The following is a 57,671-nucleotide window of genomic DNA, read 5'->3' as shown; positions in this document are numbered from 1 at the left end:
TCCCTTCCAGAAAAGATGACGAAGGAACCTGCCGGTTCTTCAAGACTTCTAAAAGGTGCACAGAGAAAGAACAAAGAGCGACGGGCAGCTGCCATGACCCCTACTGTTCCAGCAGTCAGCTTCCGAAATATCGGAAAAGGAGGATCAGAACATGTTTGAATCCTTCTTTGAGATGCGCCATACCCCTTTCTCGCGTAGCATCCCGACAACTGAACTCTATGAATCTACTCAGCTAGAAGAGATCATCGGACGACTAAACTACGCCGCAGAACGTCAACTGTTTGCGGTGATGACCGGAGAATGTGGACTCGGAAAGACGACAGCGATCCGCCGGTTCACAGATCAGTTGGACCCGTCGCGTTTCAAACTCCTCTATCTTTCCGACAGTAAACTGACACCCCGTCATTTTTACAAGGGGATGTTAGAACAGTTAGGACTTGAAGCGAAGTTCTATCGAGGTGACTCGAAACGGCAATTACACCGCGAGATCGAACTGATGAAAGGCATCCATAAGTTGACGCCCGTCGTCGTCGTGGACGAAGCACATCTACTCGACCGTGAGATGTTAGAAGAGGTGCGCTTTCTATTGAACTTTCGTATGGATGCGCAAAGTCCGATGGCATTGATCATGGTCGGTCAGACGGAACTATGGGACCGCCTACAGTTACAGTCCTTTGCGGCAATCCGTCAGCGTATCGACATCCAGTTCAAGCTCGACCACCTTGATCGGTCGGAGACCGAACAATACATGAACAAACATCTGCGCTATGCAGGTGTCGAGCGAGATATCTTCAGTGACCTGGCAATCGATGAGATCTTCAGTTACTCGAGTGGCGCATCCCGATTGATCAACAAGTTGGCGACACATTGTCTCCTGTTCGCAGCACAGAATGGCTCCCGCATCATCGACGACCGTATGGTCAAGAAGGTGATCGAAGGTGAACTGGCATGAAGAAGAGCCGTTGGAAGAAGATGCGTTATGAAGAAAGTCTCGACTGTTGGGTGGTCGTCTGGGATGACGAGACAGGTTACAGGATGCGATGCGGAGAATGGTTCGAGTTGTACCTTGGGTACGGGAAGGTGCTCTCGTGTCGTCTAGAGCTCGGAAGAGATTGGTACATCATCACTGGGCAACATGAGGTCCGTTTTTATCTGAAACAAAATGAGACATATCAGGTGAATCTATAAATCATCAATGGGAGGTGCCACTGGCAGCCTCCCATTTGTCTAATGACAAAAAATCCGTCAGGACTTGGACAAAATCATCCATCAACTTACGGTCATTATTTGGCGTCATTAACACTTAACACTTAACACTTAACACTTAATTATTATGATAATCTTTTTACATGCACTCTTGTATGGCTTTACTCTCTGAAGTTTTAATCAATGCGGCCAATTGCTGGATGGGCCATGACGGTCGAATATCCTTTTCTGCTAGCAGAAATAAAAAAGGTAAATCAATCTCAGAGATTCTTTTCAACAAATTTGGTTGTTTGATGAACACTCTCCAACTTTCAAGAAGACTTCTATGTATAACTTGATTCACAGGATACACGAATTGTGGCGACTGTTCTCCATAAGCTTCTTTATTCTCCAAGTATGCAGCTTTCCAATCTTGATCATTTTGAATTCCTGTTCCTGCAATTGATATGACCCCAAGAAGTGAACTGGATTTAGTAAGTGAATAGGCAAGAGCAACATCCGCTCCCCAGAAATGACCGATCACCCACCATTTTTCGATGTTGTGTGTTCGTCTTATGTATTCTAAATCTTCTATGCAGTAATCCAAACCATGTGGTTCATTTACTGCTAGAGAACGACCAGTGCCAGCCGGATCAAACTGGATTACATCGAATTCTTCTTGAAGTAACTTAGCAATCGGCTCCATATAATTGGCAATACCAGGACCTCCACTTATAAGGACAACAGGTATTTGACCCCAGCCACTTCGTTTTGTCCAAATTTCTGATTTCGTATCCATCATATATGTATTCATCTGCTCCCTCACTTCATTCGGAAAATTTATCCTGAAGTATCCAATTTACTGCTTCTCTTATCTCAGGAGCAATAAAGTCAGGCTCAACCTCTGACCAAGTAGCTCGAAACGTGGTCAAAGAACTTCTTCCCCATCCCGTCTCAACAAGCACTTTCTTCATTCCTACTCGGTCAGCCGCTAACATATCGGATTCTCCTGTATCTCCGACAACATATGACCTTTTCAAATCAAGGCCATGTTCCTCCTTTGCCTGCAAAAGTAAACCGATATTAGGCTTTTGACACTCACATTTATCTATTGGAGAATGCGGACAATAATAAATTTCATCAAAAAATGCATTACTTTCCGCAAGCTCAGATTCCATTTCACGAAATCCTTTTATTAAATCTTCTTCTAGAAAGTAACCTCTTCCTACTCGGGATTGGTTTGTGAATAAAAATACTAGAATACCTGCTTGATTGAGAAGTCGGATTGCTTTCGCAGATTGTGGGAAGAGTTTGAAGTCATTTGGATGAACTCCACCGCCTGTTCCTCCAATTGTGCCGTCTCGGTCTAAGAACACAGCTATCATTCAACCAACTCCATTCAATAGATTATTTGAACCTATCATTTTCTTCCATATTTTCATTATAGCGCTAAACAAAAAAATGGAGATAATTGTTAAATTTTTTCCACCGGTAATCATGCACCTAATTGTGTAACAAAGTTGAATACTTCTTTCTTAAATAGTGCTGCTTCCTCTAAAAACGGATAATGATTACTATAATTCATTCCAAGAAATTTAGAATTCGGTATTAATTCATGCATTTCAAGAGAGTATTCGATTGGACATTGCACATCATGCTCTCCACAAATTATTAGTACAGGGCATGTTATCAATTTCAATTTCTTTGTCACATCAAATATTTGAACTTCTCGATTGAAAAATTCGAGCCTTTTTGCGGATATTTGTTTAGAGATATTTTTGGAGAAATACTCATCATGATTTTCTGGTCGATATAGAGATAATTTTGTTCGCTCAACTTTTAACATTTCTTTTTCTTTCTGAGATAATTCTGGACGCATTAGGTGGCTAAGAAGCATTTGCATCTTTTCATATTTCGGATGCTCAGAATGGTAAATACACTGTTTAGAAAAAGTGAAATAGTCTCGAGCAGCTGCTCCAACAATCACATTAAATAAGAGAGAGTCTGAAAAATATATTCCATAGATTACACCAAGCATCCCTCCAGTTGAATGTCCTGCATATACCCACTTTTCTATTTCTAGTGCTTTGCGAATCGATTCAAGATCAAATACTGTTTCTAACATACTCAAATGATACGACTCATTAGCTTTTTCCGACTCTCCACACTCTCTCAAATTCATCAAAAAAACTTCGTGTGTATCTGTAAATGATTCAGCGAAGTAATCACCCGACTCATTGAAAACAGAGTAATGATGGGTGACACAAAGCGGAGCTCCTTGACCTTTTCGAAATATTTCAAAGGTTCCTCTATCCGTCTTTATTATTTGCCGTTTCCACATAAAACACTCTCCCCTCCAGACTCTTTACAATTATTTTCTCTATTCATAATTCCGAAAATCTAATAATGTCAGTTTAAAGATTGCAGTTATTAATCCTCCCAATAAAAAATAGCGTCGGCCACAGTATAGTCCCGTGATTCGCGATAGAGCGTTGGAATCTTTGTTTTAAAAGGTAAAAGTTGATTCATTTCTTCAGGTTCTAACACTTCATAATCAAATTCCTCTAAAGCTCGTTTCAACTGCTCGCCAAGTGATTGGAGTCTCTCACTCACGCCGATTAGCTTTGGGCCTCCGAGTAAAGAGCCATAGCCTCCACCGATGTCTTCATTTGTTTCGATACGAATGGTTTTATACCGCTCATCATCTCCCATGATGGCCACAGGTGCTAAACGACTAATATCTACTATGAGGCCATTCATTTTGATTTCTCGATGACCATGTTTCTCCTCAAGCACTACCAAATCTTCATTTTGATAACAAAAGAATTCCACAAACGAGGCATATCCACTACCGAAGTGATTCCACTCAGCCTCACACACCACATTCGGAATGCGGTTCATACGATGAAACAAACGCCTAAGATGCGCTTCAATCTCTCGCTCATCGTTTGTATCATAAGGAAACTTCTCCCCTATAATCTTTCCATCAATCATTGCTTGTAACTGTTTATTGGAAAACACTTTATCATCACCTCTATTTTTATACTGTTTCTGTAAATACCTTACATCTCCTAGTATACTTTTCAAGTCCTCTTTCTGGATAACCTAATCTTACAGTACCGAGCATTGAGTGAATATTAAAATATTGACTTATAACCTAGTTAACCAATATGATTAATAATGTTCTAGGGATAGAATTTTCATTAAATTACAATAATTTTTAAAGGGGTTGGATAACAATGCGATATGGATTTTGGCTTCCTATATTTGGAGGATGGCTTCGTAATGTCGAAGATGAGAACATGCCTCCCACTTTTGACTATGCAAAACAAGTAATTCAAGCAGGAGAAAGACTTGGCTTTGACACCACACTCATCGCCGAACTTTACCTGAATGACATTAAAGGGCCCGAATCCGACTCCTTGGAAGCATGGTCCACAGCAGCTGCGCTTGCTGCCGTTACAGATAAAATTGAAATTATGGCGGCTGTCCGACCTGGCTTCCACAACCCGGCAGTAACAGCAAAAATGGCCGCAAACATCGACCAAATCAGCAACGGACGTTTCACTCTGAATGTCGTTTCTGCGTGGTGGCAAGAAGAAGCCAATCAATACGGAGGAATCTTCACGGAACACGACGAGCGATACGACCGCACAGAAGAATTCCTGGAAGTCATAAAAGGACTTTGGACGAAAGAAGTCTTCTCTTTTAAGGGTAAATTCTACACTATTGAAAATGCACACTTGCATCCGAAACCGGTCCAAAGACCGAACCCCATTCTGTATGCAGGTGGTGAAAGCCCTCGAGGAAAAGAGACTATCGTTGCAGGATGCGATGCTTACGTGATGCATGGTGGAACGGTCGAGGAAATCAAAACCAAAGTTGACGGCATGAAATCTCTTCGCCACCTGGCTGGGAAAGAGCCATTCAAATCTTTCGGTATGGCAGCCTATGTCATCTGCCGCGATACCGAAGAAGAGGCTTTAGCCGAACTTGAACGCATCACAGATGTGAAGGAAAACAGTGGATATGCCGGTTATAATGATTTCACGAGTAAATCACAACTTGAACAGCAAGTGAAACTCTACGACTACTCGGTTTCCAACCGTGGGCTGAGACCAAATTTAATTGGCACTCCTGAACAGATTGCCAATCAAATAATTGCATTCGAAGAATCCGGGCTTGATCTATTGCTGCTCCAATTCTCCCCGCAACTTGAGGAGATGGAACGCTTTGCAGAAAAAGTCATGCCGCTCGTTGAAAGCAAGAGAGCCCAACGTATAACTAGTTAAAAGGAGGACCTTAAACATGAGCAAAGTATACATTATCCATGAAAATAGCGAATGGACTACCCATTTGACCAATAGACTTGAAGAGCTTCAGGTACCCTACGAAGAATGGCATCTTGACCAAGGTTTGGTGGACCTCACGGAAGCACCGCCTGAAGGCATTTTTTACAACCGTATGAGTGCTTCTTCGCATACACGCGGCCATCGTTACGCACCGGAACTTACTTCCTCGGTACTTGCATGGCTTGAGCACCATGGTCGTACCATCTTCAATGGTAGCAATGCCCTTAGACTTGAACTCAGCAAAGTGCTTCAATATACGGCATTGAACGCTGCGGGCATTCAAACACCGGATACTATCGCAGCGGTAGGTAAGGAACAGATTATCAAGGCAGCTGAAAAACTCGGTGTAAGCTCTTTTATCACCAAACATAATCGAGCAGGAAAAGGCCTTGGGGTCCAGCTATTTTATTCTATCGATGGACTACGGAATTACGTCTATGGACCAACATTCGACGAACCGGTAGACGGCGTCACGCTGATTCAGAAATATATCAAAGCACCTGAACCTTTCATCACTCGGTGCGAATTCATCAACGGTAATTTTCAGTATGCAGTGAAAGTCGACACTTCCGAAGGCTTCGAACTATGCCCAGCAGACGCTTGCCAAATTGACGACTTGTTCTGCCCTGTCGGCGAACAACCGACATCTTCACCAAAGTTCCAGATTATCCAAGGCTTCAAAGAGCCGATTATTGAAAAATATGAAGCCTTCTTAAAACAAAACCAAATCAAAGTAGCAGGAATCGAATTCATCTACAGCGAAGACGGTGAAATCTATACGTACGACGTCAACACGAACACCAACTACAATGCAGACGCCGAGAAAGCTGCAGGCCAGTACAACATGTTGACTCTTGCAAAAGTTCTTAAAGAAGAACTCAATAAACAATATGTTGAAATAAGATAGAAACTCTTTGCCCCGATACCCTCGGCGGATCCAAAATAGAGAAAATCCTATTCGCTGGTTAGTTCACTACTGTCCTATAAGAAAAAGGCTTTGAGACATATGTCTCTAAGCCTTTTTTAGCATCCTTTTCAATTGATTACTAGTAGTCATACCACTTCGGTTTTATCCCAGTAAAATAATCATGATCTTCAATTACTCTGTCAATTTTAGCTAACATTTCATCCATGCTGTCCGGAATAGTCTTTAAAGTCCAAACTACACTAGAGAAAACGCTCATTGCTAAGTAGAGAGAATACAACCTCCAAAACTCGTCATCTGGTTCTTCGTTAGAAAAATAACCTTTAATTTGTCCTACTGAAAAAGGAATACTCACTTCACTACTAAAGATTCCAACTTTAAGGAATTCATGAATAGGGTCTCCCCAATCATGTCGGTTGAAGTCTATGACTCCTGCAAACTTTGAATCCTTTATAATGATGTTGCCCAGATGAAAATCATCATGTTGGAATACATTTGGCCTTGAATCCATAAGATGACTATTTTCATCAATAAAATTCATTAGTTGATGGTCATTTTTTATCTTTGTTCCACACGATAAGTAAGTATTGATATATTTAGTGTGTTTTTCAAGTTTTCTCGATTTCCAAGAAAGTATATGAACGGGAGCAGATAATTGATGCATTTTCTTCAATTCCTGTCCTGCCTCGTATCCAATCGTGTATTGTACTTGGTTGGAGTATTTCGAAATTTCATCCTCTGCATCCGCACCTTCAAGATAGGAAGTAATCATGTATCCTCGATTCTCCACCTTTCCAATTTCAATTGGGCGCGAGCACGTCACATGGAAATTTTGCATCTTTCTTAGAAGAGAAAATTCTTCTTCCTTGGACTCCCACTCTTCTAAATTAAAAACCTTGAGTAAAAACTTTCTGTTATCGCCTGGCATATGTATTAGGTACTTTTCATCTGTTGAAAACCCTTTTTGAATTTCAACTACTTCTCTACAAGAACTTATCAGAGGAATCTGTCGAATAAATGCTTCAATCAACTCGTCACCCCCTATTGAGTATCCTTTAATGGAATGAGCCCTTAATTCTCTCACCCAAGAAATCTGGTTGTATTTCTTCTTCACTAACAGAATTTCCTTTAAAGACTTTGTATGCTTTTGCATTTTTTCTTGAACTTACTACACGAAAGATTCTTTGATTTTTGTAGTGACTCGCCACTCGCCGTCGGAATGAAGCAAATTTTAGGGTTCGGCTTTCCTGCTTGCTTTACTATGTATGTATCTAGCAGAGGGTTCTCAGGTTCCATCGAGAAACCGCCTCCTCCAAGTGCAATGATTTGTTTCACTGTGTCCCTCCCTTATAAAAACCTTACTTTTTATACTTCTACGATTCCAAAACTTTGTATGATTATTTCATAACTTCATCTAGTACTTTTTAGTAGCAGGAATAGGAGCTTTGTAGCGAAATAACACAGCGGAATACCTAAAAGTAGCACAAGTAAACTCATAGAATAGTTATAGAAAAAGAACTTATCCGATACATAGGCTGCAAACTTAAAATATTGAGTATATAAAAGAAAAACAATCAGCCCAAATCCAGCTTGTCGCAGCATTAATTTGTTTTCATTGAATGGTTTCTCTCTTCTCCAATTTTCCTCCATCACTCAAACCCCTCTCCTATTCTCTTAACATAAATTGTAAACTATTAAAAAGAATAGTAAATGTAGCTTTGAAAAAAAGATTGATTAAAAACACCTCACAAACCCGTATTTTATTGTAAATATGAAGAATCCATTTTGAAAAAAAGATTGATCAAAATGGGTTCTTCTCTACAACATTTAAGTTTCGGTTTTATAAAAAAGTTTGATCATTTCCTACCTGTGTTGTTCAACAATCGCGACCGTTCGTAATATAAGGGAGCCTTCCAACATTTCGGCAATATACTCTAAACCGATTTATCCCATTTAGAACTATTTAATTCCTTTCTCTAGGTTTTTCTAATGAGGTAAGATTAAGTTAGACGAGTTTCCTTAATTATTTTTGACAGAAACCAAAAACTGACCTCCTAATTAAAAGGAGATCAGTTCTTAATTTACGTTCAATAAATAGTTCCACAAATCTAATTCTCTAATTTTTTTGTTTTTTAAACCTAGAGCTGCTACCAGGATTATACTAACTCCAGCTATACTCATGGATAGGGTAGTTCCTAACTTGTCTAATGAAAATCCAAATATACTATACCCAACAGGAAGGAGTAAGAGACCTCCAAACATCTGGAAACTAACTACACGACCTAATACTTCTTCTTCAATTAATTCTTGGGTTGCACTGTCCCAAATTATGATAAAAGCTGTTAAACAAAAACCTATAGCTGCTAATAAAAGAAGTGATACTAATAAGGGTGGAGTGAACGATATACCTAATATAAACAGTCCAGATAAGGCCATGAATAAGTAATATAAAATCCCTCGTTTTGATATCCTTTCCAACCTACCGATAAGAGTAGCGCAGATCAAGGCTCCTATTGCCATAGCAGCAAGGAAAATTCCGTAAGTTTGTACTCCATTAAATGAATTGTCTGCATACACTGGTAAGATAATTACATCAAAGGCTGCTATTCCAATGTTTGATAATGAACCAATTAGAATACTTGCTCCTAGCCAAGGCCTCTTTTTAATTGCAGACCATCCCTGGGTGAAATCCTTCCAAAAAGTTGTTTTTTCAGTGGGAGTGTCTTCTGTTTTTTTCTTGGTAGATCGTATGGCTATTAAAGAAACAAAAAGTGCAGATAGTAAGAATGTTATTGCATTTACTGTATATGCAATATAAAGACCGATAGCTGCTACAAGAAATCCACCAACTACCGGCCCAATCATATCACTAACCTGTTGAGAAATAGCTCTTAATGAATTAGCAGATAATAACTGAGTTTTATCTACAATTTGAGGTGTAATACCACGGACAGCAGGTCTATATAAAGTGCTAATTAAGCCGAGAAAACCTGTAAGGAGATACACGTGAATTAGTTGTAGATTATCTGTAAGAAGTAGTACTGCAATTCCAGATACCGCAAGACCTCGAAGAAAGTATGATATTACTAGAATTTTTTTCTTTGGCCAACGATCTACAAAAACACCACTGACAAGTAAAAATATTAGCTGGGGGATGATAAAAAAAGTATGAGCTAACCCTAATTCTGTTGCGCTACCTCCTGCCCGGAAGACTAAAAAGGGAAGACAGGTAATATATATAGCCAGCCCAAACATCGAGATGCTCTGCCCGGTCCAAAGCAAAGAGAAAGAACGATTGTGTAATACTTTCATTATGTTAGGTAGTTTAAGATTCATAAATTACTCCCTATAATCTAAAGGATGAGAGTATATATACTCTCATCCCAGATTGTAGACAAAAGGATTCGAAATCTACCCGATTTCGAATTCTTTCTCTTTTTTTGGCTATTTTTCAGCCAAAATGGCGTGAGCAAAATGGTTGTAGTGCTCATCTTTTCGATATTTTTAGGCCATCTGTGGACCTTTCCAGGTCCATGTGGCCAACTTCTTCAGGTTCATGGCAGCAAAAGTAAGCATCGCCTGCATGGACAATTTTTTTATCCCTCGAAGGGTCGTCCAACGCATACCATGCTTTTCTTTAGCATCCGCAAAGACACGTTCGATGGTCTCTTTACGGCGGTTATATACTTCTTTGATCTCGTGATGGTGACGCAGGTCCTCTGACAGCTCGAGGTAGTCCTCCCAGATATGCCGCTGGATCAGCTTCTGAGGCTTGGCTGCCTGCGTACAGTTCTGCAAGACCGGACAAACAGCACATTCTTTAGGATCCGACGAATACTGACGATATCCATCACGGGTGGTCGTACGATATTTCAGCACCTGTCCTTCAGGACAAAGGTAGCAATCAAAGTGCTCATCGTATACATATTCTTGTTTTTTGAAATAGCCGGGGCGTGTCATCGGTCTTTTATAGGGAAAGGCCGGCAACATCTGGTTCTCTACAAGATAGTTCGCAATCGCAGGTGTCTTATAAGCGGCATCCGCTGCCACTACTAATGGTCTTTTTACATTTTCAATCACAGTGTCGATGATGGACTGGAAAGGGATACTGTCATGGACGTTGCCTGGAGTGACGAGATTCGCGAGCACAAAACCTTTTTCATCCGTGGCTGCATGGAAGGAGTAGGCGAACTGTTTGGTCCTCTCGTCTTTCACGTAATAACCGCTCTCTGGATCCGTCGTCGACTCTTTGATCTCCTTGAACTCTTCTTTCTCAAAAGAATCTGGAGAAAATGGTCGCTTACCGTGTTCCTGCCTGTCCAGGTTTAGCTCCAGTTGGAGCTTCTCTTCATAGGCACGCGCCTCTTTACGGACAGTCTTCTTCGTGAACTTGCGCTTATTCGCAGATGCCTTCACATGCGTCGAGTCGACGAAGACATGTTCACTGCTGAGTAGCCCTTGATCCATGATCTCCTTCAATATACGATAGAAGATCTGTTCAAATAGATCGGTATCAGCAAAGCGTCGTACATAGTTTTTCCCAAACGTCGAGAAATGCGGCACCTCTGAATGGAACCCAAAACCTAGGAACCAACGATAGGCCATATTGGTCTCGATCTCTTTGATCGTCTGGCGCATCGAGCGGATACCGAATGTATATTGAAGGAACGTCATCTTGATGAGCACGACTGGATCGATACTTGGGCGACCTGTTGAAGAGTAGAGGTCCTCGACCAATGGATAGATGAACGAGAAATCGATTGCCGCATCAAGTTTACGAACTAAGTGGTCCTCAGGGACCAGTTGGTCAATCGTCAACATCTCAAGTTGGTCTCTCTGGTTACCAATATTCTTCGTCATCATGGTCGTGTTCCCCCTAAACAGTTGTTAAATCTATTATAAAAAGAAAAAAGACCGCAGACAAACTCAATATTTCATGAGTTTGTCTACAGTCTGGGATGAGAGTATATATACTCTCATCCTTCGAATCATTTATTCTTGAAATCCTGTAAATTTCCATATAGATCCGGTTGGAGCTGAACAAACATCATACTGTTACCATCAGGACTGAAACGTACGCAGGTAGGCATATTTAAACCTTGAATTATAGGGGCAGAAAACCTGTAATCTTTGCTTTCAAAAGGATTAATTTCTAATATTGTTCCTTTATGTGGCTGAGTTACGTATAACATTTTGTTTACAGGATTTTGAATCATCCCACCCTTCCAATCCAATCCAGAAGCAATTAAGTTTCCTTTTTTCACTAAGTCCATGTAATCAGTTTCGGTTTCAGGATCCTTAACAATCTGACCAAGTGCAGAGCTGCTTGACACATTGAACTCTTGACCATCTTCAGTAAAAATCTTTGTTTTCCATCCGGCACATCCACTGTACATGCTCCATTCGTATTCAAAATTATCAGGGAATGATTCTAGCGGTAAAATTCCTTCTAGCCCTGGCATAGGCACAGCAGGAATATTTTTAATCAATACTTCTTTAGAACCGGTTTCAGGATTTATTTTTAAAACTCTATTTGTTGTTATGCTGTCTCTTTCTACAACTTCTAAATAGTCACCTAAGTACGTTAAACTAAATGCCTTTGTAATCCGTCTAAAAAAGGAAAGTTTTCAGTACTATCCCCCCCTAAACTTACATCTATAATTCTATTAGCCCAAGTCTCGCATACATATATTCTCCCATCTTGTAAAGGGACTATACTTGAAGGTCCTTTTAAACCAGAAGCAAAAGGGGCAACGTCTAAGTAATTTCCAGGTTTCGTTATGTCTTTAATGCTTCCAGCAGTTGTCTCAGAAACTAATAATCTTCCATCAGGTGTCCATTCCATGTGTGAAGGGGTCATTAGGTTTGAAGCATGGAGTTCAACTTTCAAATTAAGTTTTGTTAAAGTCGTCTGCATTACTGAAACCTCCCTGATATTTATTATTGCACAAAGCAACACTCTTATATTATCACAATAGTCAGATATTTTAAACCCATAAATTTGTAAAAATGGTTTTTTATAAAAACTTCTCATCTGTTATATCTTTTCAAAAACTATAGTATTAGGATATTGTTTGAGAAAAATTCTATAAAAGAAGAAGACCCTTTGCTAAAATACTGCATAAGCCTTATTCCATAAACGGGCCATTACCAGAGCAACTCTATTGTCAATTCACATTTCCTTAATCCACCTTTTAATTCATATGTTCTTTTACTTTCTATGTAAATAAGCCCCTTTAGATAACCAATCCAAAGGGGTAAAACAGTGTAACTTTTTTAGGGTATTCGGATTTAATAGTGGAAAAGGGCTTATAGTTCGCCCTTCTCCAATTTCTCAATTAAGGTGGAAATGTCGACACCAAGAAGCTCGCCACGCTCACGTTCACGAACAACGCCAACGGGGAACATTTTCTCGAACATCGGATAGTTGTAGTCTCGAAGTTCGTAGTCATCCAAACGTTTCTGATACTTGGGTTTACGTTCCTTTTGAAGTCCTTCTGTAAAGAGTATTTTGGCTCGTAAAGCTTCGAAGGAGTAGCCCCTTCCTAAACGGTTTGTGACACGTATAAGGCTGTTCAGAGACTCCGTATAGGCGTTTGTAATGCGATGGTCGAAGTAGTTGAATATCTCTTCTTCCCAATTCGCCATAGCCTTTGTAAGAGGCTCAAAAGCGGATTGCAGTTCCTTTGGTATCTTGGCTTTCCAATCGTGGTATCTGAGGTACGCTTTCTGTCTGCTGTCGGTATCCCAAATATCGAAAAATGATTCCTTCAAGTCATAAGCAATACCGAGAGAGGGGTGATTCTTCGTCCATAGGTCAAGCGTTATCTTATCCATTTCCGTAAGCTCTTTATGGCGTTTCAAGAGGATAAAGCGGTCGTGCATAAGCCCGCGCCGTTCCTTCGGTGATAAGCCTTCTCTAAGCTGTTTGCGGATGGATTCTAAGGCTTGATTCGCCATACGGACAACGTGAAACTTATCGACGATGATAGTCGCCTTGGGCAGTACAGCTTTCACAGCGTCCTTATACGGTCGCCACATATCCATTGTGACGTATTGTATTCGTCCTCTGTTTGGAAGGCGTGAGAGGTAGCTTACAACCGTTTCCTTATTGCGATTGGGTAGAACGTCTAACAAGGTACGTTCCTCGATGTTGGTTAAAACGCATCTTGGCTTGATAATGTGAATTTCGTCTATTCCAAGCCAATTAGGTGTTTCAAATCGAAGCGTCTCTTCCAGGCGATTGATGTAATCACGAAAGATGTTCCGTATCGTCTTTTCGTTCAGCCCGACATCTTCTGAAATACTGACAAACGTGCGTTTAAGACTTTGCTTCTCGACGTAAGACAATAACCGTTTGGTGCAGTTTCGCTTCTCGTCTATGGTGTGTTCTAATCGTTCCCAAAAAGTTTGATTACATTCACGGCATTTATATCGCTGACGCTTTACAAGAAGCCCTACACGTTTTCCATGAATAGGCAGATCCATACAAAGATGGTCTCTGTTATCATGCTTATACAGATTTGCCACGCATCCACAATGTGGACAAAAAGAAGGTGGAGAGGCTGTCTCCACCTGGATCAGAAAGTCATGTTCATTTTCAGCAAATTGTTTGATATTGAAGTGGGGGAGGTTTAGAATCTCCATTGTGTCACCTTCTACATCTAGTAAGTTAGCTCTTTAAATACTAATCGTTTCTCGTATAACAGATTTTAAACTAATTGAATAATCGTTCTATTCATCTAGGAAACAACCGTTTGATTGAGGGCTTTACTTTTTGATAACGGTAAATCTTGCGTATAAGGCATATCGTAGGCAAGAGCTGTTTCAGCTTTCGCCAATTCTTTCCCCAGATATGCTGCGTGATCCAAACGAGAAAGCAAACCGCGCTTGATTGCTGTATTTGCAATATCACTGGCTAGTTTTCCTTCAATAACTTCATTCAGAGTCCCATCCAGGATGTAATGTTCACACCTAATTGATTTCTTATTTCGATCAAGAATAACTAGGAAAAATCCCTCTGGGTCATGAACCCACTCATCATTTTTAAGACGTTCTGCTTTCACTATTTTGGGTTCTTGAATTATCGGAAGAAGCATTACTGGGTCCCCATTTGGCTTGCCCTCATAAGCACGAACTACCTGATGCAATCGTTCGACATCTCGTGTTCCAATTTCATCAACGATTTTCACTCGTTGGCGAAAAATTTCGATCTCTTTCAAGGTAATATTCTTGAGCACCGGGCGAGGTCCAACTGCGCCTATAATCCGATACTTATCGTCTATCCCATTTTCTTTTAATGACAAAATGGCTTGCCCTGCTTGATGACCACGAGAGTCGCGCCCACATAGTATTAAGTGTGAAATATTGGGATTCGCGGTAACATTTCGAATCAAGCGTTCTATTCCTAGATTTTCTGTCGATAAGGTACCAACAATAGATATATGATTTAGTAATCCGGAACCTTGTATTTCGGACGGGAGATCTGTATCGGCTAAAGTACATATTGCAACAAAAGATGTATCATTTCCGACTAGATAATTTCCTTCTGCTATTGGCCATTTTTGTTCCTGCTGGGTCGAGGGGGAGGCCACATTGCTATCGTTGGGATCCACTGTTCCACAAACGGATTGTTTCTGAACTTCGGTTTTAAGTTCACAGCTGCAATTTGAGGGGTGCGTATTCTTCGATTTATTTTCATCACAACCACATGCTGTATTATTTACTTGTGGTTCACCTTCGCACGAATCGTCATCACACCCACACGCAGTACTGTTTACTTGGGGTTGACTTCCGCATGCATTGTCATTACAGCCACATGCAGCTCCATTGATTTCAATTTCATTCGATCCATTAATCAATGAACTAAAATGATTGTACGGCTTAATTGGGAAACAAACTTCACACCCAAGACAGTTATGTCTAACTTTGTTCCCTTCGTCAACCCACTGTTTTAAATCCAGTTGAACTTCTTTTGCAATCGGTTTATCTATATCTTCTAGATCTTGCTCAACGGCTGTCATCACGTCAAGTACACATTCACATCCTACACATTTAGGGATCTTTCGTATTGTGTCTAATTGTTTATGAATGCTTTTAATGCCTTCTGTTATGCCCATCATCAACTCTCCTTGTATGCTAATCAATTATTTTTGATTAGAATGCCAATCCATAGGTAAATCCTCACCAATGATAAAAAATTTCATCACTCGTTACCTATGGCATTGGCTTTATTCATCTGATACTTCCGGAGAACCATCGCATTTGCAATAACAACCAAGGCGCTTCCTTCGTTAAGAAGCAAACCTGTAGTCAGGCTCATCACTCCGGTCAAGGCTGTAACAATAAGGAGGGCTACAAGAGCTAATGAAAACCCGATATTTTGATGTATTTTCGCAACGGTCTTACGGCTAAGTTTGATCAGATAAACCAGTTGATCCAAATTATCCTGCATCAATGCGATATCAGCCGTTTCCAAAGCAACGTCTGTCCCTTGGATTCCCATCGCGATCCCCACATCGGCCTGAGCCAGTGCAGGCGCATCGTTTACACCGTCACCCACCATCGCAACAAGACCGTACTTCTTTTGCAGTTCTTTAATCGCTGTAATTTTATCTTCCGGCAGTAATTCTGCCCGTACCTCATCCACGCCAAGTTCCCGGCCAATGGCTTCACCAGTAAGCCGGTTATCGCCCGTAAGCATGACGATTCGTTTTACACCGGTAGTTTTCAGACGTTGAATCGCTTGTTTTGCGTTTTCTTTCGGTCGATCCGCTATCGCGATTAATCCAAGTACAAGATCAGCAGTTCCCAAAAGCGTGACGGTCTTTCCTTGTCCTTGAAGTGTTTCAATTTGTTTTAATTGATCTTGATTCAGTTTTACATTCAATTCGCTGAACAACCGGGGACTGCCGATATAGTATGTGGTTCTATTTATGCTGCCTTTAGCTCCCCGTCCGGTTAATGTGTCGAACTCTTCAACACCTGGAAGATTTATGTTTCTTTTTGAAGCTTCTTGAAGAATTGCCTCAGCCAAAGGGTGTTCAGAAAGTTTTTCAAGCGCACCGGCAATTCCCAGCAGTTTTTCTTTTGATAAATCGGAGACAGATACAATATCCGTTACCGAAGGCTTTCCGACGGTTAATGTACCCGTTTTATCAAATGCGACCACTTGGATGTGACTGGCCGTTTCCATATAGCTGCCGCCTTTTACCATAACCCCGTTTCGCGCCGCATTTCCTACACCAGTTACGACAGCTATTGGAACTGAAAGCACTAGAGAACAGGAGCATGAAACAACCAATACGATTAACGCTCTATATAGCCACGTGTCAAACGGTTGGCCAAAGAAAAGGGTTGGTATAACAACCATTAAAACGGCGATCACGAACATGATCGGCGTGTAGACTTCACCAAAGCGTTCACTGAAACGTTGTGCTTTTCCTTTATCTCCTTGTGCATTTGCCACTAATTCAATGATTTTTGACAAGGTGGTATCCTGCGCCAATTTCGTCACTTCAATTTCCAAAGCACCGCGGCCATTCATTGTGGAAGCATATACTTCATCGCCTGATATTTTTGCAACCGGAACGGATTCTCCTGTGATTGTCGATTGATCCGCTGTAGACGTACCGCTTACAACAACCCCATCTACTGGTATTTTCTCCCCTGGTCGGATCAGAACCCGATCGCCAATCTCGACTTCATCGGCTAGTATGCGAACTTCGCGGCCTTCCCGTAAAACGGTTGCTTCCCGGGGTGCCAGTTCCACAAGCGCTCGGACGGAATCCCTGGCTTTATTTACTGCATAAGCTTCCAACACTTCACCTAAGGAGAAGATGACCACAAGACCTGCGGCTTCTTCCCACAATCCCAGATAGATGGTCCCGATAACTCCGACAATAAGCAGAGTATTTATGGAAAGTTTTCTCCTTCTCAAGTCCATCCATGCACTCTTGGCTGGGTAAATACCCCCAATAATAATTGCAACACCATACAATGCAACAGCCCATATTTCCGGTAAACCTAGGAAAAGTTCTGAGATTAATGTAAAGACTGTTGTGATCCCTGAAATAATCAGCAATACCGTTCTTGGTTGTTTCCACCATTTTGACTTACTCATGTTGAGCCCTCCCTTTATCATTGTCTAATTTCAAGTCAAATCACTATTCATCAATTTTTTTGATTAGGAATTTATGTTTAATCAACTTTCCCTTTCTCCTAGGAAAATAAGCTTTCAATTATAACTGCAAGCCAAGTTTTTGATTACGCCAGGTAATCGCATATATATTAGGATCTCGGATCAATTTATTATTTAACGACTGGATGTCCGATTTTCTTTAAATTTTCCTCGATTTTTTCACGGGGCAATTGAGAATCATCATATGTGACGGTTAATTTCTCAGCAATAAAGTTTACCTCTGCTTTCTCAACCCCGTTTAGCTTCGCTACCGTTTTTTCGATATCCTTTGCACAGGAAGGACAATCCATACCACTTACTCGAAGAACTTCTTTCTTCATTTATTCCATTCCTCCTTAATTAAAGGTGTTTATCAACTTTTTTTGATTTGAATAACATAAGTAATTCCAATTTCATTCTAAAAGGCAAAAGATTACCTGGCATAACCAAAAACTTAATAATGCAGTAACAGTTGAACGGGTTTCATGAGTAACCGGGACATCGTAAGTTGTTAATCTAAGAATCCCCAATACAAGTCAGAGTATTATGACATCAAAAAAAATTGATGTGAATCTTAAAATAAAAAGCCAGCACCGAAACACTCGCTTTTTATCATTGGGACAAGGCATGAACCTGTTCCAATATTTTAGGATTTCGAAGGCTGTAATGACTCCATGAACCGTGGATTTCGCGATCGATAACTCCAGCGTCAAGCAATATTTTAAGGTGATACGATACTTTGGACTGGCTCAGGTCCAATAATTCTTCAAACTCACAGGTGCACAAATCAGATTGCTTTGAAAGCAAGTAAACCATTTTTAAACGAATTGGATCACTAAAAGCCTTTGTCACAGAAGCTATTCTTTGAATTGCCTCTTCTTGTGGAAGGGGCACATCACCTCGACGGACTCTTGGAATATCCGTTATGCATTGATCCAAGGCCCACACCCCCTAATCAATTTTTTTTGATATGTTTATGAATCCATAATACTCCTGTCGAAAACATAAGTCAACTCCGTCCTTGACCTCTAGTATATTCTTTATGCTTGCTGCATATAGAGGAAACCATCCGAAATGGAGATGTAAAATAATCACAGTTACTAATTGCAGTAACACAATCTAGCGCAAAAAAAAGTACGTTGATTTCAACTATTTAATCCGATTTTATACTTTAATATCTGTGCTTAACTTTTCACCATAAAATCCGAATAGCCCTTTTTTATTATTCCCAGTTACCTCCACAAAGACTCCTAAAGCCTATTTCACCCATTTAACCCGTTCCTCTACAAGAATTCTATTTATTAAAAAAACTCTAATGATTAAGGATTACACCAATCACAATAAGCAGGTGAAGAGGTTTTAACACCATCCTGGCGCGGAAGAGTTTCCCTAAAATCACAGATTGGACAACCATATACTTCGTTTGATATTTGTTTTGACTTTAACCCGCAACCTCCACAGGGCAATCCTTTAACATAATCAACAATCCCCCATCCGGGGCATGAACACTTCGGGCACAACGTTGCTAACCGTCGAACCATTTTTTCTGCAAGTTCAGTGATAACCTTCATTCTAGTGGGGTTCATATGTGCCCTCATGTCAGTTTGAATAAGTGCCTGACCGTCAGTGGAAGCAGAAGCGCAACGTTTAATGGCTTCCTTTACGTCATCTATTTGGTTTAATCCTTTGAAGGTTAATCCAGGTAAAAACTCGGAATTCGGACTTACAATAAGTGCATGTGCAGGAAAATCCGATTTCAATAAAAAATCATCCATATCATTCCATGTTGAAACTGTTTTTGAAGCATAATTGGTCTTAGTACTTAACGTATGTTCTACAATCTCAATTCCACGTTCATTGTCAATCCATATAAGAATTTCATGATCCTGGGCGATAAAAGGAAAATTATCATAAGGTCCAAAACTTCCTTCATTCGCAATACCATACGGTAGTCCAAGATGGTCCATTCCCATTTGTACTTTTTTTCGCAGCGTCTCTAATGGTGTCCCCTTACGCTCTATTTCACCAGTAAAAGTCCCCAAACCATCGGTATTTAACCCTTCAGGAGTAACAATTGAAAGCTGTAACAGATTATGAAAGGGAGGACCAATAGCCAGCTCTTTTCCGTGCATAGTCGCTAAAACTGCTTTACGACCAGAATATGGATGATCTGCGTAATGTTGTTTTTTGATCATAGTTTTTCAACCCCAACCATATTTAAATATACTTGTTATTGATGATCCACAACTCGCGTAGACACACCATTAACAGTATCTATCAATAGGCCATATACTCTAATTTCCGAGGGCATCAAAGGATGCCGACGAATCAAGTTTACAGACTGTTTAATACCATCTGTGACTGTTTTGCTTCCCTCTATCCATTGAGCCATATCGTTTGCTGTAAATCCAGGGAAACAATGTTTAAAAAGATATTCTACGGTTTGAATCTTAACCGCTGGAATTTTTGTTTGTATGACTTTGGAAATTAAATTACTAGGGTCCGAAATAGATTCATTTCTATCTGCTGACCCTATAACGAAAATTTCCTCTACATTTTCTTGATAAACTGCTATAATTATGTTACGCATGAGACTATCGTATGGTTCTGAGATAACCGGGCCATAGCTTTTTAATACCATTATTTGTTCCGGGAGAAAATGAGACGCAGAATTTAACCATTGTTCCAATGGTTCCTCCATCCCAACTATACATAATACTTTTTTCCTATTGTCTGGGTTAGTTGAAATAGGTTCATTTTCGATTTGTTGATTATTAAATATTTTATCCGCAAACATGATCAACACTTCCTTTCTTTATTAATGATAGAAATTATTGAAGCCATTGTGCTATTGAATAATAAAGCGGTATTCCGAAAATCAAATTAAAGGGAAAAGTAATCCCTAGAGACAACCCTAGATAAATGGATGGGTTAGCCTCAGGAACTGAGGTTCTTAATGCGGCAGGAGCAGCAATGTACGAAGCACTTCCAGCTAGCACCCCCATCAATGTAGTACCTCCTAGCGAAAGACCAATGTAATTCCCGACAAAAATCCCCAAAATGCCGGATAATACAGGCATAAAGATTGCAAAGAGCAGGATTTTCCATCCATGTTTTTTCACTTCAGGAAGCCTTTGACCAGCGATCACACCCATATTGAGTAAGAAGATCATCAAAACACTTGGAAAAAGGTCTATAAACAATGGCTTAACAGCAGGAAGAGCACCCTCACCCGCAATCCATCCGATCACAAGACTTCCCAGCAAAAGCAACACACTTTTTCCAAACAGGCTTTCTTTAATCACTTTTGTATTAATTAAACCACTGACCATTGGCTTGCCTGCAGTGAATCTGATATTTTGTGACAAAGAATGCCCTTGATTTTCTTCATTCAGTTTCAACAAAAGCAAGGAAACAAAAATAGCTGGACTTTCCAGTAGAACAACTAAGACATTCATAAAACCTTCATACTTTGTTCCAAATTCACTAAGAAACGAAATAGCAGCTCCGTAGGTAACAATACTCACCGACCCGTATGTCGCAGCCAGGCCGATGGCATTCTTAAAATCCATTTTCATGAAACGGAGGATAAATAACACGATTATAGGTATAAAAGTACCTAAAAACAGGGTTCCGAGGATAGGTTTTATAACAGTGCTCAATGAATAATGGGAAAGTTCGATTCCACCTTTGATTCCTATCGCTATCAGAAGATATATGCTTAACGTTTCACTTAGCGCCGTTGGAAATTTTAAATCTGATTTCACCATTGCTGCGAGTATTCCAAGTGCAAAAAACAACACAACTGGAGATAGTAAATTTTGAATAATAATATCAGTCACTCTTTAGTCCTCCGATTCTACTACCAGTGTTGACCGACGATATATAATCCCTTTAGCATGTAAAATAGCTGGTTTATCTTCAACTTACCCATTCTATATTCTTAAAAGGGTCTTTTAAAGATCTCCCAAGTTTGATTTTATTAAGACTTTAGTTTTTCCTCTAAATTACACGATAATTTAAAGACCATAATTCGTTCACCGGTTCTTGTGCTAATATCAGTGTGAAATATCATTACTTCTTCACCGGTTTTATCTCGAATGATTTCATCTAATTTGTCTCGACCTGATTCCACCAAGTGAGAACGAATTTGTTTGATCGACAACAATCCTTCCGTTGTTTCAGAGAGCTTATATTCAGCGGGTGTTAAGACTCCTTTCAAAACCACAATTACCATGTCGCGGAGAATATCGGTCTTGACCGTAACGGATCCGCGACCTAGAAAATCCTTCTCCCATTGCGATAATGCTTTGCTGATTTCTGCTTCTATTTGACCTTTTGTCATATTGCCCCCCCTAACAAAAAAATCAGTATGAGATATCACCAAATATAGTGATATCTCATACCGATTTATTTCAAACTAACTACAAAAGTCTTTAATTATATTTTCACAAGGACAATGACACATTACCCAAGTGCTAATACATTTTCCCTTTGTAGTTATATTGATAATCTATCGTAGCTTTTTATTGTAAATTTATTCTACCTTTAAGCAGTTCGGTTGTCAAACTCAAAATATATCTATATGTTTCTTTATCAGTTGGCAATCTCCTATTTGAGATATGCTAAGCGTTTGGATTCAAAGGGCCAAATTTACTCTACACCCCTCACTCCATCATTGGATGGGACATAGTTTCCCTATGTTCAAACTTTAGACCAGTACTAGTACTTTCGGAAGTTCATCAGTTCCTACCCCTGGGAACTATTCTAACCTTGTCTAGTTTATTAACCGTGCGGCATATTCGTTGGTATACCTTTTAGCCAATATTTTTAGCTGGTGTAGTTCCAAATTTTTTTCTGCACACTATTTAGCTTGGGTCTGACTGACCACTTGCCCTAAAAAGAGCAATCGGCTGTTCAAATTCCTTCCTTATCACAGTGTTTTGGACATTAAAAGACATCCTCTAGTAAATATTCCTTGAGGAGGTTATCGTATAAAAAAGAACCGGCCGGGTTTTGTCCGGTTTTACTTATTACATTTTTCTTAGATATACAACTCGAATTTAAAATGACTATAAATATTTGTAACATTAGCAAGGTTTATATAACTTTTTCTTTGATTAACTAGCCCGATTGCGGAAGAACACTAATGTTTTAAAAGTGTGTTCTTTTAAATTAACTTATTTAACAATATATTACTCCTATGACGAATACCTTTAGAACTATGCTTCGCCTTCATCACAATAACACCTCGATTTTCAATGATTTTCAATGTTTGACTCGTCCATGCGCCATTGCTATTAACAAGATTTACAAGTAAACAATGATAAATAGCATTCCAGTTATGAGTATTAGGCGATGATAAAATCAACATCGACAACGAACGATTCTCACGCTCTACTTCTATAATATTAAATTGCTTTCCATTTGTCATATGTACTTTAGCAATCACATATCGTCTTTTCGTAACACCATCACTTAACTTTGTAAATTTACGTTCTCCCAAGCCTTCCGGTAGCACATCGGTAAATGCTCTAATTTCCACTACATTTGGATGCTGTTCCATTACTTTCAACACATTAATAAAATCATTTAGCTCACCTTGAGCCTGGATTTCGTGCAACATTTGATGCTCTAGCCCTCTTGCTAGATGTTGACCTCCACTATCTGCTGTAGATCGCATTGAATCATTATTGCCATAGTATTTCTTAGTATTTTCATCTTCTTTCGTTCGCTGCTTTGAGGAACTACTTTTAATTCGTTTGATTTTAGGTACCAATGTATATTCATGTTTCAACTGATTCATTTGTACAAGATCAAAGTCTTCCGTGGAGCCATCGACTTGTTCATCTAATGTAAGGCCCTCTTCATCGTCCATTTTATTTACGGCGCGATAAGTATATTTCTTCGCCTCATTCGATTTCACTTGATCTTGTATTTCTGGATGTGAAATTGAGATATGTTTGTATGGAATATATTTATTTTTCACATTTACGATTTGTAGAACTGTCCACGAATTATTATTCTCTTTTACACGAACCGTTATGGTAATCGATTGTGTAAGGCCCCATTCAAATATCAAAGCCTTTTCCTGCAACCAAGTAAAGGCTATATTTTCATAGACTTGCCGTAAATCACGATTCGTTAGTAACCAAACCAATTGATAAATAAAACCTGTTTTGGTGTATTTCAGTTCATAAGATGATGAAAAGCTAAGATGAATTTTATTAGGTTCGTATGTTTCAGTGAAGAATTGAGGAAATGAATTCGATTCAAACAAGCGATATAAAAGAAAGCCGTTCGGAGCTAAAATGCTACGCAACACTTCAATGACTGGTAAAATGACATTCTTGCCATCAAAAGAGAACACGAAACTACGGGAAGTTGCAGAATCACTGCTTCCTTGAATAGACCAAGGGCGTTTGTGATATTTAACACTATTAGGATAAATAGTCATATCGATTTCTTGTACACCTTTAGGAACTTGACTAGCCGTAATGATGCCATCAGTATAATAATGTTGGATTGCTAGGCATGGTAATGTACCCCAATCCATTAAAATACCTTCTGTACGACCTTGTGAGCGAAAATAAGCTTTAATCATCATTTTATGATCACATCGGAATGGCTCACCAATCCATATCAGTTGTGCTTTTTCACCTTTTGCAAAAGGCCAAGCAATTTTAACCTGTTGTTTGCTCATAACTTTTCACTTCCTGTTTTGTTCGTAAATATTCTTCCAAATACGGTTTTATTTCATGAAAATGATGTGACTTAACAGCACCAATACGCTGTACCTTCCATAAAACAACTGGTTCTTGCCCCTGTAACATTCGATCAATAATTTTACAAAAACGTCTGATATGGAATTGCTGAGTAGATTCTGTAATTTCAGATAGGAGCTTTTTAGTCTGGGGTAGCTTATCAAGGTGTTTCTCCAAGTTAGATAATATTCCAAGTCGTTTTCCAACAATCGAGATTGTAATCCGAATAGGTTTATCTAGTACGATTAGTTCTTTATAAAGTTTTTTTACTTCAGAGCAGTATTCCCGATCACGTGAGGCCCAATCGACAATTGCTTGATTATTCTTCTTCTCATGAATTTTAGGCAACTGTTCAAACAGCCACTCTTTATCGTGACGATACAAGTAGATATATTCTTTTGGGAAACACTGACGAATTTGAGTTCTTAAATAACTTGGGTATTGCTGCATTCCTTTTAATAATTGTTTTCGATTAGTCAGCAACATCGAAGGGATATCGTTTTCTGATAATCCTTCTATTTTTATCTCTGAAGAAAGATATTTTTTAACCGTTTTCGAATTTACACCAAGCATTTTAGCTAATGTTCTTGTACTGGACGTTCCTTTGGCTTCCAATTCATGTAATTTAGCCTTCCAGACGTCTCCAAATGCTTTTACACGTCCAATACGATATTTATCTTTAGATAATCTATCAGGGCCTTTTCTAGCGTAAATAAAGCCACAAGAGCATTCAAACGTACCAATGGGTGCTTTTGATTTAAAATCCCTCGTAACATTTACTTCAGGAATTACAAATGCCTTATAATGATTAGCTGCTTTATTTAAACAAGGCCATGGACCACTACCGAAAGGACCTATATCAGCTTCACCTTGTAAAAAGGAATCTACATCTTGTTCTAAGAAATAAAGCATAAGCAAATGACGGAAAGGATGCGCATGACGTTTTAGATTGCGTGTAATGACCTTCGGCCAATTGTACTCATTATCAACATCGATTGCTGATTCATACTTAACTAAAAATCCTTTTGGAAACTTTGATTGAAATGCTTTGTATAGCTCCTTTTGCCGAATTCGATTAGAGGTTGTTATTAAATTACGCTCTCGTAAAAGAGCCCGATATTTAAGATTAATAGATCCCCTTGAAAATTGATGTATTGGAACTTGTAGCAGTTGATAAGCCATCTTTGCTAAAGCAATTTGAATGGCTACAAACTCTTTTGGTTCAACTTCTTGAATCTTTGATAAGTTCATTAGCTTTTTATCGAATCGAATAAACTCTATTCGACTCTGCTTTGAAAAATCGACAGGATACTTCTTTAATTTCAATTCATGATGCGCACAGAAATCAATCCCTTGTAGTTGATGCTCACGATGAATATAGGGTTCTCCATGTTGCTCAATATCACTAGCTGCACATTCCGGACAATAATAGAGTCCGTCCTTTTTACAAATACCTCCTGCGACCATTCCAAGTCTTGTATAAAGTCCTTTTCCATCACCTTGAACATCCTGCATAATTTGTCGTTGCTTCTCCTGTGATAGAAAAGGAGCATAGAAAGGATAAATTGTATGCTTGGCTAATAAACTTTCTAACGAATAATGCGTGCCCATCTGTTTAGCGAGAGAATTAAAATGGCTACCAATCTCAACACTCGGAATCACTGAACGACTTTGAAATACTTCTTCTAACGTATCTTTGCAATCAATATTCCCACTGTAAAAGTGATAACGTGCGACCGCCGAATATATCAATTCATCTGGATATGGATCAGTAAAGAATGGCAGCATCTGGTTTCCTCCTAGTAGAATTCCTCCAAAGGATTTTTAATGTATCCATTTGCTTTTAATAATTCATAGGGGTGTTGCTTTTTGTCTAATGCTTGCTTTCTTAGCTTTAGCATTGGTAGAATCTCTGCATTTTTTGCTTTTGCCTTTGCTTTTTGATCTTTCTTTTGTTGATTTAATGCAATCGCCTGCTGAATCACGTCTGATTTAAGTTGATGAAATTTAGTATCAAGTGGATTTTCCTCAACTATTTTTTGTGAGAGCTTTTTAATATCGTTTTCCTTCAAACTATCAAAAATACCAAGAGCTTCCACTTCAACACTTAAGTTCCCAATCATGTCTTGACGTTTATACTCGATTGTATTTTGGCGCTCTTTAAATGCTTCTTGAATACGTCCTGTCATTTCAGTATTTCGCTTGTGATTCAGCATGACTTCATCCAAGTTAATCATAATATCTTCATATTTCATCATATCGGCAAAATTGTTCGTCCGAATAGCTGTCATCATTGGTTGAATCGTTTGCATATCTTCCCTAGCAGTCTTTTTTAATACTTGTGGTGTAATGATTTCTGCCGGGTTGTCCTCATCAAATAATACTCGTTCTTGCGCTAGAATAAATAGGTTCACGGCAACAGCAGTAATCCCTTGGCATTCATTATAAAATGCCTTCTTTGTCTCCTCTGTAAGCTCAGAATGGGTTTTTAAACACTGTAATTCCCAAAGTGTCTCTAGGAAAAACTCCCACTCTTCACTATTTTCGTCCATACGATCCCAAATAATAGCTCCATCACTTGCTGCCCGTCTTGCCTGTCTAAAGTTTCCTTTGAATAATTTTTGTGCTTTAGAAGTGCCGATTAAAACCGTAGGAATGCCAACTGTATTAGACAGTGTTACAAAAAAATTCAACATTTCTTCCTGTTCATTTTTGGAATATAGTAAGTGCTGGATTTCATCAATTACTAGAATACCGATGCCGTACATACTTGCTAACGATGTCATGTGCAATAACATTGTCGATGTCACACGGTTCAAATAGCCGTACTTTTCTAAATATCGAGTGCCTAGTAAATCATCAATTGCTTTGAAAAAGCTTTTGCAAAGTGTAGATAAACTTCCATCATACGGGCAGTCAATTTTAAGCCAAACAATTTGAGTTCGATTAAACGGTTGTCCTTTGTATTCTTCATGCTTGATCACTTGTGGATACATAAGCAAAAGACGTTCAATTGCTGTTGTTTTACCAATTCCAGAAATACCGATAATGGATAAGCTATCGGCAGTTGAACGAATATAATTTAGTCGTTCATCTATATATTTGTGAGCTGTTTCCTCTTCTTCACGCAATTCATGCAACACCCGAACACGCTCTAGAAATGTTCTATCTAATGGATTTCGCGCCAAGTAACCCCTCCGAATCAATGTAGACAATCGACGTTCTACCTCGAAATGAATCGGTAACGGCTGGATAAAATTCCTTACACGTTTTAAGACGTGATAACGAATATTCGTTTCACTTAACTTATCTTGCTCACTAATTCGTGGAGTCACCATAAATCGCTCTAGCACATTATCCTCATTAAATATAGGTGGAAGAGCTTCGATGAAAGGATTATTGGTATATTCATTTAAAAGCTGCTCCTTATAGACCGCTTTCTCAAAATCCCCTTTTAAGACAACCATGTCATTTGTCTTTCCCAAATTCCTCATCTCGCTTCTTCTTTAGTTTTTCCATAAGACGTGAGCCTGATTTCTTAGGTGGTGTTTCATCAATCTTCTCTTTTGTAACAAAGTCGATTACGTCAGCTGCTTCACTAACCTTATTAGGTGATAAATCAAACTTTTCAGCTTCAAGATTCAACTGTTTTTCAACATCCTTGTTTTCACGAATAACTGCTATTTTAGCTTTCTTACTAGTTGGCTGATTGAAAGATTCTTTTTTGTTCTTAACGGCTTTTTTTATAATCTCTTCCAATGCTGCATCAGTATTTACCGTAAGCTGAATTTGATTTGTTCGTTCCATTTCTTCTAGTTCATTCCGAAGTTGTTGCTGAAAGACAACTTCTTCCAAGAGGTCACCTTTATATTGCTGACTAGGCTCTAATAAAATACACGTCTCAAAATCTGTTCCGTTATCGTGGGGAATATAGATTTTTTCAATATGACGTGGATCATAAACGATTTCTAGACTTCTATTTTTCAACTTTAAATACCATTGCTCTTCAATAGCTTGACGAGAACCATAAAGAAGATTTTTAAACTTAATTCCAGCTCTTGAAATTGTCGCTTTCCCACGTGGAAGCACGTTCAGACGAAGAATATTTCGATCAACTGTTCTTAACCTTCCTTTGCGATTTTGAATACCCCAATTCCATAAGTTAATCGGCGTTGGCACTAGTCCATCAGCTACCATTTCTTTTTCAACAGGATATTTATCAATGACCTTTTGGTTATGATGAAGCGCCATTGTAATAATTAGAGATGTAAATTCCTTTAAATTTAGCGTAGCATTTAAGCGATAATCCTGATCTCCACGTTCTCGATATTCCTTTTGAATTGCTCCGGGAGCTTTTTGCTTTACCTTCCCATTAAACGTACGGAATTTCCTTTCAACAATCCCTTTCAAATCACCCCTATAAGCCGTAGTATTCTCGATTTTAATGTTAAGATTGTTAATTAAATTCTCTACCGAATAGCCTTCAAACTCACCTCGATCAGCGATAATAATTTCAGGCAAATGATGTGTTGGCCATTGCTCAGGTGCAATATCAATTCCGTACTGATTACAGAACTTTACTTTGTCAGCAACCATATTATCTAAAGCCATCATTGCACCGATCCATGACGGCCCTTCTAGCCCAACATAAAGACCCGTAATAATACGTGAATACACATCAAGTACCGCATAAATAACTGGTCTCCCAATTACTTTATTTACATCAAGCGAACTGACTAAATAAATATCTGCGATAGTTGCGTCAATTTGAAATCTAGTACCGGGACCATTTGTTTCTGATTTAGAATCACTTAAAATCGGACGATGCTTCAGCTCATATTCTTTCGTGCTTTTACGGAATTGAATGTCTTTCTTTGGATCTTCGAATTTCTTAAACCAATAATAAAACTGATGATAGGACGGTATTCGATTTGCTTCCCACACTCGATATTTCATTTCACCTTTTTCTTTATAACGGTCTGAATAGAAATCGCGCAGAATAAAATGATAGACATCTTTTAATGAATAGTTATTTGTCTTACGGTAATATTTGTTAATAGCATGCTCGAACTGTAACTTTATTTCATCTGTTATATTGATACCAGTTTGATAATCTCCACTAGTATTTACTCTTCGTGGACGACCTACTTTAGCATTTGCTAAAGCTTTGGATCTCCCTTTACCACCTGAGTTTGCATAATCCGGTAGCACAGCATTTTTAGTCATACCACGCTGCCAATATCGACTGAGGAGCTTTTTTACCTTAGTAGGTGTCACATTTAACTCTCCTGCAATTTCCTTTATCTTTGTTTCTCTACCATTTCTTTGAAGCAATACATCCATATGTTCCAAACAGTATTTTTGAATAGTATCCCAATCATCTTCGCGCTTTTGAATTTGCACATCTGTTAAGTCACTATCAGCTACAACTCTTGCGAACGGATCTGATATCACTAATAACTCTTTTTGTTCGATTTCTGTAGACAATGTGGCATAAAGCTCTTTTTTTGGCATAGATGTGTGTGCATCAATATCTACAATAAAAACATACGATTCTTCTATTTCAACAACCCGAATCCGTATTGAATCCTTCACATATTGAAACACCTGATTAATATAAATCATCCGTATTTCTCCTTCTTCAGCGTGCTTTCATCAATGGATTTAATATCAATCTGTTGCTCTAAATTTAGTGGCTCAAGCATATCTATAACGATGTTTTTTTGAGCAAGTAAATGATAAAACAGTGTTACACCACTACCAAAAGGTAAATGGGTATCGGTATCAAATTCATTCGTAATTATACGGATACTATTTTTGTTATTTAGTAACCTTTGCATTAAAGATAAGGATAAATCTTCAATATGTTGTGAACTCATTTCCTGAAATACATCATAATCTCGAATATCAAAATGATCATGAATGTAGCTAATGTTTCGTGCCATTGTTTTGGGGATTTCCTCCTCTGTAACAACCACCCAATCAATTTCCTTCCGTTGCCAATACTCTCGTTCAATCTCAAACTTTTCGAGTACTCGTTCCTTCAGTAAATCGTCCTTCATTTTGATTGTACGTGCTACTTCAAACACACCTTGTCCCATATCAACTGTTAATAAAAAATCCGTTGTCATCACAATCGGATCACCAGTTTTAGGATCAGTAGGATGTTTAATACCTAACTCATCTGCAATAACAATGGTTTCTTCTAATGGCAATAAAGGAAATTGTTCTCGAATATCAACAATATGATTTGAATATTCAGTTAAATAGAAGTAATTTTTTTCTAAATCCGATAGAAATTCATGCTGTCTGTTTGTTTTTATTCCTTTTAAACGAGTGGAACGACCCTTTGAAGATACATCTTGAATCTTCAACCAAGGTTTATAATCTACTCCTATACCGGTGCCTCGACCTTGTTTAATCCAATGTTCAATTTCAGATGTTCTTTTTCTTTTCGACATAAAAACACCCCTTTAGATAATCATATCCAAAGGGATAAAACGGTGCAACTTTTTTATAAACGGTATAACTTTATTTTAAACGGTACCTCTTTTTTACAAACGGTACAACTTTATTTCAAATCTACAGTAAAGAAATCTCGAAAATAATTAAATTGCACATAGTTGTTACCACAAAAAAACCCCTCTTGGACGAATCCAAAAGGGGGATAGTTTCTATTCTACTGTTACAGATTTCGCCAAGTTTCGCGGCTTATCCACATCACAGTCGCGGTGAAGCGCTGCGTAATAGCTGATCAATTGAAGTGGAATAACAGATACTAAAGGTGTTAGTAAGCTGTGGACGTTTGGAATAACAAGTGTATCCCCGTCTTCTTCCATACCTTCCATTGAAATGATACAAGGTTTCGCACCACGTGCTACAACCTCTTTCACGTTTCCGCGAATGTTTAGTGCCACTGGTTTTTGTGTTACTAGAGCGAACACTGGTGTACCGTCTTCGATAAGAGCGATAGTTCCGTGTTTCAACTCACCACCTGCAAAACCTTCTGCTTGGATATACGAAATCTCTTTTAGTTTCAATGCGCCTTCAAGACTTACGAAGAAGTCGACGTTACGTCCGATGAAGAATGCATTGCGCGTTGTTGCTAAGAAATCTTTTGCAATTGCTTCGATTGCTTCTTTCGAGTCAACCATTGCTTGTACTGCGTTCGCTACGATCCCAAGCTCTTTGATCAAGTCAAATTCAACATCATGACCTGCGTGCTTAGCAGCCACAGTTGCAGCCACAGCTAGAACAGCGATTTGTGCAACGTATGCTTTTGTTGAAGCTACTGCGATTTCTGGACCTGCATGTAAAAGCAATGTGAAGTCTGCTTCACGAGAAAGTGTTGATCCTTGAACGTTTGTTACGGTAAGTGCTTTGTGGCCCATTTCCTTGATTTTCACAAGAACTTGGCGCGAGTCAGCTGTTTCACCTGATTGAGAGATGAAGACGAATAGTGGCTTCTCAGAAAGGATTGGCATGTTGTAGCCAAACTCACTTGAGATATGCACTTCTACTGGCTTCTTCGTAATTTTCTCGAAGTACTCTTTACCAACAAGACCTGCGTGGTAGCTTGTACCTGCAGCAATGATGTAAAGACGGTCTGAAGCATTGATAGCTTCTAAAATATCTGCATCGATTGAAAGCTCGCCTGCTTCGTTTTGGTACGCTTGGATGATTTTACGCATTACAGCTGGCTGCTCGTCAATTTCTTTTAACATGTAGTGTGGATATGTTCCCTTTTCGATGTCACTCATATCAAGCTCTGCTTTATACGAATCACGCGCAACAACAGTACCGTCTAACTTTTGGATTTCAACTGAATCCTTTTTCACAATCACCATTTCTTGGTCGTGAAGCTCTACGTACGTGTCTGTTACTTGAAGCATCGCCATTGCGTCAGAAGCGACTACATTGAAGTCGTCTCCAAGACCAACTAGAAGTGGGCTCTTGTTTTTTGCAACGTAGATTGTTTGTGCTTCTTCCGCATCTAAAAGTGCGATTGCATATGAACCGTGAAGAAGTTCAAGCGTTTTGCTGAATGCTTCTGCAGTCGTCATGCCATCGTTTACAAATTTCTCGATCAATTGAACGATAACTTCTGTATCTGTATCAGACTTCATTTCAACGCCTGGAAGATATTCTTTTTGTAGTAAGTGATAGTTCTCGATAACCCCATTGTGTACTAGCGTATAACGCTCTGTTGTACTTTGGTGAGGGTGAGCATTTACTTGGTTTGGAACACCGTGAGTTGCCCAACGTGTGTGTCCGATACCTGTTTTGCCCATTACGTCTTCACTAACTGCTCCGCGAAGATCTGCGATGCGGCCTTTTTCTTTGAATACTGTGATGCCTTCTTCGTTACGAACTGCAATACCCGCTGAGTCATAGCCGCGGTATTCTAATTTTTCTAAGCCTTTTAACAAAATTTCTTTGGCGTCACGTTCGCCGATATATCCAACAATTCCACACATAATAAAAATCCTCCGATTGATTGAAGCATGCAAAAAGAAGCGTCGCTTTGGGCGCTTTTTTTCATACTTATTTAGTATCGCCTTCTATCCGGTCTGTCTACCAATCGCTTGGCAGGTTTACAGATAGAGTAACAACCGGGCGTAGTGCGGTCGGGAGGCATCCGCCGAATCCTCGATAAACCTCCACCTCGTCTGCTAAGGACTGTTTCCGTCCGAGTTCCTTAGCTCTGGCGCTTCAACTTGTTTCCGATTTCTTTGCGCGCACAGCTTTCCTCCTTTAGCGCGTGTTCCTATGCTTCTCAGCATAACCTCCATATCATACAAAATTTAGTGGGTCTCGTCAATTGTAATCTATGTAAGAAAAGACCCTTTGGTGCTTAGGCACCAAAAGGTCTTGGGGGTCCTAGTTCTCTAAAAGCTTGAGCATTTCGCGATTGAATGCCGGAATGTCGTCTGGTTGACGGCTAGTCACCAGTTGATTCTGACAAACGACTACTTCCGTATCTTGCACTTTCGCTCCAGCATATTCCATATCAACTTGAATGGATTTAAAGCCTGTTGCATCGCGACCCTCTAGAGTCTTTGCTGTAATTAGCAGCTGCGGCCCGTGGCAGATAGCGAATACAGGTTTTTTCGCATCCATGAATTCTTTTGTAAAGTGGACGAAACGATCGTCGGCACGTAGTTGGTCAGGTGAGAATCCGCCTGGCAGTAAAAGTGCGTCAAAATCACTTGCGTTCACATCATCAATTGATTTATCAATTGTGACTTCTGTATTGTCTTTTTTCCCAGTAACCGTCTTGCCTGCTTCTTTTTCAATTGTGACCACTTCATGGCCCGCATCTTTCAAAGCTTTTGCTGGTTCTGTCCATTCGACGTCTTCAAACATGTTGGTGATTAACGTTGCTACTTTTGCCATTGTATCTCCTCCTAAATGTTTGTACGTACTATGTATTCCACTCTGAGAAAGAATTAAACATTCGGATTGCGAAGGTTTTTCTAGAAAGGGGTTTGGGATAATAGGGGTTTGGGATAATAGGGGTTTGGGCCCTAGGTGACTGGTTTTGTGACCTGGTAGACATGTTTTGTGACTTGAGCGAGCGTTATTGTGCCCTCAAAACTACCGTTTGTGCCCTGAGTCGTATTATGGAAACTAATTACTCAAAACCTTTTCTAGAAAAACCTTGAATTACTCAAAACCTTTTCTAGTAAAACCTTGAATTACTCAAAACCTTTTCTAGAAAACCTTGAATTACTCAAAACCTTTTCTAGAAAACCTTGAATTACTTAAAACCTTACTAATTAGACCTTTCTGAACAAAAAAACGCCCCCTGGAAGGGAGGCGTTTGACTGGATTATTGATCTAAGCCCATTTCAGCACGCACGACGTCGGCAATACGGTTGACGTAGCTTTCGCACTTTTCTTGTGACTCCGCTTCAACCATGACACGAACAAGTGGCTCTGTTCCAGAAGGACGCACGAGGACGCGGCCATTGCCGTTCATTTCGCTTTCGACCTCTGAAATGATCGCTGCCACTTTTTCATTATCTGTTACAGCATGCTTATCCGTTACACGGATGTTGACAAGCTTTTGTGGGAAGATTTTCATCTCACCCGCTAGATCTGATAACTTCTTACCTGTTGCTTTCATGATGTTCACGAGTTGTAGACCTGTTAGGAGGCCGTCACCCGTAGTATTGTAATCTAAGAAAATGATGTGGCCCGATTGCTCGCCACCCAAATTGTATCCACCATTACGCATCTCTTCGACCACATAGCGGTCTCCTACAGCTGTTTGGACAGATTGTAGGCCGTGATGCTCAAGCGCCTTGTAGAAGCCCATATTGCTCATTACAGTAGAAACAACAGTCTCTTTGTGCAAACGGCCTTCTTTGACAAGATAACGCGCTAAAATATACATGATTTGGTCGCCATCGACGACATTTCCTTTTTCATCGATTGCAATGACGCGGTCGCCATCACCATCAAACGCAAGACCAATGTCCGCGCCTTTTTCTTTCACGAAAGCTGAAAGAGCTTCTGGGTGCGTCGATCCAACGCCATCATTGATGTTAAGACCGTTTGGCGATGAACCCATTGTTGAAATGTCTGCATCTAGGTCAGCAAAAATATGTGTGGCGTGAGAAGACGTAGCACCGTGTGCACAGTCTAGTGCTACATGGATGCCTACAAAGTTCTCAGTCACAGACTGCTTCAAGAATTGAAGGTACTTTTGACCACCTTCGAAATAATCCGATACAGCTCCAACATTTCCGCCTGTTGGACGTGGAAGAGTATCTTCCTCTTGATCAAGAATCGCCTCGATTTCATTTTCTTGCTCATCTGTTAGCTTGAAACCATCTGAACCGAAGAACTTGATTCCATTGTCTTCAACTGGATTGTGCGATGCTGAGATCATGACTCCCGCATCCGCGCTCATAACACGCGTCAAATAAGCCACACCAGGTGTGCTCAATACGCCGAGCGTCATGACTTCAACGCCAACTGATAATAGACCTGCTACTAGTGCAGACTCTAGCATGTGACCTGAGATACGTGTATCACGGCCCACTAATACTTTTGCTCTGCCCTCAGCATTCTGAGTTAATACATAGCCGCCCACGCGACCTAAACGAAATGCGAACTCTGGTGTTAAGCCCTCATTTGCGACTCCACGAACACCATCTGTACCAAAATATTTTCCCATTAGAAATTCTCTCCTTAATTCATGGCAACTCAAGTTCTTGCAACAGTAATCGTTGCTTGAGATAACTCAGCCACCCATGTTGCCACATCAGATCCTTCGACTTCGATCGGCAAAGTAAATTCGCCTTCTTCATCGACTGCGCTAGCATCAATACGTACTTGCACATCTTCTGCGGTTAATTCATTGACCTGTGATTCCGGGCCGGTCGCTGTTACATTCACGACCCCATCACTGGGGATGGCAAAAGTGGAACTCCATTCTTCTGCCAGTCCCGCAATCACAATCGGTACATTTTGGAATGTACGAGATGTGACCACATCTTCCGTGTCTTCAGGTGGTGTATTTGCAGAGGTATCATCCTCTGGAACTTGTTCTGCTTCATTTTCCGGTGCTGCTACTGTGGCATTGATTGTGACTGGTACTGTATCTCTTCCCACTCGGTCGATTCCCTCAGGCGCTTCTACTTCTATGTCTACAGTGCCCGATTCTTCGATTTGTGAAACATTCACACGCACTGGAATTTCTTCAAGTGCATCAACCACAGAACGAGGCCCAAAGACTCGCATTGTAGAAACCGTAGAGGTAATCGAATTAATCGTAACTCCGTCTTGAGGAGAACCTGTTTGCTCCAGTACGATTGGCACCTCTTTGCTGTATTGCTCAATCTCAACCGAAACATTCACTACTTCCGGCTTAATCACGACATCTAGCTTGTTCAAGTCCCTGTCTAAAACGCGAACACGGGCTTCCTGTGTAAAGGATTCATTGAGCCCTTGTTCCCCACTAACAGTCGCTTTCACGAAACTGATCGCTTCAACAATACTGCGTGCTCCTGTTACCGTTACACGGTTCGGCTCAACATTAGTTGATTTTACCACATAATTGTCAGCAAGCAATCGCTCATTCATATCTGGTTCGACTGCAAACTCTTCCGTGATGAGTTCTTCAATCGTAACTGTCACAGTCCGTGGATCCGTTCGCACTTTTAAACGTTCCGGAAGATTTTCATATTGGACTTCAACTTCATGCTGGCCAAGTGGCAATTCCCGCAAATCGAGAAACACAGTGTAATCCTGCATAGTCTGAGCCGAAAGCACAAGATTGCTTGGCCCTTCGATATTCAATGTGACAGTATCAGGCGCACCCGTCACCACAAGATTGTCATCATCGTAATAGACCTGAACGGGTACATCTTGAATACTTTCTACGCTAGTGCCTACTGTATTCATTTGATTGCCCTCTAACTCATTTTGAACTGTAATAAATAGAAGGACGGCAAATAAAAGGGAGACAATACGTAAAAACCACGGATTATCCATCATTTTATCCATTTTTCGGCCCCTTCCATAACCATTTTGACGTGGTCACTTGCTGCTCCGTTTCACCAAACCACAAACGTTTTAAATGTTGTTCAAATTCGTCCATCGTCAAGTTCCGGTGCAGGTCGCCATTGGCTGTGATGCTGACTGCTCCCGTCTCTTCTGAAACGACAATCGTCACAGCATCTGTCACTTCACTCAGTCCGATTGCTGCGCGGTGGCGCGTCCCTAAATCTTTTGAGATGAACGGGCTTTCAGACAGTGGTAAATAGCAAGCAGCCGAAGCTATTTTATTACGCTGAACAATCACTGCTCCATCATGCAGTGGCGTGTTTGGAATGAAAAGATTGATCAAGAGTTCCGAAGAAATCGTAGCATTCATCGGAATACCTGTTTCTATATACTCCGATAACCCAGTCTCTCGTTCAATCGAAATCAAAGCACCGATACGGCGTTTGGCCATATAACTGACCGACTTCGACATCGCACCAAGGAGTCGATTTTGTTCCTCTTGCTCTTGCAACGAACTGCGGGCAAAAATCTTCCCGCGTCCCAGTTGTTCCAAAGCACGGCGAATCTCAGGCTGAAAAATAATAATGATGGCAAGAAAACCAAATCGAATGACTTGATCGAGCATCCAACCGAGCGTTTCCATTCCGAGGGTGTCGGTAATAACACGCGCCACGATAATAACAAAAATACCTTTTAACAATTGAACCGCTTTTGTGCCGCGGATCAACGTGATGAGTTTATAAATGACAAACCACACGAACAGGACGTCTAGAATCGTAATAAGCAATTCAATGGGTTCACTGTTTTGTAGTTGCATCAAAAAGTCCATGTGGCCACCCCACTTTCACTGTATGCATATGGCACTAGTATACCATAGATGCGTATAGAAAAAACTCCCGTACCTCATAGGAGATGCGGGAGTTCTTCATTTAATTACTAGAATCGTCACTACCTGTGATCCAGTTTTCGACACCTTGATAGCCAGACTTCATTTTGAACCATAACCATTCAAAGATACGGTCGATTTCTTCAATTTCTCCTGTGACCACCGCTGTGGATGCCATTAAGGAAGATGTCTCAATCTCATCTTCATTGATGATGCGACCGTTGATGACCGTCAAATTCCCTTCAATGGTTCCTTCCACACGAATATCACCATTTCGGACGACAAAATCGCCTTCTACAACTTCTCCCTCTGGAATGATCACAGTGTCGCCTTCTACTAGTATATTATCGGCTTTCGTAAATGCGAACTGTTGGTCATTCGAGAAGTTGCCAAAGAACATGGCACTCATAAAGACTAAAAATACTGCGGCTGCTGATACTATTGGATAACGTCTAAACCAGTTTTGTGGTCCGGCTGAAACGTTGCGTTTTGGTAGTGTGGCCATGATGTTTGACGTCAAATCTGGTGGTGGTGTGACCGGCTGAGCACTCTTCATAAACGCAACAACGTCACTAAGTTCGTGCATATGCGCTTGACATGCCTCACAGCTCTTCAAGTGGGCTTTCAGCTCTTTTTCTTCATCAGGCTGAATATCCCCATCTAGATAGGCATGCATTAGTTCAATGTATTTCTCGTGGCATGCACCCATCATCGTTTCCCTCCTACCTCCGTCATCGGGAGCTGACTCATCTGTTTGCGGAGCGCTTCCCGCCCTCGGTGAATCCGTGTTTTCACTGTACCGAGAGGGAGATCTAAAATTTCACTGATTTCTTGTAGCGGTAATTCTTCCATGTACTTCAAGACGATGACCGATCGATACTTATCTGGTAAGCGGCTGATTTCATACTGGACACGCTCTTGCATCTCCATTTTCTCCAACTGCTCTACAGGAAGTGCTCCGCTCGCTGCGACTTGTGAGTACATATCGAGACCATCTGTTCCCGGAACTTGGGCATCTAAATGATAGTCTGGTTTCTTTTTACGAATTCGGTCGATACAAAGATTCGTTGCGATGCGAAAAATCCATGTAGAAAATTTTCGCTTCTGATCGAATGAATGCAAATTAATGAAAGCCCGTAAAAAAGCTTCTTGGGTAATATCTTCGGCTTCGTGTTTGTTGCCAAGCATACGATAGCACACTTGATAAAGGCGTGCTTGGTACAAATCCACGATTTCTGTATAGGCATCTTGATTCCCGTTTAACACTTGTTTGATTCTCTTGTTGACGATAGCATCCATGCTCTACTTTCCCCTCCGCCTCTGCGGTTCTATAATCTATACGGTCCGTGGTATCAATAGGTTTCACTTTTTCTTTATTATTTTATTGTAACAAATTTTGACAGACCTTAGGGGACGAATTATTCATATAGTGCATGAAAAAAGTCCCCTTCTTTTAAGAAGAGGACGAATGACTTTTTTATACGAGGCTTTCTCCGAAAAGTGAGCCCATTAATGCAACTGCAACATCCGCAGTCTTGTTTTTCTCATCAAGAATCGGGTTCACTTCCACAAACTCGGCTGATGTAATCAAGTTTGAAGATGCTAACATTTCCATCGCTAGATGACTTTCACGATAGCTGATTCCACCTGGTACAGGCGTCCCAACTCCCGGTGTATAGAGTGGGTCAAGTCCGTCTAAATCTAGAGACAAGTGGACGCCATCCACTTCACGGTCACGTAGGTACCACATCGCTTGGTTCATCACTTCTGTCATCCCTAATTTATCGATTTCGTGCATCGTAAATACTTTCATACCTTTTTCTTTGATCAAGTCACGCTCACCTGGGTCAACTGAACGTGCACCGATGATGACGATGTTTTCTGGTTTCACTTTTGGCGCGTATCCATGAATGTTGACAAGTTTGTCATGACCAAGGCCCATACTTACAGCAAGTGGCATCCCGTGAATGTTCCCTGACGGCGAAGTCTCTTCTGTATTCATGTCGGCGTGCGCATCGTACCAGATCACACCTAGGTTCTCGTAATTCTTTGCAAGACCTGCAAGCGTCCCAATGGCAATACTGTGGTCGCCACCAAGAACTAATGGGAATCGGTTGTTGCTTAGAACTTCACTCACTTTGTCAGCAAGCTTTGTGCTTGTTTCAATGACTTCTGGTAAGTTGCGAAGCTTTGTATTTGTATCATGGCCAGCGTTTGTCTGATCAATCGAAATATCGCCTTCATCTCGTACGTCATGCCCAAGAGCTTCTAGACGTTGAATCGCTCCAGCATATCGCATTGCGCTTGGTCCCATGTCGACACCGCGACGATTTTGACCAAAATCCATAGGTACTCCAATTACGGACATCTCTAATTTATTCATGATTTTATGCCTCCTCAATTCGTTATGTCTATTGTAACTGCTTACATAACGATGGCTCAACCGCGCAAAATCACGTATATTTATTCATCTTCTCAAGTAATCTCTTCTTTGCTTCCGGCCATTCAGCATCAATCATGGAATACAAATAAGTGTCCCGAGGTTTTCCGGTACTCCGTATCTTTTCATTGCGAAGAAAACCCTCTTTTACGAATCCAATTCGTTCAATTGCTCTTTGTGATGCTTCGTTTTCAGCATCCGTTCGAATTTGTACGCGCATGAGTCCGAGCTCCTCGAATGCATACTGTAGAAGAAGATACTTACACGTCGTATTGACATGCGTGCGTTGATAAGGCTTTGCGTAAATCGTCGCCCCTATCTCTGCTGCTTTATGTTTGAGGTCTATATCATACAGACGTGTAGTACCAATCACCTTTTTTGCCCTTTCATCTATCACTGCAAACACCAAGACATCCTTCTCAGTTTCCATACGATCAATCGCATAGTTAAGCCACCCCTGTAATTGCTCTTTACGCTCCACTTTGGTGAGCATGTGTACATACACTTCCGGCTCAAATGTCTCCCATAAGGCGTCGCCATCTTTTTTGGTTAAAGGACGAAGGGTTACCCCATTTAGTGTTTTTTGCATTCCGATTCCCCCTTTTTTATATAGAAAAAAAACACCCACTTCTTTAAAAAAGAAATGAGTGCTTGTTATGGAGCCTAGCGGGATCGAACCGCTGACCTCCTGCGTGCAAGGCAGGCGCTCTCCCAGCTGAGCTAAGGCCCCAGAATGGCTGGGGTACTAGGATTCGAACCTAGGCATGACGGAATCAAAATCCGTTGCCTTACCGCTTGGCTATACCCCAATGCGTTGTATAAATAAATGGTGGAGGGGGACGGATTCGAACCGCCGAACCCGAAGGAGCGGATTTACAGTCCGCCGCGTTTAGCCACTTCGCTACCCCTCCAGAGGTCTATATGGTGGAGGATGACGGGATCGAACCGCCGACCCCCTGCTTGTAAGGCAGGTGCTCTCCCAGCTGAGCTAATCCTCCAGTATGTCGCTGTTTCACAGGACAAGAATTATTGTAGCATGTTGAAAAAGGTCGTGCAAGGGTTTTAAGAAATAGTTTTCTACATTTTACAATGTTTTATACAGTATTAAATTATCTAGTACACATTTCCTAATATTTCCGTTAAACTATAATTAACAGAATTTTAAATATATTTTAATAGGAGGAATTTATGGAGAAGTTTCACGAACAGCTTCATGGTTTAGGAAAGAGAATTGAACAACTTAAAGATTCTATTTCTACAGAGGAAGCAACTAAGACTGCTATTATAATGCCTTTCTTTCAAATGCTTGGATATGATGTCTTTAATCCTTTAGAGTTTAGTCCTGAATTTATAGCTGATGTAGGAATCAAAAAGGGAGAGAAAGTTGATTACGCGATTCTCAATGAAGGTAAACCAGTAATACTAATCGAATGTAAAAGCATAAATGCTCCACTCACAAAACATGATTCTCAACTTTTTCGATATTTTGGAACCACTACTGCCAAATTCTCTATTTTAACAAATGGAATCGAATATAAGTTTTTTACAGATTTAGTTGAACCAAATAAAATGGATACTTCTCCATTCTTCACTTTTAACATTCTTGATTTGAAAGAACCTCACCTTCAAGAGATTGCTAAGTTTCGAAAAGATGCATTTGACGTAGATAATATCACCAGCACTGCATCAGAATTAAAATACTTGAATGCTTTAAAGACATATTTAAATACACAGTTTAATTTGCCGTCTGATCCTTTTGTGAAATTCTTAGTAAATGAAATCTATGATGGAGTTAAAACCAAAAGTACTTTAGAAAAGTTTACACCTATTATTCAAAAAGGATTAAAACAAATTATTAATGAAATGGTAAGTCAAAAGCTTAACGCTGCGTTAAAGTCTACTGGAGATAAAATCGAAGAACAGTTTGTAACAGAAGTTGCTATAACTACTGCGGATGGTAAAGAGACAATCGTTACAACAAACGAGGAGCTAGAAGCATATTCAGTGGTCAGAGTGGCTCTAAAAGAGTTTGTTGATCCTGAAAGAATTTACTATAGAGATAACAAATCTTATTTTAATATTTTGTTAGATGATAATATTAGAAAATGGTTAATGCGGATTTATTTCGAAAAAAATAGAAACTATATTGTATTAAATGATGGCACTGGTGATGCTGCTAAAACAATAATAGAATTTAACAGACCTATTGATTTGTTCGATCACAAAGAAAGCTTTAATAAAGTTCTTACTACTTTTCTATAAACAAAAACGACTATCCATAATCAAATCGGATAGTCGTTTCTTTAAGCTTCCAGCCGGGATCGAACCGACGACCTCATCCTTACCATGGATGCGCTCTACCTACTGAGCTATGGAAGCAAAATGGCTCCGAAGGCAGGACTCGAACCTGCGACCTGCCGGTTAACAGCCGGATGCTCTACCAACTGAGCTACTTCGGAACAGTACTTTTCTATTATATCAATTAGGTGGGGCAGGTCAACGGAAAGTTCATGAAAAAAGTCAGATCCATCTTACGGTGCTTGTTCTAAAGATCAAAGTAAGATGGCATCAGTATGACGGAGGGTTCTTGAGAGAGCCAGATCCATCTTATGAAGTTTACTCTAAAGATCAAAATAAGATGGCATCGGTATAGCGCAATGTATTTCAAAAAGCCAGATCCATCTTACGATGCTTGTTCTAAAGATCAAAGTAAGAACGAAGAGGATAGGTGGAGGTGTTTCTTAGCTGTCAATCCCTCCATCCAGGCCGCCATTTCCTGGGTGAGTTTCCCCGAGCCTCCCCACGTAAGCTGAAAGAAGAGCACTTTCATCTTCGTTGCCGGGTCTCGGGAAAACTCAGATGGCCCGGGAAATGACGACCTGGACTCCGGGATTGATTGCCACTGAGAAGTTATCACTCTCAAATTCTTATTTAAACTTTGTAGACTGGCGTTCGACCACTGACAGATCAGTACTTACTAGAAAGGCATTTGGACATCTAACGTCTTCCTAGAAACGCATTCTGTTATCAGGCTCTTGCCAGAAAGAGCTCTTTGACATTTCAGGTCTTACTAGTAAGGGTTTTGTGGCTGAGCGAGCATTCTGGAGCAAGTAATGTGTTTTCTAAGGCAAGTAACTTGATTTCTACAACAAGTGACCTATTTTCTGCAGCAAGTAAACCGATTTCTACACCCGAAGTCGTTTTATGGAAACTATTTTAGATGTAGAGTTAGTTGGATGCAGTCGTTCCTACAAGAAGGTCTTGTCTTGGACGGATGGGTCGTACTGGAGAGGGTCGGCGCCGGAAAAGATTATGTCTACTTTTTCGCACACAAAAAAGGCCACCCCTGACGGGATGACCTTCTTCTCTTGTTGCCCAGCGACGTCCTACTCTCACAGGGGGAGACCCCCAACTACCATCGGCGCTGAAGAGCTTAACTTCCGTGTTCGGTATGGGAACGGGTGTGACCTCTTCGCCATCATCACTAGACCTTGAGCCTGTTCGCTCAAAACTGGATAGAACTCCATTGATTTTTTTGGTTAAGTCCTCGATCGATTAGTATTCGTCAGCTCCACACGTCGCCGTGCTTCCACCCCGAACCTATCTACCTCATCGTCTTTGAGGGATCTTACTTACTTGCGTAATGGGAAATCTCATCTTGAGGGGGGCTTCATGCTTAGATGCTTTCAGCACTTATCCCGTCCACACATAGCTACCCAGCGATGCCTTTGGCAAGACAACTGGTACACCAGCGGTGTGTCCATCCCGGTCCTCTCGTACTAAGGACAGCTCCTCTCAAATTTCCTACGCCCACGACGGATAGGGACCGAACTGTCTCACGACGTTCTGAACCCAGCTCGCGTACCGCTTTAATGGGCGAACAGCCCAACCCTTGGGACCGACTACAGCCCCAGGATGCGATGAGCCGACATCGAGGTGCCAAACCTCCCCGTCGATGTGGACTCTTGGGGGAGATAAGCCTGTTATCCCCGGGGTAGCTTTTATCCGTTGAGCGATGGCCCTTCCATGCGGAACCACCGGATCACTAAGCCCGTCTTTCGACCCTGCTCGACTTGTAGGTCTCGCAGTCAAGCTCCCTTCTGCCTTTACACTCTTCGAATGATTTCCAACCATTCTGAGGGAACCTTTGGGCGCCTCCGTTACACTTTAGGAGGCGACCGCCCCAGTCAAACTGTCCGCCTGACACTGTCTCCTGCCCGGGTCACGGGCATGGGTTAGAACTTCAATACAACCAGGGTAGTATCCCACCGACGCCTCCTCCGAAGCTGGCGCTCCGGGCTCTTAGGCTCCTACCTATCCTGTACAAGTTGCACCAAAGTTCAATATCAGGCTACAGTAAAGCTCCACGGGGTCTTTCCGTCCTGTCGCGGGTAACCTGCATCTTCACAGGTACTATAATTTCACCGAGTCTCTCGTTGAGACAGTGCCCAGATCGTTACGCCTTTCGTGCGGGTCGGAACTTACCCGACAAGGAATTTCGCTACCTTAGGACCGTTATAGTTACGGCCGCCGTTTACTGGGGCTTCAATTCGCACCTTCGCTTGCGCTAAGCACTCCTCTTAACCTTCCAGCACCGGGCAGGCGTCAGCCCCTATACGTCACCTTACGGTTTTGCAGAGACCTGTGTTTTTGCTAAACAGTCGCCTGGGCCTATTCACTGCGGCTCTCTCGGGCTTTCACCCTGTCAGAGCACCCCTTCTCCCGAAGTTACGGGGTCATTTTGCCGAGTTCCTTAACGAGAGTTCACTCGCTCACCTTAGGATTCTCTCCTCGACCACCTGTGTCGGTTTGCGGTACGGGCACCTCCCGCCTCGCTAGAGGCTTTTCTTGGCAGCGTGAAATCAGAAACTTCGGACTATGTCCTCCTCATCACAGCCTGGTGTTATAGATGCGGGATTTGCCTCACATCACACCTCACTGCTTGAACGTGCACATCCAACGGCACGCTTCCCTATCCTACTGCGTCCCCCCATCACTCAAATGGCGGGGAGGTGGTACAGGAATATCAACCTGTTGTCCATCGTCTACGCCTATCGGCCTCGACTTAGGTCCCGACTGACCCTGAGCGGACGAGCCTTCCTCAGGAAACCTTGGTCATACGGTGGATGGGATTCTCACCCATCTTTCGCTACTCATACCGGCATTCTCACTTCTAAGCGCTCCACCTGTCCTTCCGGTCAGACTTCGACGCCCTTAGAACGCTCTCCTACCACGCATACCCTAGGTATGCATCCACAGCTTCGGTGAACCGTTTAGCCCCGATACATTTTCGGCGCAGCGTCACTCGACCAGTGAGCTATTACGCACTCTTTAAATGATGGCTGCTTCTAAGCCAACATCCTGGTTGTCTAAGCAACGCCACATCCTTTTCCACTTAACGGTTACTTGGGGACCTTAGCTGGTGGTCTGGGCTGTTTCCCTCTTGACTACGGATCTTATCACTCGCAGTCTGACTCCCAGATACAAATCATCGGCATTCGGAGTTTGTCTGAATTCGGTAACCCGGGATGGGCCCCTAGTCCAAACAGTGCTCTACCTCCGAGATTCTTCATCTGAGGCTAGCCCTAAAGCTATTTCGGAGAGAACCAGCTATCTCCAGGTTCGATTGGAATTTCTCCGCTACCCACACCTCATCCCCGCACTTTTCAACGTGCGTGGGTTCGGACCTCCAGTGAGTGTTACCTCACCTTCATCCTGGACATGGGTAGATCACCTGGTTTCGGGTCTACGACCCCATACTCATTCGCCCTGTTCAGACTCGCTTTCGCTGCGGCTCCGTCTCCTCGACTTAACCTTGCATGGAATCGTAACTCGCCGGTTCATTCTACAAAAGGCACGCTATCACCCATTAACGGGCTCTAACTACTTGTAGGCACACGGTTTCAGGATCTCTTTCACTCCCCTTCCGGGGTGCTTTTCACCTTTCCCTCACGGTACTGGTTCACTATCGGTCACTAGGGAGTATTTAGCCTTGGGAGATGGTCCTCCCGGATTCCGACGGAATTTCACGTGTTCCGCCGTACTCAGGATCCACTCTGGAGGGCAATGGGTTTGGACTACAGGACTCTTACCTCGTGTCGTGGGCCTTTCCAGACCGCTTCGTCTACCCCTTGCCTTTGTAACTCCGTATAGAGTGTCCTACAACCCCAAGAGGCAAGCCTCTTGGTTTGGGCTCTTCCCGTTTCGCTCGCCGCTACTCAGGGAATCGATTTTTCTTTCTCTTCCTCCAGGTACTTAGATGTTTCAGTTCCCTGGGTCTGCCTCCGACCAGCTATGTATTCACTGGAAGGTAACACGCCATTACGCGTGCTGGGTTTCCCCATTCGGAAATCTCCGGATCAAAGCTCACTTACAGCTCCCCGAAGCATATCGGTGTTAGTGCCGTCCTTCATAGGCTCCTAGTGCCAAGGCATCCACCGTGCGCCCTTCCTAACTTAACCTAAGTTAGTGCTCTCCATGAAGAAGAGACTTAAGGTCACACGTCAATTGCTTGACGTTGTGTTTGTTACAATCAATGTCGTTCTATCCAGTTTTCAAAGAACAGGTTGTTGAATGTATGAACATTCAAAACTGAACTGCAAGACGTCAAGTCAAGACCCGAGGGTCTGTTCCGAAATAATCCTTAGAAAGGAGGTGATCCAGCCGCACCTTCCGATACGGCTACCTTGTTACGACTTCACCCCAATCATCTGTCCCACCTTCGGCGGCTGGCCCCATAAAGGTTACCCCACCGACTTCGGGTGTTACAAACTCTCGTGGTGTGACGGGCGGTGTGTACAAGGCCCGGGAACGTATTCACCGTGGCATGCTGATCCACGATTACTAGCGATTCCAGCTTCATGTAGGCGAGTTGCAGCCTACAATCCGAACTGAGAATGGTTTTATGGGATTGGCTCCCCCTCGCGGGTTCGCAGCCCTTTGTACCATCCATTGTAGCACGTGTGTAGCCCAGGTCATAAGGGGCATGATGATTTGACGTCATCCCCACCTTCCTCCGGTTTGTCACCGGCAGTCACCTTAGAGTGCCCAACTGAATGCTGGCAACTAAGATCAAGGGTTGCGCTCGTTGCGGGACTTAACCCAACATCTCACGACACGAGCTGACGACAACCATGCACCACCTGTCACCGCCGTCCCCGAAGGGAAGGCCTAGTCTCCTAGGCGGTCGGCGGGATGTCAAGACCTGGTAAGGTTCTTCGCGTTGCTTCGAATTAAACCACATGCTCCACCGCTTGTGCGGGCCCCCGTCAATTCCTTTGAGTTTCAGTCTTGCGACCGTACTCCCCAGGCGGAGTGCTTAATGCGTTAGCTGCAGCACTAAGGGGCGGAAACCCCCTAACACTTAGCACTCATCGTTTACGGCGTGGACTACCAGGGTATCTAATCCTGTTTGCTCCCCACGCTTTCGCGCCTCAGCGTCAGTTACAGACCAGAAAGCCGCCTTCGCCACTGGTGTTCCTCCAAATCTCTACGCATTTCACCGCTACACTTGGAATTCCGCTTTCCTCTTCTGCACTCAAGTCCCCCAGTTTCCAATGACCCTCCACGGTTGAGCCGTGGGCTTTCACATCAGACTTAAGGGACCGCCTGCGCGCGCTTTACGCCCAATGATTCCGGACAACGCTTGCCACCTACGTATTACCGCGGCTGCTGGCACGTAGTTAGCCGTGGCTTTCTAATGAGGTACCGTCAAGGTACCGGCAGTTACTCCGGTACTTGTTCTTCCCTCACAACAGAGTTTTACGATCCGAGAACCTTCTTCACTCACGCGGCGTTGCTCCATCAGACTTTCGTCCATTGTGGAAGATTCCCTACTGCTGCCTCCCGTAGGAGTCTGGGCCGTGTCTCAGTCCCAGTGTGGCCGATCACCCTCTCAGGTCGGCTACGCATCGTCGCCTTGGTGGGCCGTTACCCCACCAACTAGCTAATGCGCCGCGGGCCCATCCTGTAGTGACAGCCGAGGCCGCCTTTCAACACCGGACCATGTGGTCTGGTGGATTATTCGGTATTAGCCCCGGTTTCCCGGAGTTATCCCAATCTACAGGGCAGGTTGCCCACGTGTTACTCACCCGTCCGCCGCTGAATCTGGAGGAGCAAGCTCCTCCTTCATCCGCTCGACTTGCATGTATTAGGCACGCCGCCAGCGTTCGTCCTGAGCCAGGATCAAACTCTCCATAAAAGAGAACTTAATATAAGCTCATTTTGTTGCTGGCATCATAATGATGTCCATTTTTGAACGTCCATCACATCCCGTTAAAGGATGCGACTTGGTTCGTGTTTGCGTCACGCACACCCAACGGGGGTCGGGGCGGTGACGCTCTATCTTGACGTCTTGCATGTTCAGTTTTCAATGTTCATATGTCGTCTTGAGACAGCTTTCATATAGTAACAAAACATTCAACGTATTGTCAACTATTTGTTTCGTCTTGTTTTGGCGACCTCTGTATCTTAGCATCGTTTTAAAGGTAGAGTCAACGGTTTTTCGAAACTTTTTCGTTTCTTTTTTCATTTTTCTATTCAATCACAAGATGATGTTAGTTTGATACATCGATGGCACAACATATCCGGCAAGCATATTGTCTTTACACGTAGAATCAATTTCTCCAGCTACCTAAATCAAACTGTATATACCGATTTCAGCGTTATATGAAAATAAAGACCATTTAATTTCCAAAGGACAAGATAAAAGAGCTCCTCACCCTTTCCTCTACTTCGAAATAAAAAAACCACTCAACTTATTGTTGAGCGGCTTGCTGCTTCCGAGCTTTGCGTCGTTCTTCACGCTTCGCAAGGTCAATTTCAGATTGTTTGTTGTACTTCGGTAACGCCAGAAGTTGAAATGCGTTGACCGCCAATATTGGGAATAACAATAATGTCACCCAGCTATCCACACCTTCAGCGCGTACCATGAGCACTGGCAACCATTCTAATGTAGAAATAACAATCATGAAGAACATCGCAGAAATCAATGCGTGTTTCTTTGTCAGACGTGCTTTGATCATGGCAACGGTCACACCAGTTCCAATCAGGACAAGAAGTAGTCCAAGATATAGTAGTAACTGTTCAGTGGATGCTGATCCTGGTCGGAATCGGAAGATGATTAAATCTCCGATGACAATGATGATAAGTAAAACCTGAACCCAGTTCCAAAGTGTAAGGCTCTTAAAAATATTGACGCCCATCTGATGAATTGTTAAATACGCAAAAAATCCCATCTGAGCAATAACACTTACAGTGAACCCCATAACAACCATAAAGACAAAAGCCGCTGTGAATTCTCCCCACTCACCCGCTTGGAAGTATTGGGCGAATGCATCGTCCCATCGTATAAATAAGCCGAGCACACCTGTGATAAGTCCACCGATGAGCATCGCGCGTACAAAAAATTTAAACCAATTTCGTATAGTCACGAAAAATCCTCCATCTCTTTCTAGTTCTTCTCGATTGTATCAAATTATTTAGATAAAAATCTATGAATCACGCCAGTTCTTGCATAATTCCCTATCAATTGTGAACACTAATTGAAAAAGAGGTGAGGATGATGCGCGTTTGGCTGCTACTACTATCGATTTTGATTCTAGGTGCCTGTTCTCCATTTGAGCAAAAGTCGACATACGATGAAACGAAAAAGATGGTAATTGATGTGCAGCAAACAGAGGATGGCAAAAAAGCGCTTCGGGATACACTTGGTGATCCGACATTCCAGGAGATGCTGGTTCTTGAACAAGATGTCGTGAAAAAATCTGTTGAAACTACTCTTCTAAGCGAGGATGGCAAAGCTTTTTGGGAACATTCGATGCAAGACCCGAAATTTATGGACTCGATGGCAAAGAGGATGACGGCTCAGCAGAAAGAACTGGAGAAACTGTTGAAGTCGAGCAGTTTGCGAGAAGAGATGAAAAAAGTTGTAGAAGAAACGATTCAAAATCCTGTTTGGACAGCGTATTGGCCAGATCTTGTGATGAAAGCGGCGGAAGCTGGAAAAGGTACCGGTGGATCTGAAGGCGGTCCTTCTGGTGGAGGAGATGGTGCAGGTGGCTCGTCAGGCGATGGTGGCGCTGGTGGTGGGGGCCAGTAACAAGAAAAGGCAGTATTCTCGAATGATGAGAATGCTGCCTTTTGATTATGCGCGTTCGATAACTTGTTGTGCGATTTCGTTGTAAAGTTTGCCCGTTGGATGTGACTCTTCATAAACAGACGGTGCAAAGTCTTCGTTGTTCCAGTCAGGTTGCCCAAGTGGAATTTGACCAAGCAATTCTGTGCGAAGTTCTTCCGCAAGTTTCGGTCCTCCACCTTTTCCGAACACCATCTCACGTTCACCCGTTGACTTCGATTCATACCATGCCATATTTTCGATGACGCCGATAACTTCGTGGTCGGTTTGTAGAGCCATTGCCCCAGCTCGTGCTGCTACGAAAGCGGCTGTTGGGTGTGGTGTTGTGACGACGATTTCTTTTGAAGCCGGAAGCATCTGATGAATATCTAAAGCGACATCACCTGTTCCGGGTGGTAAATCTAATAGAAGGAAGTCAAGTTCTCCCCACTCTACATCTTTGAAGAATTGATCAAGAACTTTTCCAAGCATCGGTCCGCGCCAAACGACTGGTGCATTGTTCTCTACGAAGAAGCCCATAGAAATGACTTTGACACCTTTACGTTCCACTGGAATGATTCGGTCTTCTTTAATTTGTGGGTTCTCACGAATACCCATCATGTCTGGTACGCTGAATCCGTAGATATCTGCGTCGACAAGGCCTACTTTTTTTCCTAGGCGTGCAAGTGCAACTGCTAAGTTTACGGAAACAGTTGATTTCCCTACGCCACCTTTACCAGATGCGATTGAAATGATCTTCACGCTTGTTGCAGGAGATGTGAGGCTTTCTGCTGCTGCGCCAAGTTGGCCACGGAATTGCTCAAGTGCTTCTTGTGGAAGTTCTTCGAAACGGATTCCGACTGTAGCCACACCCGCACTCTTTAGTGTATCGACAACTTTTGTTTGAAGTTGCATTTGTTCTGCTGTATTTGTTTTTGCGATTGCGACTTTGACGCTTACGTAATTCTTTTCTTCTTTGATTTTAACGGACAGAATTCCGTTTGTTTCTTCAAGTGTTTTATGTAGAAACGGATCTTCGAGTTTTCCAAGAAGAGCCCGTACCTCTTGTTCGGTTAGCATGCTCAAAACCCCTTTTTTTCCTAGTCGTCTATTAGTATAGCATACCCTTGTGGAGTAGGGCTTGCTTGTGCTTGCGACTGGTAAAATTGTTCGAGGCCAGTGACAATGCCGTGTGCTATTTTTTGCTGATATTCTGATGTTTGCAAGAGTGCGCGTTCTTCTTCATTGCTGATAAACCCTGTTTCAACTAGTACAGAGGGTGCATTAGCTTTCTTGAGTAGATAAATTTGACGAATTCCCATCGCTTCCCGCTCTGTATTTTGCAAGGTTTCGCGAAGAGTCGCTTGAATGGCTTTTGCGAGGGGCTCCCCGTTCACTTCCCCTTCTTCATGGAAGAATACTTGTGCCCCGACTCCTTTTTGATGCAGTGTATGCGGGGAGGGTTTTGGGTATGACGTGGGATAACAGAATCGGGGAGGTTCGGGGATTGTGTCGGGATTTTCACCAATTGTGTCCGAGAGATTCGAGGTCTAACGGCTGAGATTCGCCGTCTAAATCCGCCTATTCACCACTTCCTCATATTATGGAAACTCATCTCACCCCTCAATTTTCTTTCTATAAACTCTTGCATTAGTATTTCCTTCAGCAGCATAACCAGCTTGTAATAATACTTTGCGTATAGCATCCGCCCCTATCTCTGGTAGCTGCTTACGAATTTCAGAAATACTTAAAACCGGCCCATGAATTGCAAATTGACTGAGAATATTTAGCGCAATCAGTTCATGCGCTTTCACATTGCAGACTTTGCATACCCAGGTTCTAACGAATCTTTTTAGAGCAGAATGACATGTTGGACAGAATAATCCCTCAAGTAGTTCAGCTCGCTCAATCTTATACCTTTTAGAGAATGGTACTTCTTGAAAAAATTGAGTTTTAGTTATTATTTTTTGTTGTAACTTTTGGACTTCATTATCAGGTAGAACTAGTGGAAGTTGCTCGAGCTGTTGAACGAATAGAGGTAACCTCTTAAGTGTCATAAAAGTGTGAGGAGGTTGGGATGAAAAATCAAATGTAGCAGAAGCGTTTGCCCAAACAAGAGCAGTATAAATCGGTAATTGTAAATCTGGAAAGAGTGTAGAGAAGCCATTTAAATTTCGATCTAGCTGAGTGAATGGACAATCAAAAGCTTGCGGAGGTGTTTCTGGTAATGTACGAATTAGTTGAGCAGGTACTGAATTGAACTTAATATGCCCTGCAATATTTTTCACTTCAATTAAAAGAATGTATCTTCGCGTGATGATCACTAAGTCGATCTGAATCACTCGTCTCACATGAACCTGTGCTATAAAATTACGAAGAATAATCGGGGGCTCTTTAAAACTCACTTCTTCCAAATAACGAAAAACTTTAGATTCGCCTCTCTCACCCGTTTTAATATTTTTTAGTTGAGATTCTATATAACTTTTTTGAGGGTGATAGTGCGGGAGTTGAGCGTAGAAGATTTCAAGAGCAGAGATGAACGAGGTAGTGTGGTGAATGTAAATAGCAATCACTCCTTTTCATGTAGAATATCATCTTATGAAATAGGTGTACATTCATTTCTTCCTTTAATTGGTTTAAGAAACTGAGACTATGTCTGATGGTTCGGTTATTGTGTCGGGAGTTTCACCAATTGTGTCCGAGATGTTCGAGGTCTAAGGGGCGAGATTCGCCGTCTAAATCTTTCTGTTCACCACTTCTTCATATTATGGAAACTAATCCAGCGAACCCCCCAAAATGTTTAAGCCCTTTCTAGCAAGCCCTTAGCTACTCAAAGCCCTTTCTAGTAAGCCCTTATCTACTCAAAGCCCTTTCTAACAAAACAAAAAACCCACCCTCGCGATAAGCGAAGATGGGTTTGAATCGGCTCCAACAATTAACGTTTTGAGAACTGAGGTGCACGACGAGCGCCTTTAAGACCTGGCTTTTTACGCTCTTTCATACGTGGGTCACGTGTTAAGAATCCAGCAGATTTTAATTTACCGCGGAAGTCTGGGTCTACAGTTAGTAGAGCACGTGCGATACCGTGGCGGATAGCACCAGCTTGACCAGTGAATCCTCCACCGTTTACGTTTACGTGTACATCGTAGCTACCTAGAGTTTCAGTAGTTACTAGTGGTTGTTTGATGATTTGCTCAAGCGTTTCGTATGGAACGTAGTCCGCTACTTCACGTTTGTTGATGATGATTTTTCCTTCGCCTGGTACTAAACGTACGCGAGCGACTGAGCTTTTACGACGGCCTGTGCCGATATATTGAACTTGTGCCAAGGGTATGTCCTCCTCTTAATGATTATCCGCGAAGCTCGTATGCTTCTGGTGTTTGTGCTGCATGTGGGTGTTCTGCTCCAGCGTAAACGTGAAGCTTACGGAACATTTGACGACCTAAAGAGTTTTTAGGAAGCATGCCTTTGATTGCTAGTTCTAACATTTGAGTTGGGTACTTCGTACGCATCTCAAGTGCAGTACGTTGCTTAAGACCACCAGTGAATTGTGTGTGGCGGTAGTAAATTTTGTCTTGCAATTTGTTACCAGTTAATTCGATTTTGTCAGCGTTGATGATGATCACGTTGTCACCAGTGTCAACGTTTGGTGTGAATGTTGGTTTGTTTTTCCCACGTAAGATTGAAGCTACTTCTGAAGCTAGACGACCAAGAGTTTGGCCTTCCGCGTCAACAACTAACCACTTACGCTCTACTTCGTGACCTTTAGCCATGAATGTTGTACGCATGTATATTGTCCTCCTAATAACGATCTTATTCGTTCTTGAATTTTCTATTTAACCTAACAATTAAGTTTCGGGGCTTATTTGTGGGGTTTTGAAAATACCATACATCATCGTATAACAGATACGACATTCTGTCAAGCGATTTTCAAAAAACACCTGGAAAAGTTGCTACAGCTCTTCGTAACCTACTTTTTCTAAATATAAGCCCTCTGGCGGCGCGGTTTTTCCGGCCTTGCCTCTGTCTTTTGCAGCGATGATTCCTGCCAAGTCTTCTGGCTGCTTCTTACCGATTCCGATTTCCCACAAAGTGCCCGCTAAAATCCGGACCATATTGTATAAAAAGCCGTTGCCGGTAATAACAAGATGCAATTGATTGCCATGGGACTCCAGACGCACATCATAAATCTTCCGTACGAAATCTTGAATGCTTGTGTTCGCTGCACTAAAGCTTCGGAAATCATGTTCTCCTAGTAGAGCCTGGGCCGCCTGTTGCATGCGTGAGACGTCCGGCTGCTTTCCAGGAACGTGAGAGAGCATATGACGCTCGAATGGCATAGGGATGGCCTCTAACGTCCACTTGTAGCGATAGGTCTTCCAACAGACATCGTAGCGAGCATGAAAATCGTCCGCGACCTGCTCGACCGCAAGTACACGGATATCTGCAGGGAGTTGAGCATTTAAGCCTTTCACCCACCCTGGAGGCGGAATTGTGAGAGGACTGTCAAAATGGATGACCTGACCGGTTGCGTGAACGCCTGTGTCCGTTCGTCCACTCGCCGTGATACGTGTAAATGTTCCTTGATGCATCTTGGTCAGCACTTTCTCTACTTCTTCTTGCACGGTCCGTCCATTCGGTTGAACTTGATAGCCAGAGAAGCTGCTGCCATCGTAACTAATTGTTGCACGTAATCGCATGTGGCTCCTCCTAACTACGCAAGAAGACAAGAGCGACCGCTAGACCTAGCAACACAATAATTGCTCCTGTGTCGCGCATCTTCCAGTCAAGCTGGCGGAACCGTGTTCGGCCTTCCCCGCCCTTGTAACCGCGTACTTCCATCGCAGTCGCCAAGTCTTCTGCTCGTTTAAACGCACTGACAAACAACGGAATCAGTAAGGGAACGACGGCCTTTAAACGTTCTTTGAAAGGTCCGGTCGTCATATCCGATCCACGTGCCATTTGCGCTTTCATGATCTTGTCCGTCTCATCCATCAATGTCGGAATAAAGCGTAATGAAATCGACATCATCAATGCCAGCTCATGGACAGGCATTTTGATTTTCTTCAATGGGTTCAATAACAGTTCTAATGCATCCGTGATCGAAATCGGCGTTGTCGTCAGCGTCAAGATCGTTGTCATCACGACGAGGACAAAGAAACGGATGGCGATGAAAATCCCTTGGATAACTCCACCTGTGTAGATTTCTGTAAACCCAAGGTCAAGTAGCACCGTTCCTTCTTTTGTGAAGAATGTATGCAATAAGAACGTGAAAATGAGCAGGAAGAGGACCGGCTTGAGCCCCATCACAATGAAGTAAAAACGGATGCCTGAAAGACGCACAATGAATAGCGTAAATAGAATCAACAAACCATACGTGATCCAGCTATTGGCTAAAAATACGATGGCGATGAACAGGAACACAAAAATCAACTTTGCACGTGCATCAATGCGATGCACAATCGAGTCGCCAGGGATGTAGCGACCAAAAATCATTTTTTCTAACATCAGCGCGTTCCCTCACTTTCTTGCTCAAAATGCGAGGCAATCGCTTCAGCCAGGGTCTCTTCTGTCAAATAAAGCACCGGAAATGCCTGACCTGTAATCGTTTCAAATTCACGTTGGAGTTTTACAGACTGAGGAAGCTCCAAGCGGAAGTCGCGCAACAACTCGTCTTGCGCAAACACCTCTTGCGGCGTCCCCTCCACTACGCATCGCCCACTGTGCATGATGGCCACACGGTCCGCGTAGCGCGCAGCATCTTCCATACTGTGTGTCACGAGAATCGTCGTCAAGTTCTTCTCTTCGTGTAGACGGGCGAACAGGTTCATGATTTCTTTCCGACCGCGTGGATCAAGTCCAGCTGTCGGTTCATCGAGTACAAGGACGTCTGGATCCATCGCAAGAACGCCAGCAATCGCTACTCGGCGCATCTGGCCACCGGATAGATCAAACGGCGACTTCTGTAATGTTCCTTCTGGCAAACCCAGTAGCCCAACTAATTCGTGGGCACGTCGACGCGCTTCTTCTTCTGGCACGCCAAAGTTCATCGGACCAAACATGATGTCTTTTTCTACTGTCTCTTCGAACAATTGATGCTCTGGAAACTGGAATACAATGCCGACACGACTGCGCACAGACTTTAATTCTTTCGGTTTGACCCCTGCCTCGATCACTTTCTCACCAATCGTCACAGTTCCGGCAGTCGGTTTTAAAATGGCATTCAAATGCTGTAAGACAGTCGACTTCCCGGAGCCTGTGTGACCAATGATGGCTTGGTAACTGCCCGTTGGAATGGTAAGATCCACCTCATGAAGTGCACGTTTTTCAAAAGGTGTCCCCGCCGCATAGGCATAGCTTACTTGTCGGAGTGTAATGTCCATAATGCTTCCACCAATTCTTTCTCTGACATGATTGTAGCTGGCACATCGACTCCGCGTGCACGAAGAAGATTCGCAACGTTTGCTGCAAATGGTAAATCAAGGCCCAGCTTCGTAATTTGTTCCCGATTCGCAAATACTTCTTCAGGACGACCTTCAAGGAACTTTTCGCCGCCGTTCATGACAATGACCCGGTCCGCAAGCATCGCTTCTTCTAGGTCATGTGTAATCGATAATACGGTCACTTCAGACGACTCACGCAGCATTTGAAGTGTTTGAATCACTTCTCGGCGCCCTTGTGGATCGAGCATCGACGTCGCTTCGTCTAAAATGAGTAATTTAGGTCGCATGGCAATAGCCCCGGCGATGGCCACTCGTTGCTTCTGTCCACCTGATAAGTGATGGGGCTCTTGATTTAAAAAGTCCGCCATCTGCACTTGTTGCAAAGCAGAGTGCACACGCTCCACCATATCTTCATAGACAATGCCGTTATTTTCTAATGCGAAGGCTACGTCATCTTGAACAGTAGCTCCGACAAATTGGTTATCCGGGTTCTGGAACACCATTCCAAGTTGCGAACGGCTCTCCCATAACGTGTCCTCATTCAAAGGCTGGCCAAATAACTCGACGACCCCTTCACTCGGAAACAATAATCCGTTGATCAATTTTGCCATTGTTGATTTACCCGACCCGTTATGGCCGACAATCGCAATCCATTCTCCTTGCTCAACCGAATAGGAGACGTGGGAAACAGCTGGTTTCACGACTTCATCTGAAGGATACGTATATGATACGTCTTGAAGTTTTACAACGGTTGTCATGTCCTATTCCTCCTCTACTCAACTAATCTCGACTTTTTGTAATAAGTCCGAAGCAATGCACCGGGAATGCATTCCTTCCGAACTACTACCATTATTTTTAGGTAATAAA

Annotated in this window: 49 protein-coding genes, 6 tRNA genes, 3 rRNA genes and 1 pseudogene (1 of these 59 cut by a window edge); 7 read left to right on the top strand and 52 right to left on the bottom strand. The window is 42.0% G+C overall.

Features of this window, described 5'->3' with window-relative positions:
* The 3 genes in view from ACF3OH_RS01895 to ACF3OH_RS01885 are tightly spaced (each overlapping or abutting the next) and all read left to right on the top strand, a layout consistent with a single transcriptional unit that may run on beyond the window.
* On the top strand, positions 1-159 hold the 3' portion of the coding sequence (locus ACF3OH_RS01895) for a DDE-type integrase/transposase/recombinase (RefSeq protein ID WP_392454610.1). The gene continues 1,200 nt to the left of window position 1, outside the view; 159 of the gene's 1,359 nt are visible here — the last part of the coding sequence; its start codon lies off the left edge, out of view; it ends in the stop codon at positions 157-159.
* Positions 152-952 carry an ExeA family protein gene (locus ACF3OH_RS01890; protein WP_094943787.1) on the top strand — a complete coding sequence of 267 codons (801 nt, stop codon included), beginning with the start codon at positions 152-154 and terminating at the stop codon, positions 950-952. Before ACF3OH_RS01895 ends, ACF3OH_RS01890 begins: the two co-directional genes overlap by 8 nt.
* Positions 949-1,188 carry a DUF5348 domain-containing protein gene (locus tag ACF3OH_RS01885; RefSeq protein WP_204592022.1) on the top strand — a complete coding sequence of 80 codons (240 nt, stop codon included), beginning with the start codon at positions 949-951 and terminating at the stop codon, positions 1,186-1,188. The genes ACF3OH_RS01890 and ACF3OH_RS01885 overlap by 4 nt, the downstream gene beginning before the upstream one ends.
* 157 nt (positions 1,189-1,345) lie before the next feature.
* Here ACF3OH_RS01885 and ACF3OH_RS01880 read toward each other — a convergent pair whose 3' ends face one another.
* From ACF3OH_RS01880 to ACF3OH_RS01865, 4 genes are all read right to left on the bottom strand, one after another.
* Positions 1,346-1,999: an alpha/beta fold hydrolase gene (locus ACF3OH_RS01880; RefSeq protein WP_392455515.1), complete on the bottom strand. Its 654-nt coding sequence runs from the start codon at positions 1,997-1,999 to the stop codon at positions 1,346-1,348.
* 13 nt (positions 2,000-2,012) lie between these two features.
* Positions 2,013-2,570: a D-glycero-alpha-D-manno-heptose-1,7-bisphosphate 7-phosphatase gene (locus tag ACF3OH_RS01875; RefSeq protein ID WP_392455514.1), complete on the bottom strand. Its 558-nt coding sequence runs from the start codon at positions 2,568-2,570 to the stop codon at positions 2,013-2,015.
* A 110-nt stretch (positions 2,571-2,680) separates the two neighbouring features.
* Positions 2,681-3,526 (bottom strand): alpha/beta fold hydrolase, encoded by an 846-nt coding sequence (locus ACF3OH_RS01870; protein WP_392455513.1) that lies wholly within the window; start codon positions 3,524-3,526, stop codon positions 2,681-2,683.
* An 89-nt stretch (positions 3,527-3,615) separates the two neighbouring features.
* A complete protein-coding gene (locus tag ACF3OH_RS01865; RefSeq protein WP_392455512.1) occupies positions 3,616-4,206 on the bottom strand; it encodes a hypothetical protein in 591 nt (196 codons plus the stop codon).
* 218 nt (positions 4,207-4,424) lie between these two features.
* Here ACF3OH_RS01865 and ACF3OH_RS01860 point away from each other — a divergent pair, with 218 nt between their 5' ends.
* Entirely contained in the window at positions 4,425-5,477 is a 1,053-nt protein-coding gene (locus tag ACF3OH_RS01860; RefSeq protein WP_392455511.1) for an LLM class flavin-dependent oxidoreductase, read from the top strand.
* Positions 5,478-5,493: 16 nt separating this feature from the next.
* On the top strand, positions 5,494-6,444 hold the full coding sequence (locus tag ACF3OH_RS01855; protein WP_392455510.1) for a RimK family alpha-L-glutamate ligase: 951 nt from the start codon (positions 5,494-5,496) through the stop codon (positions 6,442-6,444).
* A gap of 139 nt (positions 6,445-6,583) precedes the next feature.
* On the opposite strand, the gene ACF3OH_RS01850 is transcribed toward ACF3OH_RS01855, so the two are convergent.
* From ACF3OH_RS01850 to ACF3OH_RS01690, 33 genes and pseudogenes are all read right to left on the bottom strand, one after another.
* Positions 6,584-7,492, bottom strand: coding sequence for an aminoglycoside phosphotransferase family protein (locus ACF3OH_RS01850; RefSeq protein WP_392455509.1), 909 nt, complete (start codon positions 7,490-7,492; stop codon positions 6,584-6,586).
* Positions 7,493-7,659: 167 nt separating this feature from the next.
* Positions 7,660-7,797, bottom strand: a pseudogene (locus ACF3OH_RS01845) (Type 1 glutamine amidotransferase-like domain-containing protein); the annotation flags it as partial.
* 741 nt (positions 7,798-8,538) lie between these two features.
* Positions 8,539-9,798 (bottom strand): MFS transporter, encoded by a 1,260-nt coding sequence (locus tag ACF3OH_RS01840; RefSeq protein ID WP_392455508.1) that lies wholly within the window; start codon positions 9,796-9,798, stop codon positions 8,539-8,541.
* A 168-nt stretch (positions 9,799-9,966) separates the two neighbouring features.
* A complete protein-coding gene (locus tag ACF3OH_RS01835) occupies positions 9,967-11,325 on the bottom strand; it encodes an IS1182 family transposase (protein WP_392455507.1) in 1,359 nt (452 codons plus the stop codon).
* Between the two features lie 125 nt (positions 11,326-11,450).
* Positions 11,451-11,951 (bottom strand): hypothetical protein, encoded by a 501-nt coding sequence (locus ACF3OH_RS01830; protein WP_204591145.1) that lies wholly within the window; start codon positions 11,949-11,951, stop codon positions 11,451-11,453.
* Positions 11,952-12,046: 95 nt separating this feature from the next.
* Positions 12,047-12,379: a hypothetical protein gene (locus ACF3OH_RS01825; protein WP_204591147.1), complete on the bottom strand. Its 333-nt coding sequence runs from the start codon at positions 12,377-12,379 to the stop codon at positions 12,047-12,049.
* Between the two features lie 392 nt (positions 12,380-12,771).
* Entirely contained in the window at positions 12,772-14,109 is a 1,338-nt protein-coding gene (locus ACF3OH_RS01820) for an ISL3 family transposase (protein ID WP_029594550.1), read from the bottom strand.
* Between the two features lie 95 nt (positions 14,110-14,204).
* Positions 14,205-15,581 carry a DUF4346 domain-containing protein gene (locus ACF3OH_RS01815; protein ID WP_051627662.1) on the bottom strand — a complete coding sequence of 459 codons (1,377 nt, stop codon included), beginning with the start codon at positions 15,579-15,581 and terminating at the stop codon, positions 14,205-14,207.
* An 86-nt stretch (positions 15,582-15,667) separates the two neighbouring features.
* Entirely contained in the window at positions 15,668-17,584 is a 1,917-nt protein-coding gene (locus tag ACF3OH_RS01810; protein ID WP_392455506.1) for a heavy metal translocating P-type ATPase, read from the bottom strand.
* 188 nt (positions 17,585-17,772) lie between these two features.
* On the bottom strand, positions 17,773-17,982 hold the full coding sequence (locus ACF3OH_RS01805) for a heavy-metal-associated domain-containing protein (RefSeq protein WP_029594547.1): 210 nt from the start codon (positions 17,980-17,982) through the stop codon (positions 17,773-17,775).
* Positions 17,983-18,253: 271 nt separating this feature from the next.
* On the bottom strand, positions 18,254-18,580 hold the full coding sequence (locus tag ACF3OH_RS01800) for a helix-turn-helix transcriptional regulator (protein ID WP_051627660.1): 327 nt from the start codon (positions 18,578-18,580) through the stop codon (positions 18,254-18,256).
* Between the two features lie 380 nt (positions 18,581-18,960).
* On the bottom strand, positions 18,961-19,836 hold the full coding sequence (locus ACF3OH_RS01795) for a DUF6671 family protein (protein ID WP_392455504.1): 876 nt from the start codon (positions 19,834-19,836) through the stop codon (positions 18,961-18,963).
* Between the two features lie 35 nt (positions 19,837-19,871).
* Positions 19,872-20,438, bottom strand: coding sequence for a carbonic anhydrase (locus ACF3OH_RS01790; RefSeq protein WP_204591151.1), 567 nt, complete (start codon positions 20,436-20,438; stop codon positions 19,872-19,874).
* Between the two features lie 34 nt (positions 20,439-20,472).
* Entirely contained in the window at positions 20,473-21,483 is a 1,011-nt protein-coding gene (locus ACF3OH_RS01785) for a sodium-dependent bicarbonate transport family permease (protein ID WP_392455503.1), read from the bottom strand.
* Between the two features lie 140 nt (positions 21,484-21,623).
* Positions 21,624-21,986: a DUF2294 domain-containing protein gene (locus ACF3OH_RS01780; RefSeq protein ID WP_204591155.1), complete on the bottom strand. Its 363-nt coding sequence runs from the start codon at positions 21,984-21,986 to the stop codon at positions 21,624-21,626.
* Positions 21,987-22,811: 825 nt separating this feature from the next.
* Entirely contained in the window at positions 22,812-24,344 is a 1,533-nt protein-coding gene (locus tag ACF3OH_RS01775; RefSeq protein ID WP_342526792.1) for a Tn7-like element transposition protein TnsE, read from the bottom strand.
* A complete protein-coding gene (locus tag ACF3OH_RS01770) occupies positions 24,325-26,193 on the bottom strand; it encodes a TnsD family transposase (protein ID WP_342526793.1) in 1,869 nt (622 codons plus the stop codon). The genes ACF3OH_RS01775 and ACF3OH_RS01770 overlap by 20 nt, the downstream gene beginning before the upstream one ends.
* Before the next feature lie 11 nt (positions 26,194-26,204).
* Positions 26,205-27,899 (bottom strand): ATP-binding protein, encoded by a 1,695-nt coding sequence (locus ACF3OH_RS01765; protein WP_342526794.1) that lies wholly within the window; start codon positions 27,897-27,899, stop codon positions 26,205-26,207.
* Positions 27,874-30,030, bottom strand: coding sequence for a Mu transposase C-terminal domain-containing protein (locus tag ACF3OH_RS01760; RefSeq protein ID WP_392455500.1), 2,157 nt, complete (start codon positions 30,028-30,030; stop codon positions 27,874-27,876). The genes ACF3OH_RS01765 and ACF3OH_RS01760 overlap by 26 nt, the downstream gene beginning before the upstream one ends.
* Complete coding sequence (locus ACF3OH_RS01755; protein ID WP_342526798.1) at positions 30,027-30,866, bottom strand: TnsA endonuclease N-terminal domain-containing protein; 840 nt, start codon at positions 30,864-30,866, stop codon at positions 30,027-30,029. The genes ACF3OH_RS01760 and ACF3OH_RS01755 overlap by 4 nt, the downstream gene beginning before the upstream one ends.
* A gap of 213 nt (positions 30,867-31,079) precedes the next feature.
* Complete coding sequence (gene glmS, locus ACF3OH_RS01750; protein ID WP_392455498.1) at positions 31,080-32,882, bottom strand: glutamine--fructose-6-phosphate transaminase (isomerizing); 1,803 nt, start codon at positions 32,880-32,882, stop codon at positions 31,080-31,082.
* Between the two features lie 403 nt (positions 32,883-33,285).
* Positions 33,286-33,801, bottom strand: a complete 516-nt coding sequence (locus ACF3OH_RS01745; protein WP_392455497.1) for a type 1 glutamine amidotransferase domain-containing protein — start codon at positions 33,799-33,801, stop codon at positions 33,286-33,288.
* 436 nt (positions 33,802-34,237) lie between these two features.
* On the bottom strand, positions 34,238-35,590 hold the full coding sequence (gene glmM / locus ACF3OH_RS01740) for a phosphoglucosamine mutase (protein WP_204590379.1): 1,353 nt from the start codon (positions 35,588-35,590) through the stop codon (positions 34,238-34,240).
* A gap of 29 nt (positions 35,591-35,619) precedes the next feature.
* Positions 35,620-36,921, bottom strand: coding sequence for a YbbR-like domain-containing protein (locus ACF3OH_RS01735; protein WP_392455495.1), 1,302 nt, complete (start codon positions 36,919-36,921; stop codon positions 35,620-35,622).
* Positions 36,914-37,750: a diadenylate cyclase CdaA gene (cdaA, locus tag ACF3OH_RS01730; protein ID WP_392455494.1), complete on the bottom strand. Its 837-nt coding sequence runs from the start codon at positions 37,748-37,750 to the stop codon at positions 36,914-36,916. The genes ACF3OH_RS01735 and cdaA overlap by 8 nt, the downstream gene beginning before the upstream one ends.
* A gap of 100 nt (positions 37,751-37,850) precedes the next feature.
* Entirely contained in the window at positions 37,851-38,516 is a 666-nt protein-coding gene (locus ACF3OH_RS01725; RefSeq protein ID WP_392456674.1) for a zf-HC2 domain-containing protein, read from the bottom strand.
* Positions 38,516-39,106, bottom strand: a complete 591-nt coding sequence (gene sigW / locus ACF3OH_RS01720) for an RNA polymerase sigma factor SigW (protein ID WP_204590376.1) — start codon at positions 39,104-39,106, stop codon at positions 38,516-38,518. The genes ACF3OH_RS01725 and sigW overlap by 1 nt, the downstream gene beginning before the upstream one ends.
* Before the next feature lie 178 nt (positions 39,107-39,284).
* A complete protein-coding gene (gene rocF, locus ACF3OH_RS01715) occupies positions 39,285-40,190 on the bottom strand; it encodes an arginase (protein ID WP_392455492.1) in 906 nt (301 codons plus the stop codon).
* A 70-nt stretch (positions 40,191-40,260) separates the two neighbouring features.
* On the bottom strand, positions 40,261-40,836 hold the full coding sequence (locus ACF3OH_RS01710) for a GNAT family N-acetyltransferase (RefSeq protein ID WP_392455491.1): 576 nt from the start codon (positions 40,834-40,836) through the stop codon (positions 40,261-40,263).
* 68 nt (positions 40,837-40,904) lie between these two features.
* Positions 40,905-40,977 (bottom strand) — tRNA-Ala (locus ACF3OH_RS01705).
* 4 nt (positions 40,978-40,981) lie between these two features.
* Positions 40,982-41,056 (bottom strand) — tRNA-Gln (locus tag ACF3OH_RS01700).
* 18 nt (positions 41,057-41,074) lie between these two features.
* Positions 41,075-41,158: transfer RNA gene (locus ACF3OH_RS01695), tRNA-Tyr, on the bottom strand.
* An 11-nt stretch (positions 41,159-41,169) separates the two neighbouring features.
* A tRNA-Val gene (locus ACF3OH_RS01690) sits at positions 41,170-41,245 on the bottom strand.
* Positions 41,246-41,435: 190 nt separating this feature from the next.
* Here ACF3OH_RS01690 and ACF3OH_RS01685 point away from each other — a divergent pair.
* Positions 41,436-42,509, top strand: a complete 1,074-nt coding sequence (locus ACF3OH_RS01685) for a type I restriction endonuclease (protein WP_392455490.1) — start codon at positions 41,436-41,438, stop codon at positions 42,507-42,509.
* Positions 42,510-42,553: 44 nt separating this feature from the next.
* Here ACF3OH_RS01685 and ACF3OH_RS01680 read toward each other — a convergent pair.
* The 6 genes from ACF3OH_RS01680 to ACF3OH_RS01655 all read right to left on the bottom strand — a co-directional run bounded on the left by ACF3OH_RS01680 (position 42,554) and on the right by ACF3OH_RS01655 (position 49,678).
* A tRNA-Thr gene (locus tag ACF3OH_RS01680) sits at positions 42,554-42,626 on the bottom strand.
* Between the two features lie 4 nt (positions 42,627-42,630).
* Positions 42,631-42,706 (bottom strand) — tRNA-Asn (locus ACF3OH_RS01675).
* A gap of 914 nt (positions 42,707-43,620) precedes the next feature.
* A 5S ribosomal RNA gene (rrf, locus tag ACF3OH_RS01670) occupies positions 43,621-43,736 on the bottom strand.
* Positions 43,737-43,782: 46 nt separating this feature from the next.
* Positions 43,783-46,708, bottom strand: a 23S ribosomal RNA gene (locus ACF3OH_RS01665).
* A 186-nt stretch (positions 46,709-46,894) separates the two neighbouring features.
* Positions 46,895-48,447 (bottom strand): 16S ribosomal RNA (locus tag ACF3OH_RS01660).
* Together the 16S, 23S and 5S rRNA genes form the textbook arrangement of a ribosomal RNA operon.
* 556 nt (positions 48,448-49,003) lie before the next feature.
* Positions 49,004-49,678 carry a KinB-signaling pathway activation protein gene (locus ACF3OH_RS01655; RefSeq protein WP_204591555.1) on the bottom strand — a complete coding sequence of 225 codons (675 nt, stop codon included), beginning with the start codon at positions 49,676-49,678 and terminating at the stop codon, positions 49,004-49,006.
* A 131-nt stretch (positions 49,679-49,809) separates the two neighbouring features.
* Here ACF3OH_RS01655 and gerD point away from each other — a divergent pair, with 131 nt between their 5' ends.
* Positions 49,810-50,346 (top strand): spore germination lipoprotein GerD, encoded by a 537-nt coding sequence (gene gerD, locus ACF3OH_RS01650; RefSeq protein ID WP_392455489.1) that lies wholly within the window; start codon positions 49,810-49,812, stop codon positions 50,344-50,346.
* A 45-nt stretch (positions 50,347-50,391) separates the two neighbouring features.
* Here gerD and ACF3OH_RS01645 read toward each other — a convergent pair whose 3' ends face one another.
* From ACF3OH_RS01645 to ACF3OH_RS01605, 9 genes are all read right to left on the bottom strand, one after another.
* Complete coding sequence (locus ACF3OH_RS01645) at positions 50,392-51,441, bottom strand: Mrp/NBP35 family ATP-binding protein (protein WP_392455488.1); 1,050 nt, start codon at positions 51,439-51,441, stop codon at positions 50,392-50,394.
* 20 nt (positions 51,442-51,461) lie between these two features.
* The gene (locus tag ACF3OH_RS01640) at positions 51,462-51,809 is read right to left on the bottom strand and encodes an N-acetylmuramoyl-L-alanine amidase (protein WP_392456671.1); all 348 of its coding nucleotides are present in this window, start codon (positions 51,807-51,809) and stop codon (positions 51,462-51,464) included.
* A gap of 168 nt (positions 51,810-51,977) precedes the next feature.
* On the bottom strand, positions 51,978-52,934 hold the full coding sequence (locus ACF3OH_RS01635) for a nuclease-related domain-containing protein (protein WP_392455486.1): 957 nt from the start codon (positions 52,932-52,934) through the stop codon (positions 51,978-51,980).
* A 362-nt stretch (positions 52,935-53,296) separates the two neighbouring features.
* Positions 53,297-53,689 (bottom strand): 30S ribosomal protein S9, encoded by a 393-nt coding sequence (rpsI, locus tag ACF3OH_RS01630; protein WP_094942181.1) that lies wholly within the window; start codon positions 53,687-53,689, stop codon positions 53,297-53,299.
* A gap of 22 nt (positions 53,690-53,711) precedes the next feature.
* Positions 53,712-54,149: a 50S ribosomal protein L13 gene (gene rplM, locus ACF3OH_RS01625; RefSeq protein WP_204591543.1), complete on the bottom strand. Its 438-nt coding sequence runs from the start codon at positions 54,147-54,149 to the stop codon at positions 53,712-53,714.
* Between the two features lie 165 nt (positions 54,150-54,314).
* Entirely contained in the window at positions 54,315-55,061 is a 747-nt protein-coding gene (gene truA / locus ACF3OH_RS01620) for a tRNA pseudouridine(38-40) synthase TruA (RefSeq protein ID WP_392455485.1), read from the bottom strand.
* Positions 55,062-55,071: 10 nt separating this feature from the next.
* On the bottom strand, positions 55,072-55,869 hold the full coding sequence (locus ACF3OH_RS01615; RefSeq protein WP_392455484.1) for an energy-coupling factor transporter transmembrane component T family protein: 798 nt from the start codon (positions 55,867-55,869) through the stop codon (positions 55,072-55,074).
* Positions 55,869-56,744, bottom strand: coding sequence for an energy-coupling factor ABC transporter ATP-binding protein (locus ACF3OH_RS01610; protein WP_392455483.1), 876 nt, complete (start codon positions 56,742-56,744; stop codon positions 55,869-55,871). Before ACF3OH_RS01610 ends, ACF3OH_RS01615 begins: the two co-directional genes overlap by 1 nt.
* The gene (locus tag ACF3OH_RS01605; RefSeq protein WP_204591534.1) at positions 56,720-57,562 is read right to left on the bottom strand and encodes an energy-coupling factor ABC transporter ATP-binding protein; all 843 of its coding nucleotides are present in this window, start codon (positions 57,560-57,562) and stop codon (positions 56,720-56,722) included. The genes ACF3OH_RS01610 and ACF3OH_RS01605 overlap by 25 nt, the downstream gene beginning before the upstream one ends.
* Positions 57,563-57,671 lie beyond the last annotated feature (109 nt).

The organism is Chryseomicrobium aureum (assembly GCF_043182735.1).
Classification (GTDB): domain Bacteria; phylum Bacillota; class Bacilli; order Bacillales_A; family Planococcaceae; genus Chryseomicrobium; species Chryseomicrobium aureum.
This window is presented reverse-complemented; position numbering and strand designations above follow the sequence as displayed.

What these genes read in the sequence shown, in the direction of transcription:
- ACF3OH_RS01890 (WP_094943787.1), top strand. Translation starts at nt 152, where the DNA reads ATGTTTGAATCCTTCTTTGAGATGCGCCATACCCCTTTCTCGCGTAGC.
- ACF3OH_RS01885 (WP_204592022.1), top strand. Translation starts at nt 949, where the DNA reads ATGAAGAAGAGCCGTTGGAAGAAGATGCGTTATGAAGAAAGTCTCGAC.
- ACF3OH_RS01880 (WP_392455515.1), bottom strand. Translation starts at nt 1,999, where the DNA reads ATGAATACATATATGATGGATACGAAATCAGAAATTTGGACAAAACGA.
- ACF3OH_RS01875 (WP_392455514.1), bottom strand. Translation starts at nt 2,570, where the DNA reads ATGATAGCTGTGTTCTTAGACCGAGACGGCACAATTGGAGGAACAGGC.
- ACF3OH_RS01870 (WP_392455513.1), bottom strand. Translation starts at nt 3,526, where the DNA reads ATGTGGAAACGGCAAATAATAAAGACGGATAGAGGAACCTTTGAAATA.
- ACF3OH_RS01860 (WP_392455511.1), top strand. Translation starts at nt 4,425, where the DNA reads ATGCGATATGGATTTTGGCTTCCTATATTTGGAGGATGGCTTCGTAAT.
- ACF3OH_RS01855 (WP_392455510.1), top strand. Translation starts at nt 5,494, where the DNA reads ATGAGCAAAGTATACATTATCCATGAAAATAGCGAATGGACTACCCAT.
- ACF3OH_RS01840 (WP_392455508.1), bottom strand. Translation starts at nt 9,798, where the DNA reads ATGAATCTTAAACTACCTAACATAATGAAAGTATTACACAATCGTTCT.
- ACF3OH_RS01835 (WP_392455507.1), bottom strand. Translation starts at nt 11,325, where the DNA reads ATGATGACGAAGAATATTGGTAACCAGAGAGACCAACTTGAGATGTTG.
- ACF3OH_RS01825 (WP_204591147.1), bottom strand. Translation starts at nt 12,379, where the DNA reads ATGCAGACGACTTTAACAAAACTTAATTTGAAAGTTGAACTCCATGCT.
- ACF3OH_RS01820 (WP_029594550.1), bottom strand. Translation starts at nt 14,109, where the DNA reads ATGGAGATTCTAAACCTCCCCCACTTCAATATCAAACAATTTGCTGAA.
- ACF3OH_RS01815 (WP_051627662.1), bottom strand. Translation starts at nt 15,581, where the DNA reads ATGGGCATAACAGAAGGCATTAAAAGCATTCATAAACAATTAGACACA.
- ACF3OH_RS01810 (WP_392455506.1), bottom strand. Translation starts at nt 17,584, where the DNA reads ATGAGTAAGTCAAAATGGTGGAAACAACCAAGAACGGTATTGCTGATT.
- ACF3OH_RS01805 (WP_029594547.1), bottom strand. Translation starts at nt 17,982, where the DNA reads ATGAAGAAAGAAGTTCTTCGAGTAAGTGGTATGGATTGTCCTTCCTGT.
- ACF3OH_RS01795 (WP_392455504.1), bottom strand. Translation starts at nt 19,836, where the DNA reads ATGATCAAAAAACAACATTACGCAGATCATCCATATTCTGGTCGTAAA.
- ACF3OH_RS01790 (WP_204591151.1), bottom strand. Translation starts at nt 20,438, where the DNA reads ATGTTTGCGGATAAAATATTTAATAATCAACAAATCGAAAATGAACCT.
- ACF3OH_RS01780 (WP_204591155.1), bottom strand. Translation starts at nt 21,986, where the DNA reads ATGACAAAAGGTCAAATAGAAGCAGAAATCAGCAAAGCATTATCGCAA.
- ACF3OH_RS01775 (WP_342526792.1), bottom strand. Translation starts at nt 24,344, where the DNA reads ATGAGCAAACAACAGGTTAAAATTGCTTGGCCTTTTGCAAAAGGTGAA.
- ACF3OH_RS01770 (WP_342526793.1), bottom strand. Translation starts at nt 26,193, where the DNA reads ATGCTGCCATTCTTTACTGATCCATATCCAGATGAATTGATATATTCG.
- ACF3OH_RS01765 (WP_342526794.1), bottom strand. Translation starts at nt 27,899, where the DNA reads ATGAGGAATTTGGGAAAGACAAATGACATGGTTGTCTTAAAAGGGGAT.
- ACF3OH_RS01760 (WP_392455500.1), bottom strand. Translation starts at nt 30,030, where the DNA reads ATGATTTATATTAATCAGGTGTTTCAATATGTGAAGGATTCAATACGG.
- ACF3OH_RS01755 (WP_342526798.1), bottom strand. Translation starts at nt 30,866, where the DNA reads ATGTCGAAAAGAAAAAGAACATCTGAAATTGAACATTGGATTAAACAA.
- glmS (WP_392455498.1), bottom strand. Translation starts at nt 32,882, where the DNA reads ATGTGTGGAATTGTTGGATATATCGGCGAACGTGACGCCAAAGAAATT.
- ACF3OH_RS01745 (WP_392455497.1), bottom strand. Translation starts at nt 33,801, where the DNA reads ATGGCAAAAGTAGCAACGTTAATCACCAACATGTTTGAAGACGTCGAA.
- glmM (WP_204590379.1), bottom strand. Translation starts at nt 35,590, where the DNA reads ATGGGAAAATATTTTGGTACAGATGGTGTTCGTGGAGTCGCAAATGAG.
- ACF3OH_RS01735 (WP_392455495.1), bottom strand. Translation starts at nt 36,921, where the DNA reads ATGGATAAAATGATGGATAATCCGTGGTTTTTACGTATTGTCTCCCTT.
- cdaA (WP_392455494.1), bottom strand. Translation starts at nt 37,750, where the DNA reads ATGGACTTTTTGATGCAACTACAAAACAGTGAACCCATTGAATTGCTT.
- ACF3OH_RS01725 (WP_392456674.1), bottom strand. Translation starts at nt 38,516, where the DNA reads ATGGGTGCATGCCACGAGAAATACATTGAACTAATGCATGCCTATCTA.
- sigW (WP_204590376.1), bottom strand. Translation starts at nt 39,106, where the DNA reads ATGGATGCTATCGTCAACAAGAGAATCAAACAAGTGTTAAACGGGAAT.
- rocF (WP_392455492.1), bottom strand. Translation starts at nt 40,190, where the DNA reads ATGAATAAATTAGAGATGTCCGTAATTGGAGTACCTATGGATTTTGGT.
- ACF3OH_RS01710 (WP_392455491.1), bottom strand. Translation starts at nt 40,836, where the DNA reads ATGCAAAAAACACTAAATGGGGTAACCCTTCGTCCTTTAACCAAAAAA.
- ACF3OH_RS01685 (WP_392455490.1), top strand. Translation starts at nt 41,436, where the DNA reads ATGGAGAAGTTTCACGAACAGCTTCATGGTTTAGGAAAGAGAATTGAA.
- gerD (WP_392455489.1), top strand. Translation starts at nt 49,810, where the DNA reads ATGCGCGTTTGGCTGCTACTACTATCGATTTTGATTCTAGGTGCCTGT.
- ACF3OH_RS01645 (WP_392455488.1), bottom strand. Translation starts at nt 51,441, where the DNA reads ATGCTAACCGAACAAGAGGTACGGGCTCTTCTTGGAAAACTCGAAGAT.
- rplM (WP_204591543.1), bottom strand. Translation starts at nt 54,149, where the DNA reads ATGCGTACAACATTCATGGCTAAAGGTCACGAAGTAGAGCGTAAGTGG.
- truA (WP_392455485.1), bottom strand. Translation starts at nt 55,061, where the DNA reads ATGCGATTACGTGCAACAATTAGTTACGATGGCAGCAGCTTCTCTGGC.
- ACF3OH_RS01615 (WP_392455484.1), bottom strand. Translation starts at nt 55,869, where the DNA reads ATGTTAGAAAAAATGATTTTTGGTCGCTACATCCCTGGCGACTCGATT.
- ACF3OH_RS01610 (WP_392455483.1), bottom strand. Translation starts at nt 56,744, where the DNA reads ATGGACATTACACTCCGACAAGTAAGCTATGCCTATGCGGCGGGGACA.
- ACF3OH_RS01605 (WP_204591534.1), bottom strand. Translation starts at nt 57,562, where the DNA reads ATGACAACCGTTGTAAAACTTCAAGACGTATCATATACGTATCCTTCA.